The organism is Thioalkalivibrio sp. ALD1, assembly GCF_000381245.1.
GTDB lineage: Bacteria > Pseudomonadota > Gammaproteobacteria > Ectothiorhodospirales > Ectothiorhodospiraceae > Thioalkalivibrio.
Genome location: NZ_KB906241.1, coordinates 569,131 through 626,801, shown reverse-complemented (window position 1 = coordinate 626,801; position 57,671 = coordinate 569,131). Strand labels below are relative to the sequence as shown.

Annotated in this window: 47 protein-coding genes and 1 tRNA gene (2 of these 48 only partly in view); 25 read left to right on the top strand and 23 right to left on the bottom strand. The window is 65.6% G+C overall.

What is annotated here, in order from left to right; translation table 11 throughout:
* Both F623_RS0102920 and glnE read right to left on the bottom strand, forming a co-directional pair.
* A protein-coding gene (locus F623_RS0102920; RefSeq protein ID WP_018860792.1) for a branched-chain amino acid transaminase crosses the window boundary here: on the bottom strand, nt 1–387 show its beginning. 534 nt of this gene lie to the left of the window's left edge; the window shows 387 of its 921 coding nt (coding positions 1–387); the start codon lies at nt 385–387; its stop codon lies off the left edge, out of view.
* 13 nt (nt 388–400) lie between these two features.
* The gene (gene glnE / locus F623_RS0102915) at nt 401–3,328 is read right to left on the bottom strand and encodes a bifunctional [glutamate--ammonia ligase]-adenylyl-L-tyrosine phosphorylase/[glutamate--ammonia-ligase] adenylyltransferase (protein WP_018868083.1); all 2,928 of its coding nucleotides are present in this window, start codon (nt 3,326–3,328) and stop codon (nt 401–403) included.
* Nucleotides 3,329–3,476: 148 nt separating this feature from the next.
* Here glnE and F623_RS0102910 point away from each other — a divergent pair, with 148 nt between their 5' ends.
* From F623_RS0102910 to F623_RS0102890, 5 genes are all read left to right on the top strand, one after another.
* The gene (locus tag F623_RS0102910) at nt 3,477–4,514 is read left to right on the top strand and encodes a Fe(3+) ABC transporter substrate-binding protein (RefSeq protein ID WP_018860794.1); all 1,038 of its coding nucleotides are present in this window, start codon (nt 3,477–3,479) and stop codon (nt 4,512–4,514) included.
* A 217-nt stretch (nt 4,515–4,731) separates the two neighbouring features.
* On the top strand, nt 4,732–6,411 hold the full coding sequence (locus F623_RS0102905) for an iron ABC transporter permease (RefSeq protein WP_018860795.1): 1,680 nt from the start codon (nt 4,732–4,734) through the stop codon (nt 6,409–6,411).
* A gap of 1 nt (nt 6,412) precedes the next feature.
* The gene (locus F623_RS0102900; RefSeq protein WP_018860796.1) at nt 6,413–7,528 is read left to right on the top strand and encodes an ABC transporter ATP-binding protein; all 1,116 of its coding nucleotides are present in this window, start codon (nt 6,413–6,415) and stop codon (nt 7,526–7,528) included.
* A gap of 93 nt (nt 7,529–7,621) precedes the next feature.
* Nucleotides 7,622–9,409 carry an autotransporter assembly complex family protein gene (locus F623_RS0102895; RefSeq protein WP_018868084.1) on the top strand — a complete coding sequence of 596 codons (1,788 nt, stop codon included), beginning with the start codon at nt 7,622–7,624 and terminating at the stop codon, nt 9,407–9,409.
* Nucleotides 9,406–13,554 carry a translocation/assembly module TamB domain-containing protein gene (locus F623_RS0102890; RefSeq protein WP_018868085.1) on the top strand — a complete coding sequence of 1,383 codons (4,149 nt, stop codon included), beginning with the start codon at nt 9,406–9,408 and terminating at the stop codon, nt 13,552–13,554. Before F623_RS0102895 ends, F623_RS0102890 begins: the two co-directional genes overlap by 4 nt.
* A gap of 22 nt (nt 13,555–13,576) precedes the next feature.
* On the opposite strand, the gene F623_RS0102885 is transcribed toward F623_RS0102890, so the two are convergent.
* The 5 genes from F623_RS0102885 to F623_RS0102865 all read right to left on the bottom strand — a co-directional run bounded on the left by F623_RS0102885 (nt 13,577) and on the right by F623_RS0102865 (nt 17,949).
* A complete protein-coding gene (locus F623_RS0102885) occupies nt 13,577–14,077 on the bottom strand; it encodes a thioredoxin fold domain-containing protein (protein WP_018868086.1) in 501 nt (166 codons plus the stop codon).
* A 187-nt stretch (nt 14,078–14,264) separates the two neighbouring features.
* Nucleotides 14,265–14,906 (bottom strand): OmpA family protein, encoded by a 642-nt coding sequence (locus F623_RS0102880; RefSeq protein ID WP_026278585.1) that lies wholly within the window; start codon nt 14,904–14,906, stop codon nt 14,265–14,267.
* Between the two features lie 413 nt (nt 14,907–15,319).
* On the bottom strand, nt 15,320–16,981 hold the full coding sequence (groL, locus tag F623_RS0102875; protein ID WP_026278586.1) for a chaperonin GroEL: 1,662 nt from the start codon (nt 16,979–16,981) through the stop codon (nt 15,320–15,322).
* A gap of 54 nt (nt 16,982–17,035) precedes the next feature.
* Entirely contained in the window at nt 17,036–17,326 is a 291-nt protein-coding gene (gene groES / locus F623_RS0102870) for a co-chaperone GroES (protein WP_018860802.1), read from the bottom strand.
* Nucleotides 17,327–17,463: 137 nt separating this feature from the next.
* A complete protein-coding gene (locus tag F623_RS0102865; RefSeq protein ID WP_018868087.1) occupies nt 17,464–17,949 on the bottom strand; it encodes an FxsA family protein in 486 nt (161 codons plus the stop codon).
* Nucleotides 17,950–18,139: 190 nt separating this feature from the next.
* On the opposite strand from F623_RS0102865, the gene F623_RS0102860 reads away from it, so the two are divergent.
* Genes F623_RS0102860 through F623_RS0102835 form a run of 6 tightly spaced genes read left to right on the top strand, consistent with a single transcriptional unit; the run spans nt 18,140 to nt 24,248 of the window.
* The gene (locus tag F623_RS0102860) at nt 18,140–18,694 is read left to right on the top strand and encodes a thioredoxin family protein (protein WP_018860804.1); all 555 of its coding nucleotides are present in this window, start codon (nt 18,140–18,142) and stop codon (nt 18,692–18,694) included.
* 8 nt (nt 18,695–18,702) lie between these two features.
* Complete coding sequence (locus F623_RS0102855; protein WP_018860805.1) at nt 18,703–20,097, top strand: TolC family protein; 1,395 nt, start codon at nt 18,703–18,705, stop codon at nt 20,095–20,097.
* A 39-nt stretch (nt 20,098–20,136) separates the two neighbouring features.
* The gene (locus F623_RS0102850; RefSeq protein WP_018860806.1) at nt 20,137–20,961 is read left to right on the top strand and encodes an efflux RND transporter periplasmic adaptor subunit; all 825 of its coding nucleotides are present in this window, start codon (nt 20,137–20,139) and stop codon (nt 20,959–20,961) included.
* Nucleotides 20,962–20,974: 13 nt separating this feature from the next.
* Entirely contained in the window at nt 20,975–21,322 is a 348-nt protein-coding gene (gene cutA / locus F623_RS0102845) for a divalent-cation tolerance protein CutA (RefSeq protein ID WP_018860807.1), read from the top strand.
* Nucleotides 21,310–23,685 carry a protein-disulfide reductase DsbD gene (dsbD, locus tag F623_RS0102840; RefSeq protein ID WP_018860808.1) on the top strand — a complete coding sequence of 792 codons (2,376 nt, stop codon included), beginning with the start codon at nt 21,310–21,312 and terminating at the stop codon, nt 23,683–23,685. The genes cutA and dsbD overlap by 13 nt, the downstream gene beginning before the upstream one ends.
* Nucleotides 23,682–24,248 carry a peroxiredoxin gene (locus F623_RS0102835; RefSeq protein ID WP_018860809.1) on the top strand — a complete coding sequence of 189 codons (567 nt, stop codon included), beginning with the start codon at nt 23,682–23,684 and terminating at the stop codon, nt 24,246–24,248. Before dsbD ends, F623_RS0102835 begins: the two co-directional genes overlap by 4 nt.
* A gap of 8 nt (nt 24,249–24,256) precedes the next feature.
* Here the strand turns inward: F623_RS0102835 and F623_RS0102830 are convergent, their stop codons facing one another.
* Nucleotides 24,257–25,120 (bottom strand): carbohydrate kinase family protein, encoded by an 864-nt coding sequence (locus F623_RS0102830; protein ID WP_026278588.1) that lies wholly within the window; start codon nt 25,118–25,120, stop codon nt 24,257–24,259.
* 116 nt (nt 25,121–25,236) lie between these two features.
* Here F623_RS0102830 and F623_RS0102825 point away from each other — a divergent pair, with 116 nt between their 5' ends.
* Together F623_RS0102825 and F623_RS0102820 are read left to right on the top strand one after the other, a co-directional pair.
* On the top strand, nt 25,237–25,647 hold the full coding sequence (locus tag F623_RS0102825; protein ID WP_018860811.1) for a nuclear transport factor 2 family protein: 411 nt from the start codon (nt 25,237–25,239) through the stop codon (nt 25,645–25,647).
* Entirely contained in the window at nt 25,647–26,084 is a 438-nt protein-coding gene (locus F623_RS0102820) for a nuclear transport factor 2 family protein (RefSeq protein ID WP_018868088.1), read from the top strand. The genes F623_RS0102825 and F623_RS0102820 overlap by 1 nt, the downstream gene beginning before the upstream one ends.
* Nucleotides 26,085–26,098: 14 nt before the next feature.
* Here the strand turns inward: F623_RS0102820 and F623_RS0102815 are convergent, their stop codons facing one another.
* The 6 genes from F623_RS0102815 to F623_RS0102790 all read right to left on the bottom strand — a co-directional run bounded on the left by F623_RS0102815 (nt 26,099) and on the right by F623_RS0102790 (nt 31,624).
* Entirely contained in the window at nt 26,099–26,641 is a 543-nt protein-coding gene (locus F623_RS0102815) for a shikimate kinase (protein ID WP_018860813.1), read from the bottom strand.
* Between the two features lie 80 nt (nt 26,642–26,721).
* The gene (gene pilQ, locus F623_RS0102810; protein WP_018860814.1) at nt 26,722–28,842 is read right to left on the bottom strand and encodes a type IV pilus secretin PilQ; all 2,121 of its coding nucleotides are present in this window, start codon (nt 28,840–28,842) and stop codon (nt 26,722–26,724) included.
* Nucleotides 28,843–28,873: 31 nt separating this feature from the next.
* A complete protein-coding gene (locus F623_RS0102805; RefSeq protein ID WP_018860815.1) occupies nt 28,874–29,416 on the bottom strand; it encodes a pilus assembly protein PilP in 543 nt (180 codons plus the stop codon).
* Entirely contained in the window at nt 29,416–29,997 is a 582-nt protein-coding gene (locus F623_RS0102800) for a type 4a pilus biogenesis protein PilO (RefSeq protein ID WP_018860816.1), read from the bottom strand. Before F623_RS0102800 ends, F623_RS0102805 begins: the two co-directional genes overlap by 1 nt.
* The gene (locus tag F623_RS0102795) at nt 29,997–30,560 is read right to left on the bottom strand and encodes a PilN domain-containing protein (protein ID WP_018860817.1); all 564 of its coding nucleotides are present in this window, start codon (nt 30,558–30,560) and stop codon (nt 29,997–29,999) included. The genes F623_RS0102800 and F623_RS0102795 overlap by 1 nt, the downstream gene beginning before the upstream one ends.
* Entirely contained in the window at nt 30,557–31,624 is a 1,068-nt protein-coding gene (locus F623_RS0102790) for a pilus assembly protein PilM (RefSeq protein ID WP_018860818.1), read from the bottom strand. Before F623_RS0102790 ends, F623_RS0102795 begins: the two co-directional genes overlap by 4 nt.
* Nucleotides 31,625–31,767: 143 nt before the next feature.
* Here F623_RS0102790 and F623_RS0102785 point away from each other — a divergent pair, with 143 nt between their 5' ends.
* Both F623_RS0102785 and F623_RS0102780 read left to right on the top strand, forming a co-directional pair.
* Nucleotides 31,768–34,140 (top strand): penicillin-binding protein 1A, encoded by a 2,373-nt coding sequence (locus tag F623_RS0102785; RefSeq protein ID WP_018860819.1) that lies wholly within the window; start codon nt 31,768–31,770, stop codon nt 34,138–34,140.
* The gene (locus tag F623_RS0102780) at nt 34,140–34,766 is read left to right on the top strand and encodes a hypothetical protein (RefSeq protein ID WP_018860820.1); all 627 of its coding nucleotides are present in this window, start codon (nt 34,140–34,142) and stop codon (nt 34,764–34,766) included. Before F623_RS0102785 ends, F623_RS0102780 begins: the two co-directional genes overlap by 1 nt.
* Nucleotides 34,767–34,800: 34 nt before the next feature.
* On the opposite strand, the gene hemE is transcribed toward F623_RS0102780, so the two are convergent.
* The 4 genes from hemE to rpsU form a co-directional block, all read right to left on the bottom strand.
* Nucleotides 34,801–35,859 (bottom strand): uroporphyrinogen decarboxylase, encoded by a 1,059-nt coding sequence (gene hemE / locus F623_RS0102775; protein WP_018860821.1) that lies wholly within the window; start codon nt 35,857–35,859, stop codon nt 34,801–34,803.
* Nucleotides 35,860–35,867: 8 nt separating this feature from the next.
* Complete coding sequence (locus F623_RS0102770; protein WP_018860822.1) at nt 35,868–37,271, bottom strand: FAD-dependent oxidoreductase; 1,404 nt, start codon at nt 37,269–37,271, stop codon at nt 35,868–35,870.
* Between the two features lie 98 nt (nt 37,272–37,369).
* The gene (locus tag F623_RS0102765) at nt 37,370–37,813 is read right to left on the bottom strand and encodes a GatB/YqeY domain-containing protein (RefSeq protein ID WP_018860823.1); all 444 of its coding nucleotides are present in this window, start codon (nt 37,811–37,813) and stop codon (nt 37,370–37,372) included.
* Nucleotides 37,814–37,868: 55 nt separating this feature from the next.
* Entirely contained in the window at nt 37,869–38,084 is a 216-nt protein-coding gene (gene rpsU / locus F623_RS0102760) for a 30S ribosomal protein S21 (RefSeq protein WP_012981683.1), read from the bottom strand.
* A 176-nt stretch (nt 38,085–38,260) separates the two neighbouring features.
* Between rpsU and aroB the strand changes: the two genes are divergently transcribed.
* The 9 genes from aroB (at nt 38,261) to F623_RS0102715 (ending at nt 51,932) form a co-directional block, all read left to right on the top strand.
* Entirely contained in the window at nt 38,261–39,385 is a 1,125-nt protein-coding gene (aroB, locus tag F623_RS0102755) for a 3-dehydroquinate synthase (protein WP_018860824.1), read from the top strand.
* The gene (locus F623_RS0102750) at nt 39,375–40,565 is read left to right on the top strand and encodes a deoxyguanosinetriphosphate triphosphohydrolase (RefSeq protein ID WP_018860825.1); all 1,191 of its coding nucleotides are present in this window, start codon (nt 39,375–39,377) and stop codon (nt 40,563–40,565) included. Before aroB ends, F623_RS0102750 begins: the two co-directional genes overlap by 11 nt.
* Before the next feature lie 11 nt (nt 40,566–40,576).
* Nucleotides 40,577–42,418: an SPOR domain-containing protein gene (locus F623_RS0102745; RefSeq protein WP_026278590.1), complete on the top strand. Its 1,842-nt coding sequence runs from the start codon at nt 40,577–40,579 to the stop codon at nt 42,416–42,418.
* A gap of 162 nt (nt 42,419–42,580) precedes the next feature.
* Nucleotides 42,581–47,044: a glutamate synthase large subunit gene (gene gltB, locus F623_RS0102740; RefSeq protein ID WP_018860826.1), complete on the top strand. Its 4,464-nt coding sequence runs from the start codon at nt 42,581–42,583 to the stop codon at nt 47,042–47,044.
* A 132-nt stretch (nt 47,045–47,176) separates the two neighbouring features.
* Nucleotides 47,177–47,575, top strand: a complete 399-nt coding sequence (locus F623_RS0102735; RefSeq protein ID WP_018860827.1) for a nucleotidyltransferase family protein — start codon at nt 47,177–47,179, stop codon at nt 47,573–47,575.
* Nucleotides 47,560–47,808, top strand: a complete 249-nt coding sequence (locus tag F623_RS0102730; protein WP_018860828.1) for a hypothetical protein — start codon at nt 47,560–47,562, stop codon at nt 47,806–47,808. The genes F623_RS0102735 and F623_RS0102730 overlap by 16 nt, the downstream gene beginning before the upstream one ends.
* A 65-nt stretch (nt 47,809–47,873) precedes the next feature.
* The gene (gene dnaG / locus F623_RS0102725; protein WP_018860829.1) at nt 47,874–49,658 is read left to right on the top strand and encodes a DNA primase; all 1,785 of its coding nucleotides are present in this window, start codon (nt 47,874–47,876) and stop codon (nt 49,656–49,658) included.
* Nucleotides 49,659–49,858: 200 nt separating this feature from the next.
* Nucleotides 49,859–51,751: an RNA polymerase sigma factor RpoD gene (gene rpoD / locus F623_RS0102720; RefSeq protein ID WP_019572143.1), complete on the top strand. Its 1,893-nt coding sequence runs from the start codon at nt 49,859–49,861 to the stop codon at nt 51,749–51,751.
* A 104-nt stretch (nt 51,752–51,855) separates the two neighbouring features.
* Nucleotides 51,856–51,932, top strand: a tRNA-Ile gene (locus F623_RS0102715).
* Nucleotides 51,933–52,236: 304 nt separating this feature from the next.
* Here the strand turns inward: F623_RS0102715 and F623_RS0102710 are convergent.
* The gene (locus tag F623_RS0102710) at nt 52,237–52,665 is read right to left on the bottom strand and encodes a hypothetical protein (RefSeq protein WP_018860831.1); all 429 of its coding nucleotides are present in this window, start codon (nt 52,663–52,665) and stop codon (nt 52,237–52,239) included.
* Between the two features lie 161 nt (nt 52,666–52,826).
* Here F623_RS0102710 and ddaH point away from each other — a divergent pair, with 161 nt between their 5' ends.
* A complete protein-coding gene (gene ddaH / locus F623_RS0102705) occupies nt 52,827–53,756 on the top strand; it encodes a dimethylargininase (protein ID WP_369771387.1) in 930 nt (309 codons plus the stop codon).
* 15 nt (nt 53,757–53,771) lie between these two features.
* Here the strand turns inward: ddaH and F623_RS0102700 are convergent, their stop codons facing one another.
* From F623_RS0102700 to F623_RS0102685, 4 genes are all read right to left on the bottom strand, one after another.
* A complete protein-coding gene (locus F623_RS0102700; protein ID WP_018860833.1) occupies nt 53,772–54,473 on the bottom strand; it encodes a hypothetical protein in 702 nt (233 codons plus the stop codon).
* 19 nt (nt 54,474–54,492) lie between these two features.
* Nucleotides 54,493–56,628: an adenosylcobalamin-dependent ribonucleoside-diphosphate reductase gene (locus F623_RS0102695; protein WP_018860834.1), complete on the bottom strand. Its 2,136-nt coding sequence runs from the start codon at nt 56,626–56,628 to the stop codon at nt 54,493–54,495.
* 99 nt (nt 56,629–56,727) lie between these two features.
* On the bottom strand, nt 56,728–57,447 hold the full coding sequence (locus tag F623_RS0102690) for a 2OG-Fe(II) oxygenase (protein WP_018860835.1): 720 nt from the start codon (nt 57,445–57,447) through the stop codon (nt 56,728–56,730).
* A 117-nt stretch (nt 57,448–57,564) separates the two neighbouring features.
* Nucleotides 57,565–57,671 carry the end of a molybdopterin-binding protein gene (locus tag F623_RS0102685; RefSeq protein ID WP_018860836.1) on the bottom strand. Its footprint extends 673 nt past the window's final position, so the window shows 107 of its 780 coding nt (coding positions 674–780); its start codon lies off the right edge, out of view; it ends in the stop codon at nt 57,565–57,567.

Sequence of the window (57,671 nt, the reverse complement as noted above, 5' to 3'; positions counted from 1 at the left end):
GCTGCCCCAGTGCCAGGCCGCGACCATCGCGTGCACCTTGAGGTTATCCGCGCGCAGCCCCATGCCCTCGGACCCGAGGAAGCACATCGGGCGCAGGTAGGCGCTCTCCAGGCCGTTGTCGCGTACCGAGGCGACCTGCGCGTCATTCAGCTCGTCGGCAGAATACGGGATGGTCATACCGAGGATCTTGGCGGAGTTGAACAGGCGCCGGGTGTGGTCCTGCAGGCGAAAGATCGCCGGACCGCGCTCGGTCTTGTAGGCGCGCACGCCCTCGAACACGCCCATGCCGTAGTGCAGGGTGTGGGTCAGTACGTGGGTCTGCGCCTCGCGCCAGGGCACCATCTGCCCGTCCAGCCAGATCACCCCGTCGCGGTCGGCCATCGACATGTCTTGTATCCCTCTAGGCGTTCTCGTTCGCGGCCGGATCCGGCACGCCGAACAGCTCATTCCAGGTTTCGATTACGCGGTCGCGCACCGCCAGCAAGTCGTCGTCCGGTTCCTCGACCCGGGCGTCCCTACCCGCCAGCGTCAGGCGGTGGATGCGGTTGCGCAAATCCCGATAGGCATCCGCCAGCGTTTCGCTCAAGTCCTCGCTGATTACGCCCTCGTGCCCGAGGGTCTCCAGCGTGCGGATCTTGTCCGGCCAGTCGCAGACGGCGGGATGGTCGTGGGCGGATACCAAAACCCAGTATTGAACCATGAATTCGATATCAGTGATACCGCCCCGGTCGCGCTTGAGATGGAAGCCCTGGCCCTTCTTCGAAGCATGCTCGGCCAGCATGCGCTGGCGCATCTCGATCACCTCGGCCCGCAGGGCAGTGGCATCTCGTTCGCGGGTCAGCACCTCGTGACGAAGGGCATCAAACTCCCTGCCCAGCTCGGCATCGCCAGCGACAAAGCGCGCCCGCACCAGTGCCTGATGCTCCCAGGTCCAGGCGGACTCGTCCTGATAACGGCGAAAGGCCCGTAGCCCGCTGACCAGCAAACCGGAGGTTCCACTGGGCCGCAGGCGAGTATCCACCTCATACAGTCTTCCAGCCGGAGTGAATGCGCCCAGAAGGTGGACAATCCTCTGCGCGACACGGGCAAAGAACTCCGCATTGTCGATGGCTTTAGGCCCGACGGTTTGGGCCTCGTCACCCTCGGAGTCATGCAGGAACACCACGTCCAGATCGGAGCCGTAGCCCAGCTCGAAACCGCCCAGCTTGCCGTAACCGATCACCGCGAAGCGTGCCGGGCGAAGGTCGTCGCCCTCGCCACAGCGCGGCTCGCCATGACGCTCGACCAGCTTGTCCCAGGCCAGCTGGAGCACCCGTTCGAGCATCACCTCCGCCAACCAGGTCAGGTGATCGGAGACCTTCATCAGGGGCAAAAAGCCCATGATGTCCGCCGCCGCCACGCGCAATGTCTGCACCTGCTTGAACTGGCGCAGGCGGTCCAGCATCTGCTCGTGGTCCTCGCCCGGGAACTGCGCGAGTTCCGCTTCCAGTTCCTCGCGCAGTCCGTCCCGGTCCGGCGGGGCGTACAAGGCGCGCGGATCGAGCAACTCGTCCAGCAGGACGGGAAAACGCGTCAGCTGCTCGCTGATCCAGGGACTGGCCGCGACCAGCTTGACCAGCTGCGACAGCGCCAGCGGGTTCTCGACCAGCAGCGACAGATATACCGAGCGTCGGGCGATCGTCCGCACCATCTGCAGCGCGCGAGGCAGCACCGTATCCGGGGCGTCCAGCTCGGCCAGCGCCCCGACGAGTAGCGGCATCAGCCGATCCAGGCGCTGACGTCCAGTGGTGCTCATCGCACGTACGCCGGGGCTCTCGCGCAACTCCACCAGCCCTTCCAGGGCTGCTCCGGCGTCGTCGAAGCCAAGGGAGTCAAGAACCTCCCGCGCCACATCGTCGTCCAGCGATCCCTGCCACAGACGGTGCAGTTGCTGTTCGCGATCCGCCTCGGGCGAGCTGTCCATCGATTCGGCATCGTCGCGCTGAGGGGCAGTAAACACCTGCTCGAAATGGGCATGCACCCGGCGCTGCTCGCGCACCAGCGCCGCTTCGAAGGTCACCTCGCTGTCGAACCCCAGCGACAGGGCCAGACGCGTCCGATCGCCGGTGGAGCGCGGCAAGCGATGGGTCTGCTGATCGTTGAGCATCTGCAGACGGTTCTCGATCCGGCGCAGAAAGCGATAACTGCGCTCCAGTTGATCGACGGCGTAGCCTGGCAGCAGCTCGCGTGCGCGCAGCACCTCCATCACACCCAGCAGGTCGCGCCGCTGCAGGGCTTGGTCGCGCCCGCCGCGAATCAACTGAAACGACTGCGCAATAAATTCGATCTCGCGGATCCCGCCCTCGCCGTGCTTCACGTCCTCGTAACGCCCGCGCCGCGCGGATTCGTCGTTGATCATCTGCTTGAGTTCGCGCAGGTTGGCGAGCGTGCCGTAGTCCAGATAGCGGCGGTAGATGAACGGTCGCAGGCGCTTCATCAGCGCATCCCCCGCAGCCGCGTCCCCCGCCAGCGGGCGCGCCTTGATCAGGGCATAGCGCTCCCATTCGCGGCCATGCGCCTGGTAGTAGTCCTCCATCGCATCGAAGTGCATCACCAGCGGGCCCGAGTCACCGAATGGGCGCAGGCGCATGTCGACGCGATAGCAAAAGCCATCCGCGGTTACCTCGGACAGCGCCGCGATCAGGGCACGCCCCAGCTTCTGAAAGTACGCACCGTTGTCCAGCACCCGTTCGCCATCGGTCTCGCCAGTCTCCGCGTAGGCAAAGATCAGGTCGATATCGGAAGAGAAGTTGAGCTCGCCACCGCCGAGTTTTCCCAAGCCCAGCACGACCAGCGACTGCGCTGCGCCATCGGCCCCGCGCGGCTGGCCATGGCGGCCCTGGTAGTGTCGGTCGAGCCACTCCAGCGCCCCCCGGATCAGGCCCTGGGCGAGTCGGCTGAGGTCATGCATCACCTCGTCCAGGTCCGCACGTCCCTCCAGGTCCCGCCAGGCGATTCGGATCATCTCGCGATGGCGGATCTCGCGTAGCGCCTGTTTCAGTTGCTCTTCGCTGTCGACGTCTTGCAACGCGGTGCTCAGCATCGCGGCAAACGCTTCATCGTCGCGCTCGGGCACGTGCCCCTCGTCATCCAGGGTATCGAGCAGATAGTCCGGATGGCGCCCCACCGTTTGGGCGAGGTAGTGGCTGAAGGCCAGCGGGCTGGCCGACTGACCCGTCAAGCTGTCGGGCCACTGGGTCTTGTCGCCGAGGTCCTTCAGCAGGTGCGCGACCTCTTCGTCCAAAAAGGGAGGCAGGGCTTCGGGGTTCTCGGGCAGGGGCTTGTCCATGGGCCAAGCTTAGGGAAACACCCGCCAATGTGCATACCCTTTCTTCGGCGCGGCTCAAAGCCCCGATCCAGCAGCAGAAAATCGTTGACAAGGATGCGAACACAAATAACAATCGTTCTCGTCAATGTTTCCACGAGGAAGATTCAGCATGTCGTTTCGCCCCCTTTCCTGGCTGGTGATGGCCGCCGCGGCCGTGGCCGTCTCCATGCCCCTGGTCGGCTGCAGCCCGGCCGACGAAGACGAAGTCAACCTGTACTCGGCACGGCAGGAAAACCTGATCCAGCCCCTGCTCGAGCAGTTCACCGAGGAGACGGGCATCAAGGTCAATCTGGTGACCGGCAGCGCGGACAGCCTGCTGCAGCGCCTGCGCCACGAGGGGCGCAACTCGCCCGCGGATGTGCTGATTACTGTAGACGCCGGGCGCCTGCACCACGCACAGGCGGCGGGCGTGCTGCAGTCCGTGGAATCCAACACACTGAACGAGAACATCCCCGAGCGCTATCGCGATCCGGAAGGCGAGTGGTACGGCCTGTCACTGCGCGCGCGTCCGATCCTCTATCACAAGGACCGGGTCGATCCGGAAGACCTGTCCACCTACGAGGCCCTGACCGACGAACAATGGGAAGGCCGCATCTGCATTCGCTCGTCCGACAACGTCTACAACCAGTCGCTGGTGGCCGCGATGATCGCGACCGAAGGCGCGGAGGCCGCCGAGGCGTGGGCCGAGGGCATCGTGAACAACATGGCGCGCCGGCCGCAGGGCGGCGACCGCGACCAGATTCGCGCGGTAGCCGACGGGGTCTGTGATGTTGCGATCGCCAACACCTACTACCTGGGCCTGATGCTGGCCGGCGACGGTAGCGACCGCGATGTCGCCGAACAGATCGGCGTCTTCTGGCCCAATCAGGACGACCGCGGTACACACGTGAACATCAGTGGTGCGGGCGTTACGGCGCATGCCCCGAACCGCGACAACGCCATCCGCCTGATCGAGTTCCTGACCTCGCAGAAGGCGCAACAGTGGTACGCCGAAGCCAACCAGGAATACCCGATCCGGGATGACGTACCGGCCAGCGAGATCCTGCAGGGCTTTGGCGAATTCGAATCCGACGACATTGAGCTTCACCTTCTGGGGGACAACAACAGCGAGGCCGTGCGAATCATGGACCGCGTACGCTGGCGCTGATGCCCTTCGGGCCCACGCGTTTCGCAAGCCCCCGGCTCCGCCCGGGGGCTTGCTGTTTCTGCGAAGCCTTTAATGGGGGAACGGTCTTGGTGGTATTCGAAACAAGAACCTTTATTATTCGCACTCCATGAGCGCCCAGCCCTCCAACCCAGCTCTGCCCGATACGCGAACCACTTCCCGGGGCAGGCCGCGACTGTCGTTCAGCCTGTGGTCGGTCGTGGCGATTACGGTGGCGCTGGTGCTCGCGCTGCCGGTCCTGGTGATCTTCGGGCATGTATTCATTCCGGCGGGCGAGGTCTGGGAACACCTGCGCCAGACGGTACTGGCCGACTACGTCACCAACTCCCTGGCGCTGGTGGTCGGCGTCGGCATCGGGGTGCTGCTGATCGGCGTCCCGGTCGCCTGGCTGGTCAGCATGTGCGAGTTCCCCGGACGCGGGATCTTCCAGTGGGCGCTGATGCTGCCGCTGGCGATGCCGGCCTACATCATCGCCTACACCTATACCGGCATGCTGGACTTCTCGGGGCCGGTGCAGAGCCTGATCCGCGACCTGACCGGGCTGGGCTACGGGGAGTATTTTTTCCCCGAGATCCGCTCGCTCGGCGGAGCGATGGTCATGCTGATGCTGGTGCTCTACCCGTATGTATACCTGCTCAGCCGCGCGGCCTTTCTGGAGCAGTCGGTCTGCGTGCTGGAGGTCTCGCGCACGCTGGGCCAGGGGCCATTCGGCGGGTTTCGCCGCGTGGCCCTGCCGCTGGCCCGACCGGCGATCATCGCCGGGCTGACCCTCGCGCTGATGGAGGTGCTCGCGGACTACGGAACGGTCGCCTATTTCGGCATCAGTACCTTTACCACCGGTGTGTTCCGCACCTGGTACGGGCTGGGCGACCCGGCCGCCGCCGCGCAGCTCTCGGCAGTACTGCTGACCTTCGTGTTCATACTGATCGTGCTGGAGCGATGGTCGCGTGCAAAGGCCCGCTTCCATCACACCAGCCGCCGCTATTCCACCCTGCCACGTTACCGCCTGAAGGGCTGGAAAGCCGCGGCGGCGTTCACCGCCTGCCTGCTGCCGGTGGTACTCGGCTTCCTGCTGCCCGCCGCGCAACTCTCGATCTGGGCGGTACAAACCACCGACCACTGGATGAATGCCCGCTTCGCCGAGCTGGTGTTCAACACCTTCTGGCTGGCGGTGGCCGCGGCCGTGATCGCCGTCGTCCTTGCGCTGGTACTGGCCTATGCCAAGCGCATGCAGGGCGGGACCTTCACCAATCTCGCCGTGCGCGTGGCGGGCATGGGCTACGCGATCCCCGGCACCGTGATCGCGATTGGCGTAATGATCCCGTTCGCCGCCTTTGACAACGCTCTGGATGGCTTCATGCGCGACACCTTCGGGCTGTCGACCGGGCTGCTGCTGTCGGGCACGGTGTTCGCCCTGCTGTTCGCCTACGCGGTGCGCTTTCTCGCGGTCTCGCTGCAGACCGTGGAGGCGGGGCTGGGCAAGATTCAGCCGAGCATGGACGATGCCGCCCGTTCACTGGGCATGCGCCCCCTGCAGACGCTGACCCGCGTGCACCTGCCGATCATGCGCGGCACCCTGCTGACCGCTTTATTGCTGGTCTTTGTCGATGTGCTCAAAGAGCTTCCCGCGACGCTGATCCTGCGCCCGTTCGACTTCAACACCCTCGCGGTGCGGGCCTTCGAGTTGGCCGGCGACGAACGGCTGGCGGAATCCTCCAGTGCCGCACTGGCCATCGTGCTGGTCGGGCTGGTTCCCGTTATCCTGCTGTCGATGACCATCGGTCGTTCGCGGCCCGGTCAGGGCGCGGCCAACCAGCGCCCGGACACCGAGGCCGACGAGCCACAGAAACCGCTCCCCATGCCCGCTGGTACGACCTGACATGACACAAGCCGCTACTTCCAACGCCGCCATCCAGGTCACCCATACGCCGCTGTTGGAGCTCGACCATGTCGACATCGGCTACGACGGCAAGGCTGTGGTGCACGGGGTCTCGCTGGCCCTGACCGAGGGCCAGATCGGCTGCCTGCTGGGCCCCTCCGGCTGCGGCAAGACCACCCTGCTGCGTGCGATTGCGGGGTTCGAACCGGTGATGCGCGGGGCCATCCACCTGGGCGGGCGGGCCGTCAGCGAGGCGGGGCATACGGTGCCCCCCGAACGGCGTGGTGTCGGAATGGTATTCCAGGATTTCGCGCTGTTCCCGCACCTGAACGTCGCCGACAACATCACCTTCGGCATCCGCGACTGGAGCCGCGAGGCACGCACCGAACGCGTCCAGACGCTGCTGAAGCTCGTGGGTCTGTCCGGATACGGCGAGGCCTATCCGCATGCCCTGTCCGGCGGCCAGCAGCAGCGCATCGCGCTGGCGCGCGCCCTGGCGCCGAAGCCCGCGCTCCTGCTGCTGGACGAGCCCTTCTCCAGCATGGACGTGGAGCTGCGCGGCGACCTGGCCCGCGAGGTCCGGCGCATCCTGCGGGCGGAGCACACCACCGCGATCCTGGTGACCCACGACCAGCACGAGGCCTTCGCCTTCGCCGATCGCATCGCGGTGATCCACCAGGGCCGCATTGCCCAGTGGGATACCGCCTACAACCTCTACCATCGCCCGGCCGACCGTTTTGTCGCGGACTTCGTCGGCGAGGGCACGCTGATCCCCGGCATGATCTGCACTGAAGACCGGGTCGACACGGCCTTCGGCGAGATACAGGGGTCGATGTCCGAGCAGCTCCCGCCGGGCACCGCGGTCGACGTACTGGTGCGCCCGGACGACATCACCATCGACAACGAACAGGGCACGGTGCAAACCGAGATCCTCGACAAGGCCTTCCGCGGAGCCGACTTCCTCTACACCCTGAAGCTCCCCGACGGGATCAGCGTGCTGTGCATGGCGCCCAGCCACGACAACTTCGTGATCGGCGAGCATGTGCGCCTGCGTCTGGACTTTACGCACCTGGTGGTCTTCTCACGCGGGAGCGGGGTGGACTGCCCTAGCGTCTAAGTTCGTCCTGCCGGGGAACTCGTACCCACGACGAGACACTGATAGGGACGCGCTCTTTGCCGAATCCACGCGGGTAGCCGGTATCATCGTTTCATGACCCTTCTTTCTCGCCCGCATCCGTTTCCCCTGTCGCATGCGCTCGCGGCACGACAGGCTCGATGGATCGGGATCCTCCTGGCGCTGCTGGCATTCCCGCTGGCAGCCGACGAGGACGATGGCCCGGTACCGGGACTGGTGCTGGAGGGGGGCACGGAGCTCCAGCGCGAAAACATTCGCAACAGCCTCAATCTGGCACGACAGCCCTGCGACCTGCCCGGCTTTCGCGAGCGCCGCCTGCTGCGCGACTCCGAACAGCGCGCTCACAATGCCCTGCGCGCCGTCGGCCACTACGACGCCGAACTGGACCTGAGCCTGGAGCGCGATGACGACTGCTGGGACCTGCACCTGACGTTCGAGCCCGGGCCACCGACCACCGTGGAAACCGTCGACATCCAGATCACCGGCGAGGGGATCGGCGATCTCGCGTTCGAGGCCGTGCTCAGCCAGACCGACATTCAGGAAGGCGATGTCCTGCGCCATGACCGCTACGACACCCTGCGCAATCGCATGACGCGGATTGCGGCGGACCGCGGCTATTTCGACGCGGACCTGCACACCCGCCGCCTGGAGGTCGACCGCGAGAACCGCACCGCGACCATCCGCCTGCACATGGACACGGGGGATCGCTACCGCATTGGCCGGGTCACGCTGGACCAGGACATCCTCGCGCCAGAATTCGTCGAACGCATGATCCCGTTCGAGGAAGGCGACCCCTACAGCTCCTCGCAGATCATCGCGCTGCAGCGAAACCTGAATGACTCTGGCTACTTTTCCGGCGTACGGGTACGCCCCCTGCGCGACCAGGCCGAGGACCGCCACGTCCCGATCGTGGCCGAGTTCGAACCCCGGCGGCGGCACAGCTACGAGGCCGGCATCGGCTACTCCACCGACATCGGCCCTCGCCTGCGCTTTCGTTTCGAGAACCGCTATGCCAACCAGCAAGGCCACCGGTATCACGCGGAACTGGAGGCATCGCCTGTGCGTTCCGGTGTGGGCTTCAACTACGCCATTCCACTACGCGACCCGCTACGTGAGCAGCTGAACCTGTTCACGACCTACCGCACCGAGGACACCGATACCCAGCAGTCCGACCGATTCCAGATCGGGGCCAACCGTGTCCTGCAAAGAACCGGCGGTTGGCAAACGACCGAGGGGCTGCGGTACGAATTCGAGGACTACACGGTGGGGGATGAGACGGATCGCAGCCGTCTGCTGATCCCTTCCTACCGCATCGGCCGCATGGAGGCGGACGACCCGATGACCCCGCGTCGCGGATACCGCTTCGATATCACCGTGCAGGGGGCCCAGGAAGAGATCCTGTCCAGCACCTCGTTCGCACAGGTGCTGGCCAGTGGCAAGTTCGTGCGCGCGATGGGTCCGGGACGGGTACTGGCCCGGGCCGATGCCGGATTTACCGAGGTGGATTCGGTTCGCGACCTGCCCAGTTCCCTGCGCTTCTTCGCCGGCGGAGATGCAAGCATCCGCGGCTACGGATATCAGAAGGTTGGCCCAACCAACGAGGACGGCGACGTGATCGGCGGGCGCCACAAGGTGGTCGGCAGCCTGGAGTACGACATCCCGGTTCGCGGTAATTGGAGTGCTGCCGCCTTTGTGGATGCGGGCAACGTCGTCAACGAATGGACCGAGTTCGACCCGGTCTACGGCGTCGGCATGGGCGTGCGATGGCGCTCGCCGGTGGGGCCGATCCGCGTCGATATCGCCCACGGCCCGGACTCCGATGACGACTTTCGCATCCACTTCTCCATGGGGCCGGACCTGTGAGGCGTCTCGCCAGGACTCTGCTGTGGCTAATCGGCGGGGTACTACTGCTGGTCGTCCTGGTGATCGGGAGCCTGGTCGCGCTGCTCGCCTCCGAGACCGGCACGCGCTGGCTGGCCAAACAGGCCGAGCAACACGCGCTCGTGGACCTGCGTATCGAACGCGTGGAGGGCACGCTGTTCACCGAGCTCGCAATCCACGGTCTCTACCTGTCGCTGCCGGACGGCCCCCGCATCGAACTGGACGAGGGGCGTTTGGCAATCGACGCGCAGGCCGGGCTGCGCGGCAAGCTTCGCATCCCGATCGTCCACGCATCCGGGCTGCTGATCGACCTGCCGCCCGAGGACATCGATGACGACGATCCGCTCGAGCTGCCCGATGCAATCCGTCTCCCACTGGTCGTGCAGGTGGAGGACGTCCTGCTGAACGACTTGCGGGTGCACCGCGAAGGCGCGCCTCTTGTCGCCATCACGCAAATCACGGCACGGGCGCGCGCCAGTGGTTCCCTGGTGGAACTCCAGCAACTCGCCCTGGACATGCCGGAGATCCAGGCGCAACTGCAGGCGCGGGTCGAGACCAAAGGCGATTACGCGGTGAACGCCCACGGCACATGGACCGCGCCCCTGCCGGACGCCCTGGCGGAAGGCCTGGATACAAACGAAGCGAAGGGTCGACTGGAGCTGGACGGACACCTGCGTGAACGCCTCCGGCTGCACCATGTCCTGAGCGCCGGCGTGGAGCTGACCCTGCAGGCCGAGGTGGTCGATGCGCTGAAGGACCCGCGTTTCGACGCCGAGGCCACCTGGACCCCGTTCACCTACCGTCTCGCCCCGGACCAGACCGCACATGTCGCCCCGGGACGGCTCCTTGCCTCCGGCCAACCGGACGACTGGGCGCTGGGCCTGGAGGCGGGCGCGCGACTGGATGAGCTGCCCGCACTCGAACTCGGGTTGCAGGCCCATGGTGATTTGTCCATGGCCGATATCGAGACACTACGGCTGAATTCCGAGGCTGGCCGGCTGGCGCTCACCGGCCCCATCCGCTTCGACGAGGACGCCCTGGGCTGGGACCTGCGACTGGCACTCGACGACCTCGACCCCGCCCCCCTGGGTCTGGAACTCGACGCGGGCCTGGAACGGCTGCGAGCCAACCTGCGGGGACACCTCCCACTGGATACCGAACAGACTCCGCTCGCGGCCCTTGAAGCCACAGTCGACATCGACGAACTCCAAGGCCACTTCGAGGACCATGCCCTGACCGGCCAGCTGGGCCTGACACTCACGGACGGGACGGCCCGTTTGCGCGAGAGCCAGTTCAAGGTCGATGACGATGCCCTGACGGCCACCATCGGCGGCCAGGTCGCGGGACTGGGTGGCGATCTGTCGGATCCGGAACACGTGCTGGATCTCGAGCTGGATCTGGCACTGGAGGCCCCCGATCTCGCCCGACTCCACGAAGAACTGGAGGGACAGCTGGAACAACTGCAGCTTGCCGCCAGCGGCCACTACACCCCCGCCTCGGGGCAACTCCGGGCCCAGTTGCAGCTGGACCCCCTGCGGGCCCGGAGCCATGGCATCGCGGTGACCGGGGATGGGCGCATGGACCTGACCGAGACCAGCGCCCGAATCGACCGCCTGCGTCTTGCAATGGACGACGGCGGACGCGTGGACCTGGCGGGAGATGTGGATTGGGCCGACGGTCTCGGCTGGGACCTCGCGCTGGCGGCCGAGGGGCTGGACCCGGCCATTATCACACCCGAGGCGCCGGGCCGCCTCGACCTGACACTCAACACCCGGGGCCAGCAGACCGAGGACGGGGCACTGCATCTGCAGGCCGAGCTGGAGCGCCTGACGGGCACACTGCGTGAGCAACCGGTCGAAGGGCGCGGACGGGCCGAGCTGGAAGGCGAAGCCCTGACGGTCGATCAACTGGAGCTGGCGCTCGGCGCGAACACCCTGAACGCACATGGCCGCTGGACCGACGCGCTGGATTTCCGCCTGCGGGTAGATGCCCCGGAACTGCAGCAGCTGTGGCCCGACCTCGCGGGACGACTGAATCTGGACGCGCATGTAACCGGATCGCCGGAATCACCACAGGTCGCCGCCGAGGGCGACGGCGCCGGACTCCGGCTGGGTGATATCGCACTGGCCCGGCTAGAGTTGAGCGCCAACGCCGGGCTGGCAGAGGATGCCCCCGCCCGGCTGGATCTGCGGCTTGAAGACCTGGAGCCGACCACAGGGGTTCAGCTGGCCAGCGTGCGCCTCGGGGCCACGGGGACCATCGACGATCATCGCCTGGATCTGGACGTGGACGGCCAGGAGCTGGGGACGCTGGCACTGGCGCTGGCGGGGGGCTTCGACCTCGACGCCACGCACTGGAGCGGCCGACTGACCCGGCTGGACCTGAGCCAGCCCCAGGCGGGGGAATGGTCGTTACCCGCCCCGGTCGCTCTGGAAGGGGGCCCGGAGTCCGCCCGCCTGGAGCGCCTGTGCCTGACCCGGGAAGCCGGGCGCATCTGCGCGGAGGGTCGCTGGCAGGAGACAACTGGCGGCAACTTCAATGCACTACTGGAAGACCTGGAGCTTGGCTGGCTGGAGCCCCTTTTGCCACCTGAATTGGGCATCGAGGGACAGATCCATGCCGAGGCCAGTGGCCGTCTGGATGACCAGGGGCGTATCGAGGCGGACCTGGCCGTACGGCCGACGGACGGTCGCCTGATGGTGCGCGACGAGGATGGCGAACTGCAGGATGTGCCTTATCAGGATGCGTACCTTGATGCACGCGTACGCGACCGTGACGTGGACGTCGAGTTTCGGCTCGGCTTTCTCGACGGCGGTATCGCGCGGGCGGCGCTCGAGTTGCGCCCCGACGGCGACGACATGCGCATTGACGGCGACTTCGAGGCACGCCTGGATGATCTTTCCTGGATTGCCGCGGCAAGCCCCGACATTCAGCGTCTGCGGGGCGTGCTGGATGCCCGCCTGACGTTCGGCGGACGCCTGGATGCCCCGCTGGTCGAGGGCGCTGTGCGCTTTAGCGACGGGGGCGTGCTGATTCCGGATGCCGGGATCGACATTGCGATCCCCGAGGTGACCGCCAACGTCGTCTCCGCCGAAGAGATGACCCTGGACGGGCGACTGGAGTCGGGCGATGGTGCGATCGACCTCGCGGGTCGCGTGGACCTGGGGGGCGATAGACCGCGTGCCGAGATGCAACTGCGTGGAGAAGACTTCCTCGCCGTGAATCGGGTGGACGCCGAAGCGACGATCACCCCGGACTTGGAGCTGGTGTTCACCCCCGAGGATGGCATCCGCGTGCGCGGCGAGGTGCTGCTGCCCTGGGCCCGGATCCGTCCACCGGACCTGCCCCCGGGCGCGATCCGCGTCTCCGGAGACGAGATCATTCTGGGCGAGGAGCTGGAAGAGGCCCAGGCACTGAAGACAGACATCCGTATCCGCATCCGCTTGGGCGATGACGTGCGCTTCGACGGCCATGGGCTTACGGCCCGCTTTGCCGGCGAAGTGGATGTCGAGGAGATCGCCGGGCGCCCGACCCAGCTGTTCGGGGAGATTCGCATCCCGGAGGGCCGTTTCAATGCCTACGGCCAGGACCTGCGCGTGGACCGGGGTATCCTGCTGTTCCAGGGGCCCGCGGAAACACCGGAACTGGACCTGCGCGCCGTGCGCACGGTACGCGAATACAATGTAACCGTCGGGCTCGAAATCGGCGGGACCCCGGATAATTTGCGCTCAAGAGTCTTCTCGGAACCCGCGATGGACGAGACCGAGGCCATGGCCTTCCTGCTGACCGGACGGCCACTGTCTGGGGCATCGGAGTCGGACGGCAGCCTGATCGCATCGGCGGCAGCGGCCTATGGTCTGGAGCAGAGCGCGCTGATCACCCAGCGGATCGGGACGGAACTGGGACTGGACGAAGTCACCATTGATACCGAAGGCGGCATTGAGGAAAGCGCCCTGACCCTGGGGCTGTATTTGTCCCCGCGCCTGCTACTGCGCTACTCCGTGGGCCTGTTCGACAATACCTCGCGGGTACTGCTGAGCTACGAGCTCAGCCGTCGTCTGACGCTGGAAACCTCGTCCGGCACTACCGAACAGACCGTGGACCTGATCTACCGGATCGAGCGCTGAAGCCGCCCAGTATTGCGAGTGGCTAACTCGATTCGCCGTTGTTGCGCAGGGCCTGCTGGATACGCTGGCGGATCTGGCTGCGATAAAGCTGCTCGTTGGGTATGCCGATCAGCGGTTCGCCTACCGGATTGCCCTCGGCATCAAAGGCCATGATGGTCGGGACCACTCGCGCACCGTAGGCGCGGCCCAGCTCGTGACCGCGGCGCACCTCGCCATCGAAGTCGCGGACCTCTTCGCGGTCGAGCATCACCTTGCGGATCTGGATGCCGTCATAATTCGCGTCCTCGCTCATCGGGCCCAGATGGCGATGCTCAGCCCGATCACAGTACGGACAGCTGTCCGAGGCAAACATGATCAGGGTCGGCTTGCCGTCGCCATTCTGAGCCAGGGATCGCAGGTCAGTGACCCGCTCGATCCCATGCGCGGAGGCAACACCGGACACCAGCATGCCCCCCAGCATCAGAATGAGCGCCGGGCCAACCAGACCCATCCCCTTGCGCACCTTGAACATATCCAGATTCATGATCGGCAAGACCCTCCGGCTTTTGGACTCAGTCTAGGGCGACTGGCTTAACCGAAACTTAACGGCCCCCGGCATCGCAATCGGCAACCCGAGCTCCGGCCCCCTCATAAAAAAGGCCCCGCCGAAGCGGGGCCTGATTCCCGGACCACCGTACGAACCGGTGGTCGGTTACCGACAAGGGATGACCTTAGTCGACACGCTGGCGCACGTCGGAGGTCACTTCCACGCGGCGGTTGGCCTCGCGGCCTTCGCGGGTAGCGTTGTCGGCGGTCGGGCGCTCTTCACCGTGACCCACGGTGCGGATGTCGCCTTCACGCACACCCTCGCTGACCAGGAAGTCGGCCACGGACTGGGCGCGACGCTCGGACAGACCCTGGTTGTATTCGGCCGGGCCGATGGTGCAGGTGTGACCTTCGACCAGTACCGAGCTGTACTCGGCGTCGTCGGCGGTCAGGCTGCGGGCCAGTTCGCGCAGGGCATCGCGGCCTTCCGGACGCAGATCGGCGCTATCGAAGTCGAACAGCGCCTGGGCGCTCAGGGTGGTGGTCTCGAACTCCGGTTCCGGTTCCGGCTCGGGCTCGGGGGCCGGATCCGGCTCAGGAGCCTCGGCGGTTTCCTGGATGTAGCCCGCGCACTCGGAATGGCGCACGTTTTCCGGCGCCCAGGAACGGGTGCGTACGCACTCGCCTGAACGGTCCATTACAACGTTGCCGCCACGATCGGTGACGTTGGCCGCCGGCGGTTCCTGAGCCACTGCTTGGCTCGCGGTACCGATCAGCAGCGTGGCCACGGACGCGGCCAGAAGATTCTTAACCAGCTTGTGATTCATGTTCATAGCCTCCTTGTAAAAACAAACGACGACTGATCAGAGACAAGCGCGTTGCCGAACGGTTGACTCCCGACCGGAATCTGGAGCAGCGAGCGCCAAGCCCTCTACAGCAGCTTGATAGTGGCACATGCTTTCCGGTTTTGCACGCATTCCAGTCAAGAATTGTATCGGCATCACAACGTTGTCACATTAAGGAAACACCTGTCTGCGATCAGGCGACTCCCTTCTTTTCTCTGGGCAGGGCTACTGCCAGTCAGCAAGTGCGCGATACTGATTAACGCACCTTGTTCCCTTAAGGACACACAGATTACTTGTGGGTTCCTCAGTACAAAAACAGCCCGCCGCGGTCCAGACAAAAGACCCCGCCGAAGCGGGGTCTCGTATGGCCTGGCCAAACAGAAAGGCCGAGCGGCTTACATCATGCCGCCCATGCCGCCCATGCCGCCCATTCCGGCCATGTCGTCCATGCCACCACCGGCACCGCCGCCGTCATCCTTCTTCGGCAGCTCGGCCACCATGGCCTCGGTGGTAATCAGCAGCGCAGCGACGGATGCGGCGTTCTGCAGCGCCGAACGGGTCACCTTGGTCGGGTCCAGGATGCCCATCTCGATCATGTCGCCGAACTCGCCGGTCGCGGCGTTGTAGCCGTAGTTGCCCTTGCCTTCCAGAACCTGATTCAGGACCACGGACGGCTCGTCACCGGAGTTGTAGACGATCTGGCGCAGCGGCTCTTCCATCGCGCGACGCGCGATGTTGACACCCGCGGTCTGCTCTTCGTTCTCGCCCTTGAGCTTGGTGATCGCGGCACAGGCACGCAGCAGGGCCACGCCACCACCGGGGACCACACCTTCCTCGACCGCCGCGCGCGTGGCGTGCAGCGCGTCCTCGACGCGGGCCTTCTTCTCCTTCATCTCGACCTCGGTCGCAGCACCGACCTTGATCACCGCAACACCGCCGGCCAGCTTGGCCACGCGTTCCTGCAGTTTTTCCTTGTCGTAGTCGGAGGTGGCTTCCTCGATCTGGGTCCGGATCTGGTCCACGCGGGCCTTGATGTCCTTGTTCTGCCCCATGCCGTCGATGATCGTGGTGTTTTCCTTGGTCACCTGGACCTTCTTGGCACGACCCAGATCCTCGATCGTGGTCTTCTCCAGCGACAAACCCACCTCTTCGGAAATCACCTGGCCGCCGGTCAGCACGGCGATATCCTGCAGCATGGCCTTGCGGCGGTCGCCAAAACCCGGGGCCTTCACGGCCGCGACCTTCACGATGCCGCGCATGGAGTTCACCACCAGCGTGGCCAGGGCCTCGCCCTCGATGTCTTCGGCGATGATCAGCAGCGGCTTGTTGGACTTGGCCACGCCTTCCAGGATCGGCAGCAGATCACGGATGTTGGAGATCTTCTTGTCGAACAGGAGGATGTAGGCGTCGTCCAGCTCGGCGCTCATGCTCTGCTGGTTGTTGATGAAGTAGGGCGACAGGTAGCCGCGATCGAACTGCATGCCTTCGACGACATCCAGCTCGTTCTCCAGCGAAGAGCCTTCCTCGACGGTGATCACGCCTTCCTTGCCGACCTTGTCCATCGCATCCGCGATGATTTCGCCGATCGCGGTGTCAGAGTTGGCGGAGATCGAGCCGACCTGAGCGATCGCCTTGTGTTCGGTGCAAGGCTTGGACAGCTTCTTCAGTTCTTCGGTCGCCGACTTGACGGCCTTGTCGATGCCGCGCTTGAGATCCATCGGATTCATGCCGGCGGTGACCGCCTTCATGCCTTCGCGGACGATGGACTGGGCCAGCACGGTCGCAGTGGTGGTGCCGTCACCGGCGGCGTCGGAGGTCTGCGAGGAGACTTCCTTGACCAGCTGGGCGCCCATGTTCTCGAACTTGTCGTCCAGCTCGATCTCCTTGGCCACGGACACGCCGTCCTTGGTCACCGTCGGGGCGCCAAAGGCCTTGTCCAGGACCACGTTGCGGCCCTTCGGGCCCAGGGTGACCTTCACAGCGTTGGCCAGGGTATTCACGCCCTTGGCCATGCGGGTGCGAGCGTCGTTACCAAAACGGACTTCTTTAGCACTCATGTCTCGTTCTACTCCTGCAAAAAATGGAAATTGGGGCCGGATCGTGCGGGGGGCTTAGCCCTCGATCACGGCCATGATGTCGTCTTCGCGCATCACCAGGACGTCTTCGCCTTCGACCTTGACCTCGGTGCCGGAATACTTGCCGAACAGCACCTTGTCGCCGGCCTTCACGTCCAGGGCGCGGACTTCGCCGTTTTCCAGGATCTTGCCGTTACCAACCGCGATCACCTCGCCGCGGATCGGCTTTTCGGCCGCCGAGTCCGGGATCACGATCCCGCCGGGGCTGGTGCGCTCTTCTTCCATACGCTTCACGATGACGCGATCGTGCAAAGGCCGCAGGTTCATGGTGCGAACTCCTTATATCGATGTTCTTGACAGGTTGTGAGGATGTCGGGTGGGCGCCCTGTTAGCACCCACCCAGAACGAGTGCTAATAATAGGGACACACCAAGCCGAGTCAAGGGTCTTGACGGAGGAGAATTCTCAGCGGCGGTCGTTGTGGTCCAGACGTTCGTCGGGGGCGGACTCCTCATCGGTGTCGTGGCGACGGAACTCGCCCTCGATCGGATCACCCGGACCGGCCGCACCCGACCCGCTCGTCCGGGCCCGAATCATACCTCGGCGCAAGATACCCTCGGCCGCCCAGCGCCGCAGCGGCGGCACCAGCAATACGAAGCCAGCCGCGTCGGTAAAGAAACCGGGCAACAACAGCAGGACCGCCGCCGACATCAGCAGCCAGCCCTCGACCAGCCCGCGTGCGGGCATCTCGCCGCGCGCCAAGCTCTGCTGCAAGCGACGCCAGTGATAGAGCCCCTGCAGGCGAAACAACAACAAGCCCACGACCGCTGTCGCAACCACCAGCGCCACCGTGGCCAGCGCCCCGACGGCGTCGCCCACCCAGGCAAAACCGAAGATCTCGAGCAACACCAACCCGAGAAAAACAAACAGCGGGAGGAAGGGACTGCGCATGACCAATGGATTCCAGACAAGACGAACGAGTCATTGGAACACGCCCCCACCCCCCTGTCGAACACCCATTCGCGGGGTGCTCCCCAGCCCTCGGACTCGTTCTTCTTTTCCTTGCACCCGTGAGGGAATTGAGGGACGCTCTTGCCCGTCTTAATCGTGAACGACTTCTAAAGATCCGGAGCCCAGTCGCATGAAACCGCGCCGCATCGGCACACTGCTTCCTGCCCTGCTGATGGCCCTGCTCCTGGCGCTCCCGGGGCTGGGCAGCACCGGCGTGGAAGACCCACGCGATCCGAACCACCATTTCTTCGACCCGACCTTCGGAGATTTCCCTGAGGAGCTGGAGGAGGCCCGAGAGGCCGGCAAAAAAGGCATCCTGTTGTTCTTCGAGATGGATGACTGCCCGTTCTGTCACCGCATGAAGAATCAGGTCCTGAACCAACCCGAGGTGCAGGAGTTTTACAAGGAACGCTTCCGCATCTTCGCGGTAGACGTGGAAGGCGCCATCGAGGTCGTCAACTTCGAGGGCGAACCCAAATCGATGATGGACTTCGCGACCCGCGATTTCCGCGTACGCGCCACACCGGTATTCCAGTTCTTCAACCTGGACGGCGAACCGATCGCGCGCTTCACCGGAGCTACGCGTGATGTGGACGAATTCCTGCTACTCGGCGAGTTCGTCGCCGATGGACATTACGAAGACGGCAATTTCACTCGTTTCCGTCGCGAACGCGTCGGGCGATAGGTACCCCAATGCATCCAGCACATGCGGCGCGCCGGAACGGGCGACGCCGGATCGCCACACCCCTTCTGGCAAGCCTCATCGCAGCCACACTGGCTCATCTGCCTGCTATCGCTGCCGCACAGGACGTTCCGGCTGACGGGGTCATCGATGCCGAACCACTGCCCGAACCGCTGCGGCTGCAGAACGCGCTGACCGCGGTCGACGCTCTCCACCCTCAGGTTCGTCGCGCGCGAGCGGAACGCGAGATCGCCGAGCAGGAACTGGCCGGCACCCAGGCCGAACGAGACGTGACCGTCAACGCACGCCTGGAGGCCCGCTGGATCGAGCCCAACGACCTCGCCCCGGACCAGAGCCGCAACGACTCCCGTGCCGCCATCGTCGCCCGCAAGCTGCTGAGCGACTTCGGTCAGTCCAGCGCCCGCGAGGCGGCGGGTACCCAACGCCTGGAGGCGGCCCGGGAGATGGAGACCCTGGCACACGCCCGACACTCACTGCATGTGATGGACCGCTACTTCAACGTCTTGCTCGCCGACCTCGGCTTTGCCCGAGACACCGAGGCCATGGCGGCCGCATTCGTCAGCAAGGAGCGGGCGGAAGAACGCGCCGAGCGCGGGCAGGTCTCGGATATCGAGGTCTTTCGCCTGGAGTCGGAGTACCAGACGCTGCGCGTGCAGCGCCAGCGCGCCCTGCAGAATCAGCGCCGTGCCCGCGACGAGCTGGCCGAGGCCCTGAACCGCCCCGGCGAACGCATCCGTACCGTGTTGCCTCCCGCCCTTCCACTGGAGCTTCCGGACCTCCCGGGGCTCGACGAGCTGATGGCCGAGCTCGAAAGCGCGAATCCAACCCTCGCAGCCGAACGCCTGCAGGTGGAGGCCGCCGCGCGCAGCGTGGACGCGGCCCGCGCCCAGCGGCGTCCACGCCTGTATGCGGAGGCGGAAACGGGCTACTGGAACCGCGAGTTCGGCGGCGATCGCAACCCCTTTGCCGCGGGTCTCGTGCTGGAGGTCCCGCTGTACGAGGGCCGCCGCCAGGACAGCCGGGTGGGGCATGCGGTCGCGGCCCGCCAGCGTGCCGAGGCCGACCTCGGCCAAGCCCGCATCGAGGCCCGCAATCGTCTGCGCGCGCTTTATCACGAGGCCCAGGCGCTGCGCATGCAGCGCGACGAGGCCGAATGGCGCATGGACTACCGCCAGCTGTACATCGACCGCGCACGCTATCTGTACGACATCGAGGACCAGGCCGATCTCGGCGACTCAATGGTGCAGCAAAGTGCCGCGGCCTACTTCAATGCCCAGACCGAATTCGAGCTGGCCATGGTCTACGAGCGCCTGGCGCTACTGACCGGCCGTGGCGATCTGAGCCCCTTCCGCCTGGCCGGCATAGCCACGGCGGAAGGGGAATAACAAACGCGCGCCTCCGGGCGCCCCGAGGGAGAACACCCGATGTCCATCGATCGCCTGATCCCGGACAACCCAGGCCGAAGGCTACTTTCGGTGCTCGCATGCAGCGCCCTTCTGATGCTGACCTCCGTGGGGGCGGCGGCCGAGGATAACGGTGCGCTGGCAGGCCAGCTCGACTGGGGCCAGACCTACCGCATCACGGCCCCGGTCGCCGGCAAGGTTCAGGCGATCGAGGTCCGCCCGGGCGAGCACGTCGATCAGGACGCCGCCCTGTTCCGTCTCGATACCCGAAGGGTCGAGGCCGATCTGCGCGCTGCCCAGGCGGCCATCGAACGCCTGCAACTGGAACTGGACGAGGCCAATCGCGAGGTCGGAAAAGCGGAGGACCTGTACGACCAGACGCTGATCGCCCTGCGCGAGGTGGAGCTGGCGCGCATCCAGCAGGCCACCGTCGCCGCGCGTCTGGCCGAGGCAAGAGCGCAGCGCGATCGCGCACGCGCCGACCGCGATGATGCGACCGTCCGTGCGCCGGCCAGCGGCCGCATCACGCGCATCGATGTGTCCCCGGGGCAGTTCGTGAATCCCGCCCTGGCTCCGGCCGTACTGGCGATACTGGGGCACGGCGATACCATGCGCGCCCGCGCCTTGGTAGCACCGGACCGTATCGACACACTGACCGAGGGACAGGAAGTCACCATCTTCGTCGGCGAGTACGAGTTTTCTGGCACGATTGACAGCATCGGCTGGGAACTTGTGGGGGAAGACGAGGATCAGGGATACCGGATCGAGGCCGAATTTTCCCCGGGCGACGATGCCGTACTGCGCCCCGGGCAACCGGCCCGCATCGAACTTCGCCAGAACTCCTGATGCCCAAGAACCGATGATGCCGGACAAGGAAACCGACAACGCGAACGTGTGCGCCTGGCTTGTGCTCACCACCCTGGATGATCCAGACGAGGCGGAGAGCCTGGCCGGCGATCTCGTCCAGCGCGGGCTGGCCGCATGCGTGCATATCCTCCCCGCCGGACGCTCAATTTATTTGTGGAAAGGGAATATCGAAACCGACTCGGAAGTCACACTGCTGATCAAGACCTCCGTCGATGCCCGCGACGACCTGCAGGCCCACCTGACGGAACATCACCCGTATGAAACCCCGGAGATCATTGCCGTGCCGATCACGCATGGGTCCCCGGATTACCTGAACTGGATAACGCAATGCACCTCCTGAACCTGCGTAACTGGCTGGCGACCTTCCTGGTCGCATTCCTGCTGACTCCGGCCCTGGCGAACGCCATCTTCGATGACGATCTGCTGGATCCGGATGATGCGTTCAGTCTGAGCGCCGAGGCCATTGACGCCGACACGATCCGCCTGACCTGGGAGATCGCGGACGGCTACTACATGTATCGCGAGCAGTTCGAGTTCGAGCCCGAGAGCGAGGGGCTGGAGCTCGGCGAACCGAACATCCCCGACGGCGAGAAGAAGACCGACGAGTTCTTCGGCGAGGTCGAGACCTATCGCGACGAGGTCAGCATCGAGCTGCCCATCCTCGCGGCCGATAGCACCGAGATCGAACTGACCGCGCGCTCGCAGGGCTGCGCGGACATCGGCGTATGCTACCCACCACATTTCCAGACCGTCTCGCTGGAGCTTCCGGGCCTGCCCGGCGAAAACGGTGAAGAAGCAACCGAAGTAGAGGAAACCACCGAGGACGAGGCGGCCGACGAAGAACGCAGCGCCCTGGATGAATTGGGCGGCCTGACCGGAGACCTGAGCGCTGCGGATGACCTGCTCGAACCGGAAGAGGCCTTCAAGGCGTCGCTCGAGCCGATCAGCCAGAACGCAGTCATCCTGCGCTTCGAAATCGCCGAGGACTACTACCTCTATCGCGACCAGCTCGATGTGCGCATCGCCGAGGGTGACGGGATTGAGCTTGGCCCCGTGAATCCGCCCGAAGGCGAAATGCACGAGGACGAATTCTTCGGCGAAACCCAGATCTACCGCGACGAGGTCGAGATCCTGGTCCCGGTACTGCGCGACGAGGACGACGTTTCCGAGATCACCCTGGCGATTGACTACCAGGGCTGCTGGGACGGCGGTGTGTGCTACCCGCCGCTGACCCAGGAAGTCTCGGTCAGCTTCGATTCCGACCTGGCCGCAGAGGCTGACGCGGACGCCCTGCCGGAAACGGGCGACGAGGCCCTGGACGAGATCGAGACGACCGACGAGGCGGCACCGGAAGAGGACGACGAGACCGCGGCGCCCGTCACCCAGCAGGACCGCATTGCGGCCCAGCTGGCCGATGGTCAGATCTGGCTGGTGGCCCTGGCCTTCTTCGGCTTCGGGCTGTTGCTGACCTTCACCCCCTGTGTGTTCCCGATGATCCCGATCCTGTCGAACATCATCATCGGGCAGAAGAACCTGACTACGCGCAAGGCATTCCTGATCTCGCTGGTGTTCGTGCTGGCGATGGCGCTGACCTACACCATTGCCGGGGTCTTCGCGGGGCTTGCCGGGGCCAACCTGCAAGCGGCCTTCCAGAATCCCTGGATTATCGGCACCTTTGTCGCGATCTTCATCGCACTGGCACTGTCGATGTTCGGCTTCTACGAACTGCAGATGCCGGCCAGCGTGCAAAGCAAGCTTTCGCAGATCAGCAATCGCCAGGAAGGCGGCACCTACATGGGCGCCGGGATCATGGGCTTCCTCTCGGCCCTGATTGTCGGCCCGTGCGTGACCGCACCGCTGATTGGCGCCCTGCTCTACATCAGCCATACCGGAGACGCGGTGCTGGGCGGTATCGCCCTGTTCTCCCTGAGCATGGGGATGGGTGCCCCGCTGCTGGCGATCGGGACCTCCGCCGGCCGCCTGCTGCCGAAAGCCGGCCCGTGGATGGACACCATCAAGGCGGCGTTCGGTGTCGGCCTGCTCGCGATCGGCATCTGGCTGCTCGAACGGGTGATCCCCGGCGAAGTGGCGATGTTCCTGTGGGCCATCCTGCTGATCGTGACCGCGATCTACATGGGTGCGCTGCGCACTCTGCCAGAGGGCACGTCGGGCTGGTACACCCTGTGGAAGGGCCTGGGTGTCGTGCTCCTGATCTACGGCATCCTGCTGATGCTGGGCGCGGCCACCGGCGGCAAGGACGTCTTCCGACCGCTGGCCACGCTGAATCAACCCGCCGTCACCGCCAACGGGGAGCGCGCCGGCCCCACAGAGATGGAGTTCACCTACATCGACAGCCTCGACGATCTCGAGCGCGAGCTGGAGCAGGCGCGCAACAACAACCAGCCGGTGTTCCTGGACTTCTACGCCGACTGGTGCGTGGATTGCGTACGCCTCGATCGCACGACGTTCCAGGATCAGCGCGTGATCAACGCGATGGCGGACGTGCACCTGCTGAAGGCCGATGTGACCGACAACACCTCGGAGCACCGAAACCTGATGCGCGAGTTCAACCTGTTCGGGCCGCCCGCGATGATCTTCTGGGATTCCGACGGCAATGAACTGCGCAACTATCGCAACGTAGGTTATCTGAACGCCGACCGCTTCCTGGCCCATGTGGAAAACGCAATCGGGGTCACGCCATGAAGCATCGCTCGCACACGTTTGGCTGGATCGCCCTCGCAGCCACCAGCACCTTCTTGCTGGCCGGCTGCGAGGAACCTACGCCCGAGATGGATACCGCCGAGGCCAATGGAAGCGGAGCGGCGGAAGCGGCCGCGGAGGAAGCCCAGGGCGACCGCCGTATCGACTTCACGTTGCCGGATCTGGATGGCAACGACCGCCAGCTCAGCGAGTGGGATGGCGATCTGGTCGTGCTGAACTTCTGGGCCACCTGGTGTCCGCCGTGCAAGAAAGAGATGCCCCTGTTCCAGGAAACATGGGAAGAACACCGGGACGCCGGCTTCACGATCGTGGCGGTCGCCGTGGACGAGCTAAGCGCGACCCAGCATTTCGTCGACGACTTCGGTATCGAGTTTCCGATCCTGATTGGTCAGGACGAGGCCGTAGAGGTGGGGCGGCAATACGGCAACCGCATCGGTGCGTTGCCTTATACCGTGCTGATCGACCGCGATGGCATCATCCGCGACACCCATCGCGGCGAGGTCAAGGAAGATGATTTGCAGGCCTGGCTGGACGACTACCTGTAAGGACCGAGTCAGCGTTTTGTCAGCCCTTCGAACCCCGTTTGCTGGAGTTTGCGTTCCGCCAGGCGTACGGCGGACACCAGAGCCTGCTCGGGCGGCTCGCCGGAGGCCAGCGCATCAATCAGGCCGGCATTGAAGGTATCGCCCGCCCCCACGCTGTCGACGACGTGCAGACCCGGCGTGGGCGCGCAGTACACTCGCTGATCATCCTGAACGAGCCAGGCACCCTCGGCTCCGGCCGTCACGGTCACGATGCGGCCTGGGTAACGGCGGGCCAGTTCGGCCGCGGCCTCTTCAGGGCGGGCGGCAATCCCCTCCGCCCAGTCCCGCGACAGCATGAGGACATCGGCCCACTCCAGACACGCCTCCAGCCCTGGGCGCCGCTTTTCCAACTCCAGTGAGATCGGCTGATCGGTGATGGCCTCGCGGACCTGCGGCAGGACCGCTCGTAGGGTCTCCGGACTGCGGCCCTCGAAATGCAGCCAGTCGTACTCCTCCCAGGCAATCGACTGCAGATCTGCCGCGCTCAGTTCAGGCAGATCGCGATGATGCACGATGGTGCGACTGCCCGAGGCGCGCGAACGCAGGATGTGGGATGTCGGGGTCACGCCTGGGTGCCGCGCGCAGGCGTCAATGTCGATGCCGCTTTTGACGAGCCGCTCGCGCAGCCGGTCACCAGACTCATCCTCCGCGAGGACCGCCGCCAGCGCTACGCGATGCCCGAACTGCGCGAGAATACGGGCGGTGTTCGTGGCGTTCCCTCCCGGCTGCGAAGTACTGGCCAATGCACGGATCTCGTCGTCCTCGCACGGATACTGTTCAACATCCAGAGTATGATCCAGGGTGACAATGCCTGTTGCCAGGATGCGCGCCATCGTTGTACTCGTCATTCCACCGATGCGTATTGTGCGCGGTGCGATCGCCAGCGTCATCCGCGACATCCCGATGACAGGCTGCGACAATGCGGGCTCACCCGATGACAGCGAGCGGCATGGCAACCTTCCCCTCCCCGGAAACCGCCGAGGCGGCATTCTACGAGGCCTTTCAGGCTGGCGACTCCAACGCAATGCGCGAGATCTGGCTGGACAGTCCGGAATGCATCTGCATTCACCCTGGCGGCGAGCGGCTGCTGGGCACCGACATCATCCTCGAGAGCTGGGATGACATCCTGCCCAACATGCGTGGCGTGGTGGTCCATCGCACCGAGTTGAACGTGACCCCCGGACAGGACCTGGTAATCCACGCCCTGCGCGAAAATCTCTACGTCGGAGGCGAACGCCGCGGCGTGATGCTGGCAACCAATGGCTATCGTCTGGATGGAGATGGCTGGCGAATGTTCCTGCATCACGCCAGCCCGGACCCGGATCCGCCACCGGCCTGGGATACGGGGCGGATGCACTGATGGGCAGCCCGAGTGACGAATGCCTGGCGGCCTACTATGAGGCCTTTCGCGCCGCGGACATCGAACGAATGATGCGCTTGTGGGCAGAACGCCCGGATATCGTCTGCGTGCACCCGGGCAGCCCGCGAGCGCATCGCGGGGTTTCCGAGGTAATGGAGAGCTGGCTGCTGGTATTCGCACGCGAGCTGAATATCGGGATCGAGCCGCGCATCGTCGGGCGCCAGGAAACCGCCGAGAGCCTGAGTCTCGTGATCGAGGAGGCCATTACCCGCCCCGGGGATGTTGCCGCCACCGGGACCATCCTCATCAGCCAGACCTGGCGCCGTAGTGACGACGGCTGGCGGCTGCAATTCCACCATGCCTCGCACGGCCGGCGCGCACCCCCTTCACAGGAAGGAATGTTCGTGCCGGACGGGGGCGGATCCACTCGGCACTGACTTCGAAGCCGTGTTCAGCCCCCCGAACGCGGCTGACACAAGTCGGGGCGCTGGACCTGGAGGGCGTCACAAACCCCGCGAACGGCATCGCGCACCCGTCGTCCGCGCCCCTCCAGCGTCATGCTCGAGACCTCCTGATACAGCGGATCACGGCGCTCGAACAGCTCCTGAAGCTTGGCCCGTGGGTCTGCCACCTCGTTCAGCAGGGGGCGTTTGCGATTGCGGCGCGTGCGCCGGAACTGCTCGTCCACCGGGACGCGCAGGTAGATCACGAAGTGCTGACTCAAGAGATCGCGGTTCTCCGGGCGCTCGACGATCCCGCCGCCCGTGGCGATGACCACTCCATCGCGCTCCAGCAGCGATTGCAGCATCGCCGACTCGCGCTTGCGAAAACCCGCCTCGCCCTCGAACTCGAAGATCGTGGGGATATCCACGCCGGTACGCCGCTGGATCTCCTGATCGGTGTCGAAGAACGGGCGCCGCAGCAGCCCCGCCAGCCCGCGCCCAATCGTGCTTTTGCCGGCCCCCATGGGCCCTACCAGGACAATGTTCTGCATGGCGGCAAGGCTACTGGCCTCGCTGGACAAAGAAAAGCCGGGGACAGGCCCCGGCTTTTCGACCGTCGTGCATCCAGGTGTCAGTCAAGGACGCGCGGCGTCACGAAGATCAGCAGCTCGGCCTTGGTATTCTCCGTGGAACGGTTGCGGAAGAGATTCCCCAGGAACGGGATGTCCCCGAAGAACGGGACCTTCTCGAGGTTGGTGCGGCTGTCGATCTCGTACACGCCGCCCAGCACCACCGTCTCGCCGTTGCCGACAAAGACCTGGGTCTCTACCTCGCGTTTGTTGATCCCTGGCACGCCCAGGATCACGCGCTGGCTTGGCTCGTCCTTCGTCACCTTGATGTCGAGGATCACATTGCCGTTCGGCGTGATCTGCGGGGTCACCTCGGTGGACAGCACCGCCTCGATGAACTGGGTGGAGGTCGCACCGGAGGCAGTGGCCTCCTGGAACGGGATCTCTTCACCCTGCTTGATAGTCGCCGTCTGACCATTGGCCGTGATTACACGCGGACTGGAGATGATCTCACCACGACCCTCGACCTGCAGGGCCGAAAGTTCGAGATCAAGCAGTACACCGCTGCGCAGGAGACTAATCCCGGCTCGCCCTGCATCGCCACTAGCCGGCAGCGAGCTGTTCAGGCGGTCACCGATCGCGATACCCCCCAAACCGGCGGTAGAAGCATCCCGGGCCGCATCCGCGCCCTCGATGGAACCCGCGCCACCGACTCGAGTACGGCGATCCCCCCGCGTTCCGGAGATGCCGAAGCGTGCACCCAACTCGCGGTTGAAGGTGTCCTCCGCAATAACGATGCGGGTCTCGATCAGCACCTGCTGCACGGGCACATCGAGCGTCTGCACCAGACGGCGTACATCCTCGATACGGGTCTGGGTGTCCTGCACCAGCAGGGTGTTGGTACGGCTATCGATGGTGATGCTGCCGCGATCGGACAGGAACTGGCCGGTCTCGTCGCCACGAATCAGCGATGCGATCTGCTCGGCCTGGGCGAAGTTGATCTGAACGAACTCGGTGCGCAGCGGCTCCAGTTCCTGGCGGTCGCGCTGCGCCTCCAGCTCCAGACGCTCGCGTGCCGCGATTTCCTCGCTCGGGGCCACATAGAGCACGTTACCGTCCATGCGCTTGTCCAGCCCACGCGAGCGCAGGATGATGTCCAGCGCCTGATCCCAGGGCACGTTGTTCAGGCGCAGGGTGATATTACCCCCCACGGTGTCGCTGACCACGATGTTGAGATCGGTAAAGTCGGCCAGCAACTGCAGGACCGAGCGCACCTCGATGTCCTGGAAGTTCAGCGACAGACGCTCGCCCTCGAACTGTTCTTCCTCCCGGCGGCGTGCCTCGCGTTCCGCCTCGGTAATCGGTGCCACCTCGAGCACAAAGCGGCGATCGCTCTGGTAGGACAGAACCTCGTATTCACCATGCGCGCCCACTTCCATACGCACACGCTCACGCTCGGCGACGGTATCGATGGTGCGAACCGGTGTGGCGAAATCGAGCACGTCCAGCCGGCGCTCCAGGGATTCGTCCACCCGGGCGCGCGGGAAGGTCAGCTCAACCTTGCCTGCCTGTTCGCGCACATTGACCTCGGCACCGGAACGCGACAGGTCGATCTCGACTCGGCCTTCGCCCTCGGAACCGCGACGAAAATCGATGCCGGTAATCTCGACCGGGCGCGCACTGCGCGTCGCCCGCTCGGAGGGCTCGCCGGCCCGGTCAACCACCTGCTGCACATCGCTGTCGGCCTCGGAAACCCCGCGCCCGAGCGTCAGGATCAGGTTGTTGCCCTCCACCCGGGTCTGATATTCGGAGGGCTGAGTCAGGTTCAGCACCACCCGCGTGCGATCGCCCGATTCGACTGCCGTAGCGGTCAACAGCGGCCCCACATTGAGATCCGTTTCGCGGCTGCGCAGCGCGTTCCCGGCGTTCGGAAGATCCAGCGCAATGCGTGGCGGGGAGTCAATGGCGAAGGCCCGAACATCTTCGGGTGGTGTCCCGGAGAAACGCAGATTCACCTGCACGCGATCACCACTGATGCTGGCCGCCCGAATCTCTTCCAGTTCGGTCGCCGCCACCCCCTGCGAAACCATGAAAAGCACGATCGCCATCACGGTGCCCGCCAGCGCGCGCATGGAAGAACCCATGTGTAGTCCCCTGTAGTTGTTGCCGGTATTGCGGCCCATTCGGTTCATCATTGTTCTGCTCCCCCGACCGCTAGTCGGCCAGCGCCACGGAGTTTTCGCGTTCCACGTACCCGCCGAAGGCATCCGGGACCACCTCGACCAGCTTCACCCGGGTGGCAGTGATCTCGACGATACGGCCGTGGTTTTCGCCCATGTAATTGCCCACTGTCACGCGCTGAATACCCCGATCGGGGGTACGGACCAGGGCATAACGCACCTCGTCCTGCTCCAGCGATCCCACCATCCGCAGGGAATCCAGCGGGAAACTTTCGAGGAATTCGCGTGGGCGATCGGGGTCGATCTCGGCATCGCCGGGCTCGCCCTCGGCTACCGCCAGGCTGGGCTGCGCGATCACGGTGGAATCGAACGGCGAGCGGGTGTGCCCCGGGTACAGATAGGGCTCGTGCGGCTCCAGCGTCGGAATCGGATCGATGCCACTACCCGGGCGCTCGTTGATTTCCGCGATGTAGCGCTCCAGGTCACTCTTGTCCTGGGCACACCCCGACAACCCCAATGTAGCCATCAGGCCGAGCGCGAGGGCCGCCGTCAGGGATCGCTGTGCAGGAGTCCGCATCAGTGATCCTCCAGGTAGCGATAGGTGCGCGCAGTGGCATCCATCAACAGGTCGTTATCCGAGTTGCCCCGACGAATGTGCATATCGTGCATGGTCACCACCCGCGGAAGCGCGGAGGTACCACTGACGAATTCGGCCAGCTCCTCGTAGTCGCCCCGCACCCGCAAACGGATCGGCACCTCGGCATAGAAGTCCCGGCGGTTCTCCCCGCGCGGTTCGAACAGTTCGATCTCGAGCCCGGCCTGCAGACCCGTCTGCGAGATATCCACCAGGAGACTGGGAATTTCTGCAGAACTGGGCAGCAACTCCAGCAGCGAGGCGAACATACGCTCCATCTCTTCGAGTTGTTCCTCGTAGGCCCCGAGATTCGCGGCTCGCTGCTGCTTGTCCTCGAATTCGGCGCGCAGTTGCTCTTCGCGATTCTCGGCGCGTTCCAGATCGGTGCGCTGATCGCCGATAAAGAAGTAATAGGACAGCCCCAGGATGACCAGAACGATGACGACCAGGATCAGGGCCTTTACGGCCCAGGATGCCTCGCCGATATTGTTGAAGTCGATCTCGTTGAGTTCCTTGATGTTCATCAGGAATCCTCCTCGATATCCGACGGCCGCGTCTGGTTGGCGTCCAGGCGGAAATCACGCACCTGGAGGCGCCCTTCTTCGCGCGTCTCGATGATCTGCAAGTTCGAGTCGGACAACCATGGCGAGGCATCGATGCGGCGCATCAAGGCCGAGATCCGGGTATTGGACTCGGAACGACCCGTCAGGCGGATGCGCTCGCCTTCCTGGCGCACCTCGTTGAGATAGGTGCCGTCCGGCAACGTCTCCACCAACTGATCGAACAGATGCACCGCCTCCGGGCGGCGCGCCTGCAGGGTCTGGATGACCTCCATCCGCGCGATCAGGGCCTGGCGCTGCTCGTCCAGGTCGCGGATGCGGGCAATCTTGCGATCCAGCTCGCGGATTTCGCGCTCCAGCATCTGGTTGCGCGACTGCTGGTGGTCGATCAGCGCATTCATGAAGGTATGCCCGGTGAACGCCAGCAGCACGCCCACCACGAGCGCGCCACCCAGCGCGCCGAAGAATTGCTTGCGCCGCTGCTCACGGGCCTTCTCGCGCCAGGGGAGGAGGTTGATGTAGATCATCCGGCGTACCCCCTGATGGACAGACCACAGGCGGTCAGCAACGCGGGGGCATCATTGGCGAAGCGCTGCTGATTGACACGGCGGGAAAGCGCCATGCCGCGAAACGGGTTGGCAATGGAAACCGGGGTTCCGGAACTTTCCTCGAGCATTTCGTCGACACCCGCAATCGCCGCACAGCCGCCACCGAGCAGGATATGGTCGATCGAATCCTGCGGGCGGGTGACGTAGAAGTACTGCAGCAGCCGCTGGATCTGGTCCATCATCGTCTGCTTGAACGGCTCGAGGATATTGCTGACGTAATCGGCCGGAAGGTCGCCGCTCATTTTGGCGGAGCCCGCCTCCTGATAGTTCATGCTGTAGCGACGCATGATCTCTTCGGTGAGCATGCGCCCGCCAAAATTCTGCTCGCGGGTATAGATTACGCCCTCGGTCTGGCTGACCACATAGACCGCCGTCACCGAGGAGCCGACATCGACGATGGCGACGATGGGCTTGTTCTGGCGGTCGGGGATCTGCTCGACCAGGCGTGAGGAGGCATGCTCGATCGAGTAGGCCTCGACATCCACCAGTTCGGGGGTCAACTTGGCGGATTCGGCGATCGCCACTCGCGATTCGACGTTCTCGCGCCGCGAGGCGACAACCAGGACGTCAACCAACTGAGGGTTCTTTTCGTTCTTGCCAAGAACCTGGAAATCGAGGTTGACCTCTTCCAGGGTGTAGGGAATGTACTGATCGGCCTCGACGAACACCTGGCCCTCGAGCTCGCTGTCGCTGAGGGTGGAGGACATCTGGATGGTCTTGGTAATGACAGCCGAGGACGGGACGGCCATCGCACACTGTTTGAGCCGGGTGCCGGAACGCTTCACCGCACGGGCAAGCGCATTCCCCACCGCCTCGGTGTCCTGGCAGACCTTGTCCACCATCACACCATCCGGCAGCGGTTCCACCGCAAAGGCTTCGACCCGGTAACCCTTACCTTGGCGGGCCAGCTCCAGCACCTTTACGGCGGCCGAACTGACATCCACGCCCAGCAGTCCCTGCTTGCCCTTTCCGAGACTCAGCACACATCCCCCTGTATACCCCAATGAAAGTAACTGGTAGCGTTACAATCAAGTATGCTAGCTCGTTCACAATATACACTCCGAAATCCGGGTTGCAAGTTGCTTTGAAAGCTGATTCTTAACTTGGCCCCACTTTTTTTACAGTCATGAAGCCGATTCTCAAGATTTTTGCGGCGTTGCTGGCCCTGGTCCTGGCGGCCGGAATCGGCGTATCCGCGGCCATTGCGGCCCTTTACGTGCACTACGCCCCCACCCTCCCCGAGGCGGAGGCTGTGCGCGACGTTCGCCTGCAAACTCCGCTACAGGTCCGCACCGCGGATGGCCTGCTGATGGGCGAATTCGCCGAAGAGCGGCGTATCCCCCTGCCCATTGAAGAAATCCCCGAGCAAGTGCGCCAGGCCTTTATCGCGGCCGAGGACGAACGGTTCTACGATCACCCCGGGGTCGACATCGTCGGCCTGGCAAGGGCGGCCATCAATGAGATTTCCACGCGCGGCGATCGCAGCCAGGGTGGGTCCACCATCACCATGCAGCTGGCGCGCAACGTCTTTCTGACACGCGACCGCACCTACGAGCGCAAACTGCGCGAGATCTTCCTGGCCATTCGCATGGAACAGGAAATGACCAAGGACGAGATCCTGGAGCTGTACCTGAACAAGATCTATCTGGGCCAGCGCGCCTACGGGATCGAGGCCGCGGCACGGGTCTACTTTGACCGCTCGGTCGACGAGCTGGAACTGGACGAGATCGCCGTCCTGGCAGCGCTGCCCAAGGCCCCCTCCACAACCAACCCCGTCGCCAGCGCCCAGCGTGCCGAGATTCGCCGCAATTACGTATTGCGTCGCATGTTCGATACCGGCGCGATCAGCGAGTCGGAATACGAGGAGGCCATCGCCCGACCGGTATCATCCGAACGGCACGTGGCCGCGACCGAGGTCGATGCCCACTGGGTGGCAGAGGCGGCCCGCCAGATCGTCTTCAACCTCTGGGGCGAGGATGCCTATCGACGCGGCCTGCAGGTCCATACATCCATCGACTCCCGTTACCAGGAAGCGGCCAACCAGGCCTTGCGCGAGGGCCTGCTGGAATACGACGAGCGCCACGGTTATCGCGGACCCGAGGATCAACTGAGCGACGAAACCATGGCCGACGCCGAATCGCGCATGCGCGCCCTGAAGGCACAGGGCGTTCATGGGCGCCTGCTGTTTCCCGTGGTTGTGATGGAACGCGAGGAAGACGGCACGCTGCAGGTGGACGGCGGCAAGATCGGTGAACTCGTGGTCGAACCCCGCGACCAGCAGTGGGCACGCAACCCCGAGTTCGAACGGGGTGACGTGATCCGCGTCCGACCCTACACCGATGGACGCTGGCGTCTGGCGCAAAAACCGGAAGTGACGGGCGCAGTCATCGCCCAGTCGCCCAAGGACGGGGCCATTGTTGCCCTGGCCGGGGGATTCGACTTCTTCGAGAACCGGTACGACCGGAGCACCCAGGCGCAGCGCCAGCCGGGCTCCGCATTCAAGCCGCTGGTGTACGCGCTGGCGCTACAGGAAGGCTATCGCCCGGAAGGGATGCTGGTGGACGCACCAATGGTCTTCGACGATCCCGCGCTGGGGGCCGAGTGGCGCCCGCAGAACTATTCCCGCCAGTTCCAGGGCGAGATGAGTATGCGCGATGCCCTGGCCCAGTCGCGCAACCTCGCGTCGATCCGCCTGCTCAACAGCCTGGGCCCGCAGCGCGTGCATGAACAATTGCCACGCTTTGGTCTGGACCCGGACAAACACCCGAGTAACCTGTCGATGGTGCTCGGTACCGGGGCAGTTACGCCCCTGCAGCTAAACAATGCCTATGGCGTGTTCGCCTCCGGCGGCAAGCTGCACAGCCCGTGGATCATCACCCGCATCGAGACCGGCGACGGCGAGGTCCTCTATCAAGCGCCGACCGAACGCGCCTGCCCGTCGCCTTGCGAAAACCCGCCCGGCCAGGACCTGTACCTGAATGCCAGCGGGGGGCCACTGCAGTACACCGACCCGGCCCAGGTGCTGGATCCGGGGGCTGCCTGGCAGATGAGCAGCATGCTGGGGCATGTAATCACCGCCGGTACCGGGCGTCAGGCGCAGCAGCTGGGGCGCTCGGACCTGGCGGGCAAGACCGGCACCACCAACAGCTATCGCGATGCCTGGTTCTCCGGATTCAACGCCGATATTGTGGCCACCGCCTGGGTCGGTTTCGACGACAACCGCGAGCTGGGCCGGCGCGAAAGCGGTGGACGCACGGCGCTCCCGCTCTGGGTACGATTTATGGACTCGGTGCTGACCGATGCACCGGAGCGTCCCGTGGAGCGGCCGGATGACCTGCAGCGGGTTGCAATCCTGCCCGACGGCCGTCGTGCACCAAGCGAGGAGACCCCGGGGGCCAACATCCAGTGGCTGATCCCGCAACAGGTACCGGAACGCGGCCAGGCACCCTCAGGCCCCAGCGGGGAGAACGGCCAGAGCCCACCCGAATCGGTGTTCTGATGAATCCTTCCCGCATACGCCAGGAACTGGCACAGGAGGCCGCGCGGATCCTGCTGGACGACGGAATTCGCGATTTCGCGCTGGCCAAGCGCAAGGCAGCGGAGCATCTGGGTATCGAAGCCCGCCACGAGATGCCGGGCAATGCCGAGATCCAGGCGGCCGCCATCGAACGCAGTCGGCTGTTCGCAACGGACGCCAGCCGCCAGGCCTACCGCGAGCGCCTGGAGGCGGCGCGGATCGTAATGGAGCGGCTGGCGGAGCTGGAACCGCGCCTGGTCGGTCCGCTGCTGGACGGGATCGTCGAGCGCCAGCCCCTGGTCAACCTACACGCGTTTGCGGAAACCGTGGAGGAGGTCATCCTCGACCTGGGCGAACGCGGCATCCGCTGCCAGACAGGTGAACGCCGCTACCGCAGCCGCCAAGGGCGCGAGCAGCGGGTACCGTTTCTGAGTTTTCGCGGGCCGAATGACACGGACATCGAGCTGACCGTATTCCCGCTGGATGGACTGCGCCAGGCGCCGCCGTCGCCGGTGGACGGCAAGCCCATGGCCCGCGCGGGTCGCGCGGACGTGGACAGACTGCTGGACGCCGCAAACACCGACGCAGCACAGGCCGACGCGTCCTGACGCCAGGGAGACGGCGCCTTAAGGAGACGCCGACTCAATCGCGGCGGTAGGAGGTGACCGTCTCGACCAGGGTCGCAACCCGGTCCGGGTCAATGCCCGGATGGATCCCGTGCCCGAGGTTAAAGACGTGACCGGTGTCCCGGTCGAACCCGTCCAGCACCCGCAGGGCCTCCTCGCGCACCACTGCGTCCGGCGCGTACAGCACCGACGGATCCAGGTTCCCCTGTAGTGCCACACGGTCCCCGACGCGACGGCTGGCCTCGCCAATCTCGATCGTCCAGTCCAGCCCCAGCGCATCGGCACCGGTCTCGGCCTGCGCCTCGAGCCAGGCATCGCCACCCTTGGTAAACAGCGTAACCGGCACGCGGCGGCCGTCGTGGTCCCGGATCAGACCATCGACAATGCGCTGCATGTAGGCCAGCGAGAACTCGCGATAGCCGCGCGGCGTGAGCGACCCACCCCAGGTATCGAAGACCATCACGGCCTGTGCCCCGGCGCGAATCTGCGCGTTCAGGTATTCAGTAACGGCGCTGGCGACCTTCTGCAGCAGCGCATGCATCGCCTGCGGCTCGCCGTACATCAGCCGCTTGGTTTCGGCGAAGTCACGCGAGCCCTGACCCTCCACCATATAGGTGGCCAGCGTCCACGGGCTGCCGGCAAAGCCGATCAACGGGACTTCGCCATTCAGCTCGCGCCGGATCAGGCGCACCGCGTCCATCACATAACGCAGTTCCTGCTCCGGATCGGGCACCGGCAGGTTCTCGATCGCCTCGAGCGAACGGATCGGGTCGCGAAAGCGCGGACCCTCGCCGGTCTCGAAATAAAGCCCCAGGCCCATCGCATCCGGGATGGTCAGGATGTCCGAGAACAGGATCGCCGCATCCAGCGGGAATCGGCGCAGCGGCTGCATCGTGACTTCGCAGGCCAACTCCGGATTCTGGCACAGGCTCATGAAGCTACCGGCCTGGGCGCGGGTCTCGCGGTACTCCGGCAGGTAGCGTCCGGCCTGGCGCATGATCCAGATCGGCGGGCGGTCCACGGGCTCGCGCAGCAACGCACGCAGCAGGCGGTCATTCTTCAGGGTCTGGGACATCGAAAGGCTCAAACGCCGAGATATTCAAGGATGCCTTCGGCGGCCTCGCGGCCCTCGAAGACAGCGGTTACGACCAGGTCCGAGCCGCGCACCATGTCGCCGCCGGCAAAGACCTTCGGGTTGCCGGTCTGAAAGGCGTGTGAGCCAACGGCCTGCACACGCCCGCCCTCGTCCACGCCGATCTTGAATTCGGCGAACCAGTCCGCCGGGGACGGACGGAACCCAAAGGCAATGAGCACGCGGTCGGCCGGGATTACGTGTTCGGAGCCCGGCACTGGCTCCGGACGGCGGCGGCCGCGCTCGTCCGGTGCGCCCATCTGGGTGCGCACCACCTTGACGCCCTCGACCTTGCCATCGCCTACGATCTCGACCGGCTGAACATTGAACTCGAACTGCACACCTTCCTCGCGCGCATGCACGACTTCCTTGCGCGAACCCGGCATGTTCTCCTCGTCGCGGCGATAGGCGCAGGTCACCGAGGCCGCGCCCTGACGGATCGAGGTACGGTTGCAGTCCATCGCGGTGTCGCCACCGCCGAGGACCACCACACGCTGGCCGGCCACGTCGATGAAACCATCTTCATCGTGCTCCCAGCCCATCACCTGACGGATGTTGGAAATCAGGAACGGCAGGGCCGGATACACCCCCGGCAAATCCTCGCCAGGGAAGCCGCCCTGCATCGCGGTGTACGTCCCCATGCCCAGGAATACGGCATCGTATTCCTCCAGCAGGGCGTCCATCTGGATATCGCGGCCGATCTCGGTGCTCAGGCGGAACTCAACGCCCATGCCCTCGAGGATCTCGCGGCGGGTGCGGATCACGTGCTTTTCGAGCTTGAACGGCGGGATACCGAAGGTCAGCAGACCGCCGATCTCCGGGTGACGGTCATACACCACCGCCTGCACGCCGTTACGCGCCAGGATATCGGCACAGCCCAACCCAGCTGGACCGGCGCCAATCACGGCCACGCGCTTGTCGGTCGGGGTGACGTCAGAGAGATCCGGACGCCAACCGGCCTTCAGGGCCTCGTCGGTAATGTACTTCTCCACCGAACCGATGGTGACCGCGCCGAAACCGTCGTTCAGCGTGCAGGCACCTTCGCACAGGCGATCCTGCGGGCAGACACGGCCGCAGACCTCGGGCAGGGAGTTGGTCTTGTGCGAGAGCTCGGCGGCGGCGAACAGGTTGCCCTCTTCCACCAGCTTCAGCCAGTTCGGGATGAAGTTGTGCACCGGGCACTTCCACTCGCAATACGGATTGCCGCAGGCCAGACAGCGGCCCGCCTGCTGCCCCGCGGTCGCCGGATCGAACTGACCGATGATCTCGCCAAATTCGTGGATACGAATCTCGGCGGGGGTCTTCTGAGGGTCCTGGCGCGGCAGGTCCAGGAACTGCATCGGATTGAAAGCCATGGATCACTCGCTCCGACGGGAACCGGCGGCATGACGCCTCGGGGTTCAACCGTTCATGCGTTCAGGAATGGATCGTTTCGCGCTTGAGCGCGTAACGGTCAGGCCAGCGCGGTACGGACCTTCTGACTGACGACGCCCATGTCCGCGCGGCCGAATACTCGGGGCTTGAGCACGCCCATCACCTTGCCCATGTCACTGGCGCCGGCGGCGCCGGTCTCGGCAATCGCCTCGCCGATCATCTGCTCCAGCTCGGCGTCGCCCAGCGGTTCGGGCATGTAGGCCTCGATCACCGTGATCTCGGCGGCCTCGCGCTCGGCCAGGTCCTCGCGACCACCCTTGCGGTACTGGTCGATGGAGTCGCGGCGCTGTTTGAGCATCCGGTTGAGGATCGCCAGCACCGTGTCGTCATCGGCCTCGCGCCGCTCGTCGACCTCGAACTGCGAGACCTCGGCCTGGATCAGACGCAACGCCCCAAGGCGCTCCTTCTCACGGGCCCTCATGGCCTGCTTCACGTCATCCTGCAAACGGGCCTTGAGCGACATCAAAGGGTCCTCGATCCGGGCCTGATGCCCGACAGACGATTCTACGTAAAGACGTTCAGTACAAACGCACCCGACGGGTCATGTCGCGGGAATTCTTCTTCAGCTGGCGCTTCACCGCTGCGGCGGCCTTGCGCTTGCGCTCGGTGGTCGGCTTTTCGTAATACTCGCGGCGGCGGACTTCCGCGACCACACCGGCCTTCTCACAGGTGCGCTTGAAACGGCGCAGGGCAACCTCGAAGGGCTCATTCTCGCGAACTCGTACGTGCGGCATACAATCTCCGGATGCGAATGCTGATTCGTCTACCAAAACAAAAACGCCACCCGAAACACTCCGGGCAGCCATGCAGAACTCCCTATGGTAATCCAACCGGCGCCATTTGCAAAAGTCCGTGAAACGATGCCCATCCTGACCGCGCACACGCTTACGCCCACAGCAGCACGCACGCTATGATGCCCCTGATGAACGCACCCGGCATGCAAAACCTGAACGTCGAGCTGGGCGAGCGCAGTTACCCTATCCGGATCGGACCGGGCCAGCTCGCCGCCGCCGACACCCTCCGCCCGGCGCTCGAGGGCCGCCGCGTGGCGGTGGTGACCAACACCACCGTGGGCCCGCTGTACGGCGAGGCTCTGCGCGAAACACTCGACCACTGCGAGATCGCTGGCGAGCCCCTCTGGATCGAGCTGCCCGATGGCGAGGCCCACAAGACCCTGGCCACAGTGGAATCGATCATCACCCGCCTGCTGGAGGCCCGGTTCGACCGGGGCAGCCGCATCGTCGCACTGGGCGGGGGTGTGGTGGGCGATATCGCGGGCTTCGCCGCTGCGATCTACCAGCGCGGGATCGACTTTGTGCAAGTCCCGACCACCCTGCTGGCCCAGGTCGACTCCTCGGTGGGCGGCAAGACCGGGGTCAACCACCCGCTGGGCAAGAACATGATCGGGGCCTTCCATCAGCCGCGCGCGGTGCTGGTCGACACCGACACCCTGAAGACACTGCCCGAGCGCGAGCTGCAGGCCGGACTCGCCGAGGTCATCAAGTACGGCCTGATCCGCGACGCCGAGTTCTTCGCCTGGCTGGAGGCGCATATCGACGAGCTGCGCGCCCTGGAACCCGAGGCGCTGGCCCGGGCCATCCACCGCTCCTGCGCCTGCAAGGCCGAGATCGTCGCCGCCGACGAACGCGAAGGCGGCATCCGCGCCCTGCTGAACCTGGGCCATACCTTCGGCCACGCGATCGAGGCCGGGATGGGCTACGGCGAATGGCTGCACGGTGAGGCCGTGGGCACGGGCATGGCAATGGCCGCGCGCATGTCGGAACGCATGGGCTGGTTGAGCCCGGCCGAGCGCGAACGCGCCGAGGCCCTGATCCAGCGCGCCGGCCTGGCACTGGATCCACCGGACCGCATGACCGCCGACCGTTTCCGCGAGCTGATGGCGATCGACAAGAAGGTCGCCAGCGGCCGCCTTCGCCTGGTGTTGCTGCGGGGGATCGGCGAGGCCGAGATCACCGACCAGTTCGACGTGTCGGCACTGGACGCGACCCTGCACGAGGGCGCCCGTGTCGCCTGAGGCCCTGGCCACCACACCCCGGGTCGACCGCGCCTCCGGGCTCGCGACTTACGCCGCCGACCCTGCGGCCTCGCGCGGCCGGGAACACACGGAAGCGCCACCACGCCACCGCAGCGCCTTCCAGCGTGATCGCGACCGCATCGTGCACTCCAGCGCGTTCCGCCGCCTGGAATACAAAACCCAGGTCTTCATCAGCCACGAAGGCGACCTGTTCCGCAACCGCCTGACCCACTCGCTGGAGGTCGCGCAGATCGGGCGCTCGATCGCGCGCGCGCTGCGCCTGAACGAGGACCTGGTCGAGGCCATCGCCCTCGCGCACGACCTCGGCCACACCCCGTTCGGCCATGCTGGCCAGCATGCCCTGAACGACTGCATGAAGGCGTATGGTGGCTTCGAGCACAACCTGCAGTCGCTGCGTATCGTCGACCTGCTGGAGCGCCACTATGCGGAATTCGACGGCCTCAACCTGACGTTCGAGACACGCGAGGGCATCCTCAAGCACTGCTCGCCGCAGCGCGCACGAGAACTGGGCGCGATTGGCGTGCGCTTTCTCGAGAAGCAGCAGCCCTCGCTGGAGGCGCAGCTGGCCAACGTGGCCGACGAGATCGCCTACAACAATCACGATGTCGACGATGGCCTGCGCTCCGGGCTGCTCGGCATGGACCAGTTGACGGAGGTCCGTCTGTTCCGCGAATGCCTGGAGGCGGTGCGCGCCCGCTACCCGGACCTCGAACCACGCCGGGTTCAGCATGAGACCGTTCGCCGCATGATCGACGCCCTGGTATCCGACCTGATCGAGAACAGCCAGGCCGCAATCGACCTCCATCAACTCCACACCCCGGACGACGTCCGCCAAGCCGGCCAGCCGCTGATCCGCTTCAGCCCGGAGATGGCCGACCAGGCGCACGAGCTGAAGGTCTTCCTGCGCGAGAACTTGTACCACCACCATCAGGTCCACGCGGTGATGCACAAGGCCCGCCAGCTGATTCAGGAACTGTTCGCCGCATTCGACTCCGAGCCGCGGCTGATGCCCGAGCACTTCCAGCGGCATGCCGAACAGATCGCCGAGGCCGACCCGAATGCGCCGCAGCGCGCAATTGCCGACTACATCGCGGGCATGACCGACCGCCACGCCATCCGTGAACACCACCGCCTGTTCGATCTGGGCACGCTGACCTGAGACTCAAACCCATGGCGCTCTCTGACCAATGTCTTAAACAGCTCGGCCTGCACACGGCTCCGTTCGACGAAACACCCGACGAACACTTCATCTACAGCGACCCGTTGCTGGACGGATTGCTCGAGTCGGCGCGCGCTGCCCTTGATACCCCAGGCGCCATCGTGATCATGACCGGCGAGAATGGCTCCGGACGCAGCCTGCAACTGATGCGTCTGCTGGCCATGCTGCCCGAACCCTTCGAGCTGATCGCCTTTCGCGCCCGCATCAATACCCAGTTCGAATCGGTGGATCACACCATTCGCAGCTATCTGCGCTCACAGAATGCAGACGACCCCGACCGCCCCCTGACCGAACTGCTGGCCGAGCGCGTTGCGATTGGCATGGACCCGGTCATCGCGATGGACGATGCCCATCTGGTGGGTACCGACATCGTGAACAATCTGATGCGCATGCGCAGCGAGGTGCTCGAATCGCAGGGGCGAGCGCCACGCGTAGTGCTGGTGGGCTCCAGTGGCCTGCTCCGCCGGCGCCTGTACCTGCCGGACCCGTCCGACGAGGATCAGGTCACGCGTGTCAACCTGCGCGCCTTCAACCTCGAACAGACGGCAGCCTACCTGCGTCACAGACTGCATGCAGCGGGTCTCGACGACCCGGAACGCCTGCTCGACCAGGACACGATTCACCACCTGCAAACCACCAGCCAGGGCCTGCCCGGCAACCTGAACCGCGAGGCCAATCAGGTCTTGGAACGCCATTGCCGCAGCGAGCGCCACGCCACCGGCGCGGCTGCCGCATCCTCGGCAGCGGGCACCGCTACTTCCGGCATCGCGCTGGGTGACGAAGCCGAACGCGAGGACGAATCGGCGGCCACGACATCCGAGGCGGCGGGTGTCACCCTGGACTCCGATGCCGAGCCCGATCGCGGAACCGACGTCGAACCGGTGCTACGCGCCCAGCGCGACGAGGACGAATTCACCCCGGCTGCCGAAGCCCTCACGCAAACAAGCGCCAGTGAGGAGCCAGAATGGCGGCCAGAGCCCGATTACGAACTCGAAGAACCCTCGCAAGAAAAACACGCCGCGCCCTTCTGGAACCAGCGCTGGTTCGTGCCGGCGGTCGCGGCCACAGTCGCGATTGGTATCGCTGCACCCGTCGCCATGCAACTGATGGACAGCCGCGAAACCGAGGCGGAGCAGGAGGTCGTCGAACTCCCGTTGCCCGAAACCCGACCCCCGGCATCCGAGGAGGAGGACGATCTTGTCGTCCCCGACCCTCTGGAGCATACCGGCGACACATTGACCAGCCCGGACATCGATCCCCTGCCCGGCCAGGAACGCCCAAGCGGTGACCCGATCGCCGGCATTGAGGCCGAGCCAGCCACCGAGCCGGAACCGACCGAACCCGCACCGGAGCCAGAACCGGAGCCAGAACCGGAGCCAGAACCCGAACCAGAGCCCGAGCCCGAGCCCGAACCGGAACCCGAGCCAGAGCCAGAGCCAGAGCCAGAGCCAGAGACGACGACCGAGGCCCTGGCCGACGAGGATGGTGACGGCGAGCGCCTGCGCGGCGATCTGGAGTGGCTGAGCAACCAGTCTTCCGATGCGTTCACCATCCAGCTGATCGCGGCACCGGACATGTCCACGGCCCGCAGCTATGCGGATCGCCACAATCTGGGTGGCATCCGCTACATCCCCACGCGCGTAAATAATCGCGACTTCGTGGTCGTGCTGGCCGGCTCATTCGCCAATCGAGACGCCGCCGAAGGCGCAGCCTCGGACCTGCCCGAAGCAGTACGCAACGAAGGCCCCTGGATCCGCTCCATCGGCTCGGTCCAGGGCGTGGCGCGCGAATAGGCAGGCCATCCCGGCACCCGCCCAACCCGCGTCGCCCCATGAGTACTTGACCGGCCCCGGTTTGCCGGGAGAATGACGGTTCGGCTATATTCCTGCGCCTTTTTCCGTGTTCTTTTCCAGCCTTACGCGCCGCGCCAAGCGCGCCGTGACCGGAGTTCACCGATGCGACAGAACCAACTGAACGGCACCCTCTACCGTCCCGAATTCGAGCGCGACAACTGCGGCTTCGGCCTCATTGCGCACATGGACGGCGTCGCCAGCCACTGGGTAGTGGACACCGCGATCAAGGCCCTGGAACGCATGACCCACCGCGGCGCGATCGCCGCCGACGGCAAGACCGGCGACGGCTGTGGGCTGCTGATGAAGACCCCCGAGGCCTTCCTGCGCACCTTGGCCGGCGAGGCCGGCATCGAACTGGCCGAGCGCTTCGCCGCTGGCATCGTGTTCATCAACCCGGAGAAGATCGCCGAGACCCGGGCCGCCGTGGAGAGCGCGATCGAGCGCGGCCCGCTGAAGCTTGCCGGCTGGCGCGAGGTGCCGATCAACGCGGAAGACGCCTGCGGGGCCGAAGCCCTGAAGAGCCAGCCGCACATCCTGCAGGTGTTCATCAACGCCCCCGCCGACATGGACGGCGACGACTTCGAGCGCGCGCTGTTCGTGGTGCGCCGTCGTGCCGAGATCGCGATGGGCGACGACCCGGTGTTCTACGTGCCGAGCCTGTCCGCGCGCGTGGTCTCCTACAAGGGCCTGGTGATGCCGGAAAACCTGCCGGTGCTCTACCGCGACCTGCAGCGCCCGGAGCTCGAGACCTCGATCTGCGTGTTCCACCAGCGCTTCTCCACCAACACCTTCCCGCAGTGGGGCCTGGCGCAGCCGTTCCGCTTCCTCGCCCACAACGGCGAGATCAACACCGTGCAGGGCAACCGCAACTGGGCGGTCGCGCGTCAGCACAAGTTCGCCACCGAGAAGCTGCCGGAACTGGCCGAGCTGGAGCCGCTGGTGAACCTGGAAGGCTCCGACTCGCAGAGCCTGGACAACATGCTGGAGGTCCTGCTGGCCGGCGGTATGGACCTGTTCCGCGCGATGCGCCTGCTGGTCCCGCCGGCGTGGCAGAACGTCGCGCACATGGACTCCGACCTGCGCGCCTTCTACGAATACAACTCCATGCACATGGAGCCCTGGGACGGCCCGGCCGGGATCGTACTGACCGACGGCCGCTACGCCGCCTGCACCCTGGACCGCAACGGCCTGCGCCCGGCCCGCTACGTGATCACCAAGGACCGCCACATCACCCTCGCCTCCGAGATTGGCGTGTATGACTACTCTCCCGAGGACGTGGTCGCCAAGGGCCGCCTGAAGCCCGGGCAGATGCTGGCCGTCGATACCGAATCGGGCGAGCTGCTCCATCCCGAGGACGTCGACCGCATCAACCGCACGCGCCAGCCCTACCGCCAGTGGCTGCGCGCCCACGTGAAACACCTGAAGAGCCAGCTGGACGACAACCAGCTGTTCTCCGGCGAGCCGATGCCGGCCGAGCGTCTGGAGACCTACGAGAAGCTGTTCGACGTGACCTTCGAGGAGCGCGACCAAATCCTGCGCGTGCTGGCCGAGGCCGGCCAGGAGGCCGTGGGCTCGATGGGTGACGACACCCCGTTCGCCGTGCTCTCCCGCCACACCCGCTCGCTGTACGACTACTTCCGCCAGCAGTTCGCCCAGGTCACCAACCCGGCGATCGATCCGCTGCGCGAGAGCATCGTGATGTCGCTGGAGACCTGCTTCGGCCGCGAGCAGAACCTGTTCGAGGAGACCCCGGACCACGCCCACCGTCTGGTGTCCGACTCCCCGGTGCTGTCCGAGGCCAAGTTCCGCGAGCTGTGCAACCAGACCGAGGACGCCTTCCGCGTCGAGCGCATGGACCTGAACTACGACGTCCACGCGCACTCGCTGGAAGACGCCCTGAAGACCCTGACCGAGCGCGCGGTCGACGCCGTGCGCGAAGGCGCCGTGGTGCTGGTGCTGTCCGATCGCGGCATCGACCCGGAACGCCGCCCGATCCCGGCCGCACTGGCCGTGGGCGCGGTGCATCACGCCCTGATCCGCGCTAAGCTGCGCACCGACGCCAACATCGTCGCCGAGACCGCCACCGTGCGCGACCCGCATCACTTCGCGGTCCTTCTCGGCTACGGCGCCACCGCGATCTATCCGTACCTGGCCTACTCGGCGCTGCACGGCATGTGCCAATCCGGCGAAATCCCGAACGCGGACCCGCTGACGCTGGCGCAGAACTACCGCCGCGGCATCAACAAGGGCCTGTTCAAGATTCTGTCGAAGATGGGCATCTCCACCATCGCCAGCTACCGCGGCGCGCAGCTGTTCGAAATCGTCGGCCTGGCCGACGAGGTCGTGGCCACCTGCTTCACCGGCACCACCAGCCGCATCAAGGGCACCCGCTTCGCCGATATCGAGGCGGACCTGGAGACGCTGTCCAAGCGTGCCTGGAATCCGCGCAAGAGCGCCGGCCAGGGCGGCCTGCTGAAATACGTCCATGGTGGCGAGTACCACGCCTACAACCCGGACGTGATCCAGACCCTGCACCGCGCCGTACAGTCCGGCGACTATGGCGTGTACCAGGAGTACGCAGCACTGGTAAACGAACGCCCGGTAACCGTGCTGCGCGACCTGCTGAAGGTCCGCGACGACATCGAGCCGATCGATATCGACGAAGTCGAGCCCGAGGCCGAGATCCTGCCGCGCTTCGACTCCGCCGGCATGAGCCTGGGCGCGCTGTCGCCGGAGGCCCATGAGGCCCTGGCCACGGGGATGAACCGCCTCGGCGGGCGCTCCAACTCCGGCGAGGGCGGCGAGGCCGTCTCCCGCTACGGCACCGAGCGCATGTCCAAGATCAAGCAGGTGGCCTCCGGCCGCTTCGGCGTGACCCCGCACTACCTGGTCAACGCCGAGGTGCTGCAGATCAAGGTCGCCCAGGGCGCGAAGCCCGGCGAGGGCGGCCAGTTGCCGGGCCACAAGGTCAACAAGATGATCGCGGAGCTGCGCTACTCGAATCCGGGCGTGGCCCTGATCTCGCCGCCGCCGCACCACGACATCTACTCCATCGAGGACCTGGCGCAGCTGATCTTCGACCTCAAGCAGGTCAATCCGGATGCGCTGGTCTCGGTGAAGCTGGTCTCCGAGGCCGGGGTCGGCACGATCGCCGCCGGCGTGGCCAAGGCCTACGCCGACCTGATCACCATCTCCGGCTACGACGGCGGCACCGGCGCCAGCCCGCTGACCTCGGTCAAGTACGCCGGCACCCCCTGGGAGCTGGGCCTGACCGAGACCCACGCGACCCTGCGCGGCAACGACCTGCGCGACAAGGTGCGCCTGCAGACCGACGGCGGCCTGAAGACCGGCCTCGACGTGATCAAGGCGGCGATCCTGGGTGCCGAGAGCTTCGGCTTCGGCACCGGCCCGATGGTCGCGCTGGGCTGCAAATACCTGCGCATCTGCCACCTGAACAACTGCGCAACGGGTGTCGCCACGCAGGACAAGGTGCTGCGCATGAACCACTTCATCGGCCTGCCCGAGATGGTCATGCACTACTTCCAGTTCGTCGCCCGCGAGACCCGCGAGTGGATGGCGAAGCTGGGCGTGCGCAGCCTGACGGACCTGATCGGCCGCACCGATCTGCTGGAGATCCTGCCGGGCGAGACGCCGAAGCAGCAGCACCTGGACCTGAACGGCCTGCTGGCCAGCGGCGACCTGGCCGACAAGCCGCGCTTCTGCAAGGAGCCGAAGAACGAGCCGTTCGACAAGGGCGAGCTGGCGGAAAAGATGGTCGCCGAGATGCTCGAGGCGATCGAGAACAAGGCCGGTGGCGAATACCGCTTCGACGTCGCCAATACCGACCGCTCGATCGGCGCGCGGCTGTCCGGCGAGATCGCCAAACGCCACGGCAACCAGGGCATGTCCGATGCCCCGATCACCGTGCGCATGAAAGGCACGGCCGGGCAGAGCTTCGGCGTCTGGAACGCCGGTGGCCTGCACCTGTACCTGGAAGGCGACGCCAACGACTACGTCGGCAAGGGCATGACCGGCGGCAAGCTGGTGATCCGCCCACCGGAAGGCTCGAACTTCGCCAGCCAGGACACCACCATCATGGGCAACACCTGCCTGTATGGCGCAACCGGCGGCAAGCTGTTCGCCGCCGGCCAGTGCGGCGAACGCTTCGGGGTGCGCAACTCCGGCGCGATCGCTGTGGTGGAAGGCATCGGCGATCACGGCTGCGAGTACATGACCGGCGGCGTGATGGTGGTGCTGGGCAACACCGGCATCAACTTCGGCGCGGGCATGACCGGCGGCTTCGCGTTCGTGCTGGACCGGGAGAACGACTTCCCGGACCGCATCAACAACGAGCTGATCGACCTGCACCGCCTCGACACCGAGGACATGGAGGCCCACCGCAACTACCTGGAGGAGCTCATCACGGAATTCGTGCACGAGACCGACAGTGACTGGGGCCGCGAAATCCTCGAGCAGTTCGACCACTACCAGGGCTCGTTCTGGCTGGTGAAGCCCAAGGCCTCCGAACTCCGGGGCCTGCTGGCCAACCTGCGCCAGGCCGCCTGACCCGCCACCCGGCGGAATGCAGATACGGGCCCCTGACGGGGCCCGTTTTGTTTTGACCCAACTCAGTGCGAAACCGGGCGGGGGGGTTGAAGAACCGCCGGGCACACCAGGACTACTGCTAGACTGGAGTCCATGGAAACGAGAGCCGAAATTGCGGATGTCCGGCGCGTACTGGAACAACATCCGGAACTGGAGCTGGCCATCCTGTTCGGATCGCTGGCTCGCAGCGGCGCACGGTTCGATAGCGACCTCGACCTCGCCGTCAGCGCCGGATCGCCTCTGGACACCCAGGCGCGCATCGCGCTGATCGATGCCCTGGCCGCGTCCACCGGGCGTCCGGTGGACCTCGTGGACCTGACGCAGGCGGGCGAACCCCTGCTGGGCGAGATCATGACCCGGGGCATCCGCGTGCTTGGCAGCGACGAGGCCCACGCGCGCTACCTGACCCGTCACCTGATCGAGCAGGCCGATTTCCTGCCCTACCGTAATCGCATCCTGGCCGAGCGGAGAGACGCGTGGACCCGCGCGTAGTCGAGCAGAAACTCGAGACCCTGCGGTACTGCGTTAACCGGGTCAATCAGCGTTGCTCCGCCACGGCCGAGGAATTGGCCCGGGACCCGGACACCCAGGACATCATTGCCCTGAACTTGTCGCGCGCCGTGCACAACTACGAACGCATCAACTGGGACATCACCCACGCAGTCTGTTCCCGTCATCGGGATGATTTTCGGGCCTTCGCACGCGTGGTTTCGGACCGGACCTGACCCACAAGCCGGGCAGCCGGTATCATCTGATACCCCCACGGATCAGGTACCCCCAGCAGACCCCCATGGCAGGCCTCATTCCACAGGCATTTATCGACGAGCTGCTCGAGCGCAGCGATATCGTCGAGGTGATCCAGCGCCGCGTGAGCCTGAAGAAGGCCGGGCGCGAGTTCGCCGCCTGCTGCCCGTTCCACGGCGAGAAGACCCCCTCGTTCTACGTCTCCCCGCAAAAGCAGTTCTACCACTGCTTCGGCTGCGGGGCGCACGGCACGGCCATCAGCTTCCTGATGGAGTACGAGAACCAGAGCTTCCCCGAGGCGGTGGAGCAGCTGGCCGAGCAGGCCGGACTGGAGGTCCCGCGCGAGGCCGGGGGCGATGACAAGCGCGAGGCCCACGCGCCGCTGTACGAGGCCCTGAACGCGGCCGCCGAATACTACGTGCAGCAGCTGCGCCACACGCCGAAGGCGGTCGAGTACCTGAAGAACCGTGGCATCGACGGTAACACCGCCCGCGACTACCAGATCGGCTGGGCCCCGCCCTCGGGCCTGATCGAGGCGCTCAAGCCACGCTTCACCCCGCAACAGCTGGTGGATGCCGGCCTGGCCGCACGGCGCGACGACGGGCGCATCCGCGAACGCTTTCGCGCGCGCATCATGTTCCCGATCCGCGACCGGCGCGGGCGCATCACCGGTTTCGGCGGGCGCCTGATCGAGGACGGCGAGCCGAAGTACCTGAACAGTCCGGAGAGTGAAGTCTTCCACAAGGGACAGACCATCTACGGCCTGTTCGAGGCGCGCAAGGCCGGCACCCGGCTGGATGACATCGTGGTGGTCGAGGGCTACATGGACGTGGTCGGGCTCGCCCGCGCCGGTTTTCGGCGCGCGGTGGCCTGCATGGGCACCGCCCTGACCCGCGCCCACCTGGACAGCCTGTTCCGCCAGGTCTCGCGCATCACCCTGTGCTTCGACGGCGACGCCGCCGGACGCCGCGCGGCCTGGCGCTCGCTGGCCGAGGCCCTGCCCGCAATCCAGGGCTTGCGCGAGGTGCGCGTGTTGTTCCTGCCCGAGGGCGACGACCCCGACAGCCTGGTGCTGCGCGACGGCCTCGCCGGCTGGGAGGAACGCCTCACCGGCGCCCTGCCCCTGTCCGAGACGCTTGTGCGGCTGCTGCGCGAGGAACACCCGACCGACACCGCCGAGGGCCGCACCCGCTTCGCGCACGCCGCGATGAAGCTGGTCGCCACCACCCGTGATCCTCTGTTCCGCGACCAGCTGATCGAACGTGTCGCCCAGGAGACCCACCTGAGCCCGGAGCGACTGGGCGAGCAACTCCGCGATGCCGAAGACGGGAGCGCCCGCGCGACGGCCCCGGCCTCCGCACCCACGGACATCCCCGAGGCACCAGACAGCGAGCCGGCGGGCGCCGCGCAGGAGACACCCTCCGCCCTTTGGGGGGCGCTGCTTGCGCGAATCCTGCAGCACCCGGAGCTCGAATGGTCCCAGCCCGAGCTGGCCGAACTCACGGCCTTCCCCGGTACCGCCGCGCAAACACTGGGCAAGCTGCTGGAGGCCCTGCGCGAACGCCCCGGCTGCAGCAGCGCCCACCTGCTGGAACGTTTCCGTGACGATCGCCACTTCAACCGCCTGCAGGCCCTGGCAGCGCGGGAGCTTGGAGATGGCGATCCGAAGGTGACCCGGCAGGTGGCCATGGACTGCGCCCGCCAGCTCCTGCTCCAGCAGGCGCGCACACGGATTCGTGAACTCACTCGCGCAGGCCGAGAACTCGCCACGGAACAACGCGAGGAGCTCGCGCGTCTTACTGCACTACTGCAGAAGACAAACACCGGTTAGGCTCCCCCGAAGTACGCCCATCGAAGGCCGTAACCCATTGAAATCGAAAAGCCTACCCCCAAGTCTCTTGTCGGGATTTCCGTGACCCGGCAGAGGGTTTGGCGGGCGAATCCCGGCAATATAAGAATCTTCTGCTACAATGCAGGATTGATTTTTCTACGACCCATTCAGCGACCCAGGCACCTCGGAGTACGACGTCAATGAACCGTGAAGAGCAACAATCCCAGCTCAAGGAACTGATTGCCAAGGGCAAGGAGCAGGGATACCTCACGTATACCGAGGTCAACGACCACCTGCCCGACTCGATCATCGACTCCGACCAGGTCGAGGACATCATTGCGATGATCAACGACATGGGCATCGCAGTGCACGAGCAGGCCCCGGACGCCGACAGCCTGCTGCTGTCCGACGGCTCCGTTTCCGCTGACGAGGACGCCGAAGACGCCGTGGCCGCGCTCGCCTCGGCCGATTCCGATTTCGGTCGCACCACCGACCCCGTGCGCATGTACATGCGCGAGATGGGCACGGTCGAGCTGCTGACCCGCGAAGGCGAGATCCGCATCGCCAAGCGCATCGAAGAGGGCCTGATGCAGGTCCTGTTCGCGCTCGCCCACCACCCGGGCGCGATCGAACACCTGATCCGCGAATACGACCAGATCGTCGAGAACAACGGTCGCCTGACCGATCTCGTGGTCTCCTTCATCGACCCGAAGAACCCGCTGGACGGCGAAGCCGTCGCGCGCGGGCTGGTCTCCCCGGAAGACGCCCAGAAGGCCGAAGAGGCCCAGAAGGCCGCGGCCGCCGAGGCCTCGCCGGAGCTGGATGCGATCGTGGAAGAGGTCGAGGACTCCGAGGAAGAAGACGCCGAACCGGTGGACACCGGCCCCGACCCGGAAGAGGCCCGCGAACGCTTCAACAAGCTGCGCAAGCTGCACGCCAAGGCCCACAAGGCCTTCGAGAAGGGCGACCGCAAGGCCTACGCCACCGCGCGCGAGGCCACCGCCAAGTACTTCATGGAGTTCAAGCTGGTGCCGCGCATGGTGGACCAGCTAACCACCAAGCTGCACGGCACCATCGACCGCATCCGCAGCCATGAGCGCCGCATCATGGAACTGGCCGTGAACCAGGCGCAGATGCCGCGCAAGGCGTTCATCGACAGCTTCCCGAAAAACGAGACCAACCTCGACTGGATCAAGCAGGCCTGCAAGGCCAAGGGCAAGTACACCAACGCCCTCGCCGAGCACGAGGAAGAGATCGTGCGCCTGCAGAAGAAGCTCGCCGAGATCGAACACGAGGCCAGCCTGAACATCTCCGAGATCAAGGAGATCAATCGCCGCATGTCCATCGGCGAGGCCAAGGCCCGCCGCGCGAAGAAGGAGATGGTCGAGGCCAACCTGCGCCTGGTGATCTCCATCGCCAAGAAGTATACCAACCGCGGCCTGCAGCAGTTCCTCGACCTGATTCAGGAAGGCAACATCGGCCTGATGAAGGCCGTGGACAAGTTCGAATACCGTCGCGGCTACAAGTTCTCGACCTACGCCACCTGGTGGATTCGCCAGGCCATCACCCGCTCCATCGCGGACCAGGCCCGGACCATCCGCATCCCGGTGCACATGATCGAGACGATCAACAAGCTCAACCGCGTCTCGCGTCAGATGCTGCAGGAGATGGGCCGCGAGGCCACGCCGGAAGAGCTGGCCGAACGCATGGAGATGCCCGAGGACAAGATCCGCAAGGTGCTGAAGATCTCCAAGGAACCGATCTCCATGGAGACCCCGATCGGCGACGACGAAGACTCCCACCTGGGCGACTTCATCGAAGACGAAAAGGTCGCCTCGCCGTCGGACTCCGCCGCGCGCGAGAGCCTGTCCGAGGCCACCCGCGAGATCCTGTCCACGCTGACCCCGCGCGAGGCCAAGGTCCTGCGCATGCGCTTCGGCATCGACATGAACACCGACCACACCCTCGAGGAAGTCGGCAAGCAGTTCGATGTCACCCGCGAGCGCATCCGCCAGATCGAGGCCAAGGCCCTGCGCAAGCTGCGCCACCCAACCCGCGCCGAACTGCTGCGCACCTACACCGACGCCGAATAACCGGCGTCCCGGCCAAACCGCCGGAACCTGCCCTGCCGATGCGGCGCCATCCCTGCCTTTCCGGGTAGAATGGCGCCGCAGTCGTTTGTACCCTCCCCAAATACGGGCCTGTAGCTCAGTTGGTTAGAGCAGGGGACTCATAATCCCTTGGTCGTCGGTTCGAGTCCGACCGGGCCCACCACTCGCTTGCGCTCCTGTTGGGCGGGTCGGACTATTCCAGTCGCGCGCCTGCCGGCGCACGCCGTTCCGGCCTCGCGAAGACAGGCTTCGCGCCGCTGCGCGGCCGGCCTCCACCCAACCGGGCCCACCAATCGCTTGCGCTCATGCTGGGCGGGTCGGACTATTCCAGTCGCGCGCCTGCCGGCGCCCGCCGTTCTGGCCTCGCGAAGCCATGCTTCGCGCCGCTGCGCGGCCGACCTCCACCCAACCGGGTCCACCAATCGAACCCTTGCTTCCAGCGCGAGGTCATTCCAGGAGCATTACGCTCAGGCTGCCTCGGCAGTGATGAGGCCTCGCTGAAGGTCGACGGTGATTCGCTGACCCTCTATGACCGTGGCACAGGCCAGCAGGAAGATTTCCACGAACTCGTTGCGCTCCTCCTCCGGCATCTCCGAGGAGGTATTGGAACCATTGAAGGTGCCGAACATGGTGTCGTGGGCGCCTGCTACGTAGAGGATCAGGCGCTGCATGGCGGCCTGGTCGTCCGGCGATGGCGCGGCGGTATCCAGGACTGGCTCGTCCAGCTTCTGCTTGATGGTGGAATAGAGATGGAACAGATATTCCGCCGCGCTCTGGCGACCCCGCCGATCCTGCAGGGTGAAGTTGGCCGACACCGCCTCGCCACTGCGAGCACGCAGGAGGATGTGCTTCGGCTCGGGCTGATCGTCGGCGTACGGGTTCAGGATGTTGGCCACGATGTCTCCCGTGGGGTATGGACGAGTGGCGGGCCAGAGTACGAGACCGCCTTCGAGATTTCCATGACGCCCCCGCCAGCCGTGTAGCTATCCACTGTGGTGGATGCTGAAATGTGGACAGACCTCTAGGCGACCGGCCTTAATCCCACCCGGCGCACCAGCTGTGGCGCGCCCGCTCACGCACCTCGACGGAGGCACTTGAAGGGGCGCACCCTTGCTGGCACGTTTCAAGTCAAAAGCGTGTTCGTGCCGATTCCGGCCCCAAGTGGAGCACCACGATGGCGAAATCCGTTTTGATGTGCCGACCGGAACACTTCGCTATCCACTATGAGATCAACCCCTGGATGGACCTTGAGTGCCCCGTGTGTCCGGAGACCGCGACCCGGCAATGGGAGGCGCTTTATCAGCTGTATACGGAGACCCTTGGCTGGGACGTGCACCTGATCCCGCCCGTCGAGGGGTTCCCGGATATGGTCTTCACGGCCAACGGCGCGCTCGTCGTGGATGACAAGGTGGCGCTACCCACCTTCCGGCATCCAGAGCGTCAGGGCGAGACCTGGTGGTTCGAAAGCTGGTTTCGCGAACAGGGATTCACGGCGCTCTACCAGCCCCGCCACGATTTCGAGGGCGAAGGCGACGCGCTAATCTGGAACGACACGATCTTCGCCGGCTACCCCTGGCGCAGTGATCAGGCGGCACACGCCGAGCTCGCGTCGTTTCTGGATCTGGAAGTCGTTAGCCTGCAGTTAACCGATGCCCGCTTCTACCACCTCGACACGGCTTTCACGGTGGTCGACGGCCAAACCGTTGCGCTCTATCCGCCCGCTTTTACCCAAGAGAGCCTGGAGGCGGTACGACATCGTGTGCCCAATGTGATCGAGGCGGACGAGGCCGATGCGCTGGCTTACGGCCTCAATGCGGTTAGTGATGGCGAGCGAATCGTCCTGAGCGACCGGGCCGCGGGGCTCGCCGAACGCTATCGGCAGCACGGCATGGAGGTGCACCGGGTCGCGATCGACGAATTTCAGAAATCCGGTGGCGGCATGAAGTGCATGACGCTGGACCTGAAAGGGAGACTGAAAGGACACTGACCCCACAGTGCTCCCCTAGCACTTCGAGTAGCCGCAGTCGCGGCAGGTAGGGCAACCGTCGATGATCTCGAGGTGACCGCCGCACTGTGGGCAGGGCGCGGCGCCTGTGGCCACCCGATGCGGGGCTTCCAGGATGGTGGAGGCTTCCGGGGTTCGGGCCCTGTCGCGATAGGCGGCGACCAGTTCGCGGAGCGGGCGGGGGTGGCCGTCGGGGTCCAGGAAACCACGGCGCTGGAGGATGCGTTGCAGGGCGTGGGCGATCGCGGCGACCTCGGAGGGGTGGTACAGCGGCTTTCCGTATTCGTTCTCGCCGCAACGGACCGGGCCGCGGTCCCAGGTGACCTTGCGCAGGTCGCGCAGGGCGCGGGCGGCATAGCCGCCACGGGCCGCCAGCGACAGGCTGCGCATGGTCGCGGAGATCCACTGGTAGGACTCGGAGTGCTGCCCGGTGGGCAGGAAGAACTCGATCGGGCGCTCGATGGTCACGCGCTCGCCGCTGACCGTGCCGGAGACGGCCACGAAGCTGACCACCAGGTATACCGTCTGCGGCCCGTCCTGGGTCCAGTAGCGCACCTTCTCGGTGACCGACTCGAGTTCGCCCTCGGGGCGCGACGGGATGCGCTTGCCCAGCGGGTGGTCGTCGCCGCTGGACGCGCCCTCGCCCTGCGGGGTGTCCGAGCGGCGAAAGGCGATGATGGGCTGGTCGATCCGGTGCATCGTGTCCTCCCAGACGGCGTCAGACGTCGTCGTAGTAGCCCTCCTCCAGCGCGGCGAAGAGATTCGCGGCGTTGTGGATCTGGCCTTCGTATTCGACTTCTTCGTCGCCGCGCAGGGTCAGCTCCCGGCCGTCCACCAGGGTGAAGGTGTACCAGGTGCTGCGCAGGCGTTCGGGGTCCATGAGCACGCCCATCTGTGCCTGCGGGTTGGGCCGGTAGGTGGTGCAGCCCTTGAGCCCGGAGCGCCAGGCCTGCAGGTAGACCTGCTGGAAGTCCTCGAACGGAATATCGCTCGGGACGTTGAGCGTCTTGGAGATGGCCGAGTCCACCCACGGCTGCGCGGCGGCCTGCATGCAGATGTGAGCGTCCACACTGACCTGGTCCGCGGTGATCGCGTTGGCAGGGAGATCCCCCGGCCCGGCCTCGGCATCGATCCGGGCGCGGTAGGCCAGCAGTTCGTAGGAATAGCAGTCCACCGCCTCGCGGGTGCGCCGCCCGGGGCGACGGATATTACGCGTGGTGTGGTGCAGAAAGGTCGGTTCGATCCCGTTGCTCGCGTTGTTGGCGACCGAGAAGCTGATGGTGCCGGTGGGCGCGATGGAGGTGGCGTGGGTAAAGCGCGCGCCCTCCTCGGCCAGCGCCGCGGCCAGCGCCGGATCCTCCTCGGCGATGCGCTGCATGTAGGGGCTGAAGCGCGCATGCAGCTCCCGTCCCTTCAGCACGTCGCCCACCTGATAGCCGGCCTCGGCCAGCGCCGACTGACGCCGAAACATGTCCGCGGTCAGCGTAAACTCCTCGTCCATGATCGGCGCAGGGCCCTTCTCGCGCGCCAGATCCAGCCCCGCCCGCCAGCTCTCCAGCGCCAGGCGGCGACAGACCTCCGCGGTGAAGTCGGCGGCCGACTCCGAGCCGTAGGTCTCCCCCAGCATTGCCAGGGCCGACCCAAGCCCGAGGATGCCCATGCCGTGGCGACGCTTGCGCAGCATCTCGGCGCGCTGTTCCGGCAGCGGCAGCCCGGAGATGTCCGCGACGTTGTCCAGCATGCGCGTGAACACGCGCACCACCCGCTCGAAACGCGCCCAGTCGAAGGCCGCGTCGGCGCTGAACGGCGCGGATACGAACCGAGTCAGGTTCACCGACCCCAGCAGACAGGCCCCGTCCGGTGGCAGCGGTTGCTCCCCGCAAGGATTGGTCGCCCGGATCACCTCGTCGAACGAGGCGTTGTTCTGGCGGTTGACCTGATCGATCAGGATGACGCCGGGTTCGCCGACGTCATAGGTGCTGCGCATCAGCGTGTCCCACAGCTCGCGGGCGCGCACGCGGCGGTAGATGCGACAGGCGACCTGGCCCTGATCGTCGACGCGGTAGCCGTCCTCGACCACCGGCCAGTCGCGATAGACAAGCTCGGATGTCGCCACCCGGTCCTGCTCGACGGGCAGAAGCGGGAAGGCGAGCGCCCATTCGTCGTCGCGCTCCACGGCCTCCAGGAAGGCATCGCGCACCAGCACGGACAGGTTGAACTGGGTCAGCCACCCCTTGCGGCGCTTGGCGAGGATGAAGCGCTCGATATCCGGGTGGCCGATGTCCAGCGTCGCCATCTGCGCCCCGCGTCGGCCACCCGCCGCGCCGATGGTGCGGCAGGTCTGGTCAAAGATCTGCATGAAGGCGACCGGGCCGTTGGTCGGCGCGCCGGCACCCGCGACCAGCGCACCCTTCGGGCGCAGGGTGCTGAAGTCGTAGCCGATGCCGGCCCCGGCCTTGAGCGTCAGGCCGGCGGCGGTAGTGGCATCCAGGATGGCCTGCAGCGAGTCCCGGATCGTGCGCGAGACGGTGCAGTTGATCAGGGTCGTCTGCGGTTTGTGGGCCTCGGCCCCGGCATTGGCCAGGATGCGCCCGGCCGGGATGGCGCCATTGTCCAGCGCCCAGCGGAACTCGCGCTCGATCGGCGCGCGCTTGCCGGGTGCCTCGACCGCGGCGAGGGCCCCGGCGACACGGTCGAACATCGCCTCGACCGAGGGATCCACCGGCTCGCCTTGGGCGTCACGCAACTGATAGCGCTCGACCCAGATCGAAGCCGAGGAGGGCTGCAGGGGCACGTCGGGCGACGTGTCTCGTGGGAGGCGATCGTTGTCCTGCCATTGCCGGCTCTTGCCCATGCTGGCCCGCCGCGTTGCGCTCGATCGAAGGGCGCTGCGCACCCTTCCCCGATCATGGGCGCCGACGCCGCAGGCTGCAAGAACGCACCGCGACCAGTGTCAGAAGCGATCGAGACCCGCGAGCGGGTTGGAGAGCTCGCGCACGCGCATCCAGGAGGCGATGCTGGCGCGCCAGCGACGCGTGGGCAGCACCGCGTGCGGCACACTCTGGCTGAGGAACATCACCAGCGTGCCGGCCGTGGGCTGGATGCGCTCGCATTCGCGGTCCGCATCGTCATAGATCGCGAGCTGGCCTCCGTCCCGCTCGTGCCAGTCGCGGTTCAGGTAGAACACCAGCGACAACCGGCGGCAGTTGCCGGCCTGAAAGGCGTCCACATGCCGGGCGTAATGGGTACCGGGCGGGTACAGGGCAAAGTGCGATTCGGTCTCGAACAGACCCGGGATCAGCGTGCGGCTCACCTGCAGCCGGATCGCATCCAGGCGTTCCATGAACGCCTGCTGGGCCGGGCTGGCGCCATCCAGCCAGTGGATCCAGTCACCACGGGTGGCCCGATCGCGGTGGCGCTCGCCCCCGCGGCCGATGCGCGCCTGCGCCAGCTGCGCGGCATCGCGCAAGGCATAGACCTCGTCGTGCAGCGCATCGACCGTCTCCTCGGGCAGGAAGTCGGGCCAGACGCACCGCTGATCGTGCACCAGCGCATCCAGCCAGCCTGCAGGCTCGAGGGCCTCGGGAACCGGGGATTCAATGACGGCCGGCGCACGGGCCGGAAGTGTCTCGACAGGGTGCGACCACTCGGGGCCGGGAACAGGCAGGTTCACGTGCGGGGTCTTCCATTCGGGCCGCGGATGCGGCACGCAGGCAAGTGCCTGCCCGATGCAATATACCGGGAAAGCAGGGGCGCGCAAGCCCCCACTGGACCGCGCGACACGACCCTGTCAGTGGCTCAGAAAGCCCCCGGAAATCAGCTGCTGGCGCAGCGCGGCCTGTCCCTCGGTAACCCGGGCGCGGGGACCGCGCAGGCCCAGCTCGACCTGCGGGGCCT

What these genes read in the sequence shown, in the direction of transcription:
- F623_RS0102745 (WP_026278590.1), top strand. Translation starts at nt 40,577, where the DNA reads ATGGCGCTCTCTGACCAATGTCTTAAACAGCTCGGCCTGCACACGGCT.
- F623_RS0102820 (WP_018868088.1), top strand. Translation starts at nt 25,647, where the DNA reads ATGGGCAGCCCGAGTGACGAATGCCTGGCGGCCTACTATGAGGCCTTT.
- F623_RS0102800 (WP_018860816.1), bottom strand. Translation starts at nt 29,997, where the DNA reads ATGAACATCAAGGAACTCAACGAGATCGACTTCAACAATATCGGCGAG.
- groL (WP_026278586.1), bottom strand. Translation starts at nt 16,981, where the DNA reads ATGAGTGCTAAAGAAGTCCGTTTTGGTAACGACGCTCGCACCCGCATG.
- F623_RS0102855 (WP_018860805.1), top strand. Translation starts at nt 18,703, where the DNA reads ATGCATCCAGCACATGCGGCGCGCCGGAACGGGCGACGCCGGATCGCC.
- F623_RS0102780 (WP_018860820.1), top strand. Translation starts at nt 34,140, where the DNA reads ATGAATCCTTCCCGCATACGCCAGGAACTGGCACAGGAGGCCGCGCGG.
- F623_RS0102805 (WP_018860815.1), bottom strand. Translation starts at nt 29,416, where the DNA reads ATGCGGACTCCTGCACAGCGATCCCTGACGGCGGCCCTCGCGCTCGGC.
- F623_RS0102865 (WP_018868087.1), bottom strand. Translation starts at nt 17,949, where the DNA reads ATGCGCAGTCCCTTCCTCCCGCTGTTTGTTTTTCTCGGGTTGGTGTTG.
- F623_RS0102850 (WP_018860806.1), top strand. Translation starts at nt 20,137, where the DNA reads ATGTCCATCGATCGCCTGATCCCGGACAACCCAGGCCGAAGGCTACTT.
- F623_RS0102825 (WP_018860811.1), top strand. Translation starts at nt 25,237, where the DNA reads ATGGCAACCTTCCCCTCCCCGGAAACCGCCGAGGCGGCATTCTACGAG.
- F623_RS0102700 (WP_018860833.1), bottom strand. Translation starts at nt 54,473, where the DNA reads ATGCACCGGATCGACCAGCCCATCATCGCCTTTCGCCGCTCGGACACC.
- pilQ (WP_018860814.1), bottom strand. Translation starts at nt 28,842, where the DNA reads ATGGGCCGCAATACCGGCAACAACTACAGGGGACTACACATGGGTTCT.
- F623_RS0102900 (WP_018860796.1), top strand. Translation starts at nt 6,413, where the DNA reads ATGACACAAGCCGCTACTTCCAACGCCGCCATCCAGGTCACCCATACG.
- rpsU (WP_012981683.1), bottom strand. Translation starts at nt 38,084, where the DNA reads ATGCCGCACGTACGAGTTCGCGAGAATGAGCCCTTCGAGGTTGCCCTG.
- rpoD (WP_019572143.1), top strand. Translation starts at nt 49,859, where the DNA reads ATGAACCGTGAAGAGCAACAATCCCAGCTCAAGGAACTGATTGCCAAG.
- F623_RS0102815 (WP_018860813.1), bottom strand. Translation starts at nt 26,641, where the DNA reads ATGCAGAACATTGTCCTGGTAGGGCCCATGGGGGCCGGCAAAAGCACG.
- gltB (WP_018860826.1), top strand. Translation starts at nt 42,581, where the DNA reads ATGCGACAGAACCAACTGAACGGCACCCTCTACCGTCCCGAATTCGAG.
- F623_RS0102885 (WP_018868086.1), bottom strand. Translation starts at nt 14,077, where the DNA reads ATGAATCTGGATATGTTCAAGGTGCGCAAGGGGATGGGTCTGGTTGGC.
- hemE (WP_018860821.1), bottom strand. Translation starts at nt 35,859, where the DNA reads ATGTCCCAGACCCTGAAGAATGACCGCCTGCTGCGTGCGTTGCTGCGC.
- groES (WP_018860802.1), bottom strand. Translation starts at nt 17,326, where the DNA reads ATGAACCTGCGGCCTTTGCACGATCGCGTCATCGTGAAGCGTATGGAA.
- F623_RS0102880 (WP_026278585.1), bottom strand. Translation starts at nt 14,906, where the DNA reads ATGAATCACAAGCTGGTTAAGAATCTTCTGGCCGCGTCCGTGGCCACG.
- F623_RS0102785 (WP_018860819.1), top strand. Translation starts at nt 31,768, where the DNA reads ATGAAGCCGATTCTCAAGATTTTTGCGGCGTTGCTGGCCCTGGTCCTG.
- dnaG (WP_018860829.1), top strand. Translation starts at nt 47,874, where the DNA reads ATGGCAGGCCTCATTCCACAGGCATTTATCGACGAGCTGCTCGAGCGC.
- F623_RS0102835 (WP_018860809.1), top strand. Translation starts at nt 23,682, where the DNA reads ATGAAGCATCGCTCGCACACGTTTGGCTGGATCGCCCTCGCAGCCACC.
- F623_RS0102910 (WP_018860794.1), top strand. Translation starts at nt 3,477, where the DNA reads ATGTCGTTTCGCCCCCTTTCCTGGCTGGTGATGGCCGCCGCGGCCGTG.
- cutA (WP_018860807.1), top strand. Translation starts at nt 20,975, where the DNA reads ATGATGCCGGACAAGGAAACCGACAACGCGAACGTGTGCGCCTGGCTT.
- F623_RS0102795 (WP_018860817.1), bottom strand. Translation starts at nt 30,560, where the DNA reads ATGATCTACATCAACCTCCTCCCCTGGCGCGAGAAGGCCCGTGAGCAG.
- F623_RS0102765 (WP_018860823.1), bottom strand. Translation starts at nt 37,813, where the DNA reads ATGTCGCTCAAGGCCCGTTTGCAGGATGACGTGAAGCAGGCCATGAGG.
- aroB (WP_018860824.1), top strand. Translation starts at nt 38,261, where the DNA reads ATGATGCCCCTGATGAACGCACCCGGCATGCAAAACCTGAACGTCGAG.
- glnE (WP_018868083.1), bottom strand. Translation starts at nt 3,328, where the DNA reads ATGGACAAGCCCCTGCCCGAGAACCCCGAAGCCCTGCCTCCCTTTTTG.
- F623_RS0102860 (WP_018860804.1), top strand. Translation starts at nt 18,140, where the DNA reads ATGAAACCGCGCCGCATCGGCACACTGCTTCCTGCCCTGCTGATGGCC.
- F623_RS0102735 (WP_018860827.1), top strand. Translation starts at nt 47,177, where the DNA reads ATGGAAACGAGAGCCGAAATTGCGGATGTCCGGCGCGTACTGGAACAA.
- F623_RS0102830 (WP_026278588.1), bottom strand. Translation starts at nt 25,120, where the DNA reads ATGGCGCGCATCCTGGCAACAGGCATTGTCACCCTGGATCATACTCTG.
- F623_RS0102895 (WP_018868084.1), top strand. Translation starts at nt 7,622, where the DNA reads ATGACCCTTCTTTCTCGCCCGCATCCGTTTCCCCTGTCGCATGCGCTC.
- F623_RS0102770 (WP_018860822.1), bottom strand. Translation starts at nt 37,271, where the DNA reads ATGGCTTTCAATCCGATGCAGTTCCTGGACCTGCCGCGCCAGGACCCT.
- F623_RS0102695 (WP_018860834.1), bottom strand. Translation starts at nt 56,628, where the DNA reads ATGGGCAAGAGCCGGCAATGGCAGGACAACGATCGCCTCCCACGAGAC.
- dsbD (WP_018860808.1), top strand. Translation starts at nt 21,310, where the DNA reads ATGCACCTCCTGAACCTGCGTAACTGGCTGGCGACCTTCCTGGTCGCA.